Source organism: Paractinoplanes globisporus DSM 43857, from assembly GCF_000379645.1.
GTDB classification, from domain to species: domain Bacteria; phylum Actinomycetota; class Actinomycetes; order Mycobacteriales; family Micromonosporaceae; genus Actinoplanes; species Actinoplanes globisporus.
This window is the reverse complement of record NZ_KB903317.1, coordinates 114031-170108: the sequence shown is the minus strand read 5'-3', so window position 1 is coordinate 170108 and position 56078 is coordinate 114031. Positions and strand designations below refer to the sequence as shown.

Sequence of the window (56078 nt, the reverse complement as noted above, 5' to 3'; positions counted from 1 at the left end):
CGGCCCGGACAGGTACCACTTCGAAGTAGCCATCCCGCCACGCAAAGGCCTCACCGGCGGCGCCATGGCCGGTGACGTGACGGTGAGCTCGGACAAGCGGATCGCGAAGGTGGTCTACCAGGCCACCCAGCGCTTCGCCACGGAAACCGCCGTGTTCGACGGGACGCTGGAGCTGTCCGACTACGGCAGCCCGGTGACCGTGGAACGCCCGAGCGGCACCTTCGAGCAGCTTCCGGGCAAATGACTTGGGACATGAGTTCAACGGTGAGCGCCACAGTCGCAGTTGCCGGCACGCTGCTCGGGTCGGCCGCCACATATCTATTTCAACGCAACGCCTCCGATCGCCAAATGCGTGTCGCGCGAGATGAACGATATTGGTCGCAGCGTCTTGCCGCTTATGCCGAATTCGCCGCTGCGGTAACGGACCTTCGGCGGGCAGCATACGACCGCTGGCATCGCTACCAAGAGGAGCCGAGCGGCAACGCCTTCACCGCCGCACGAGACGAGTACTACAAACTCTACGCAGAGCCGCGAAACTCGCAGCTAAAACTTAGGCTGTTGACCGGCGATCAGAACCTGACGGAGCTGGCACACCAGGCGGTGGAGCAGGCAACCGAGATCAAAGATGCAGAAAGTGAGCCCGAGCGAGCCAAACGAGGAGACCACGCCAAAGCGGGAGCACTTCATCTTTCGTAGCGGTTGGCTTCGACGTGGTGCCGAACGAGGATGGCCTGCACGATCATGGTCGTGGCGCGGGCGCCGGAGCGCAGGTGGGCGAGGGCGAGCACTGCCTGGCGTCCCGGGTTCAACCGCATCCATCGAGATTTGCGCTTCGGGCAGGTGCGGATGCCGTCGGCGAGGGTGATTCAGGGTCCGGCTGGAAGCCACGGCCGACCCCCACCGACCAGTCTCGGCAGCCGGCCACCGCCACGGCAGGTTCGGACAGGAGGCACCACCCCCGGCGCTACGCGTTGAGCCGGGAACGAATCCGGCGGGCACCGCCCGGCCACTTACGCGTCGCGGGTGGCCACGCCGTGCCGCGGTGCCGCGTCGGAGGAGAACCTCGTGCGCAGCTTGCGGATGACCAGGATCATCACGATCAGTACGGTGCAGCCGACCGTCGCAACGCCGATGTGGTAGGTGCCGTAACCGAACAAGCCAAGGATGCCGAACAGCCAGCCGAGGAGGAAGATGCCGACAAGGCTGACCGCAAGCGAGTGCGAAGTCAGGTCGACAACAGTCTCCGTCAGGTCGCGTATGCCCTTCGCGGATAGTGCCGTCCAGGCGATCGTCAGAAGACAGTAGGCGGCCACCGCGTAGCCCGCGAGCGGCCCGAGGTCGGTGGCGGAACCGTTCTCGGCGTAGGAAACCTGCGCCCCGGAAAATCTCAGCGTCAGTACGGCCGCAACGAGGAGGGCGACCGTCGGAACAAAGATCATTCGGGTCGAGTTGGCGGCCGATCTGAGGAACAGAACAATGGCTCGCGCGGAGATTTCGAGAATTGCGCCGACCCACAGGAAGACCCAATTCAGCACTGCAACCAGGATCCGCAACGTCCAGTAATAAAGGACGTAGACCAGGACGTCCGCCACCGAGAGGACGAGTTGGGTCGCGGTGTGGAGGAGGCCGTCGAAGAGGCGGTCCATCGGCGATCCTGCGGCACCCCCAGAACGACCGCGGTTCTCCCAGGTGGCCATCCTCGGCGGCCGAGGTGGCGAAGCGATCAGCCGTTGTTCGGGGTCGGACCAGCGGACCGTGCCACGGACCGCCGCGAATGCTCCCAGCGCCAGCGCAGCGAAGATGATCGTCAGCCAGGCCACCCATGCCAGCGGTGCGGACATGTCTCGCGGCAGGCGCAGCACCGAACCGTCACTGGGCGCGGTGGCGGTCAGCCAGAGCAGGCCCGCCGCGCTCGCCACGCCGAGACAGGCCCCGATCAGGGCTGCGCCGGCGACGCCGCCGTCTGGGCCGGCCAACCTGTTGGTGGTGGCCGCTTTGCCGCTGAGGCGCACAGTCCAGCCGAGCGCCAACAGGAGTGCGATCACCGTGATGACCGGCCGGAATGCCCCGCCGTGCGGGTCGTTCAGGACGAACGCGAGGACGCAGGCGACCACCCAGCCTGCGCCGACCGACCGTCCGGCCACGGGAAAGTTCCGCAGCGGGAGGGCGACAACGACCAAACCCGCGGCGCCGAGAACGATGAATATCGGCAGAGCGTTGTCGAGCAGCGGAGCGACGAAGAACGCGATCGCCGTCAGCACGCAGGCGGCGGCACCCAATGAGTAACGGGTTCGCGGCGGGATTCCGGCCAGGACGAGCCACGCGCCGTGCGCCCGGCACAGCACCCTGACATCCGAGGGCTCCGACGCGTCGCAGCCCGGTCGGCCGCAGCCACGCCGTTCACGATGCAGAGAAGAATAGGTGTCGAACGTCGCGGTCATCGAGTTCCACCACCGATCACATAGTCGATCGCTGTGCCGCCCAGGGGCCCTCACTGTCGCAGCGGGAATTGCGCCCGAGGAACCGCCAACTGGCTGATCCGGACGACTGAGAGTTCGACCCCTACTATCGATTGGCCGACCTGAATCCGGCATCGGAATTCGGCCGTATCCGTACGTATGCGCTTACGTGCGACGGATATTCATCCGTACGGGTAAGTATCCGTCGAAGGCTTCCCGACCGGGGTCGGGCGCCAGATATCGACGTTCAGGTTCGAACTGTCCACCACGTGGATGAGGGTTCGGGCAAACTGGGGTCGCTATGGTCGCGGTCGTCCCATGCTCTGGTTCGGTCGATGGATGGGTGGTCTTCATGGCACGGCTCGGGATAGCCCTGCGGGTTGTGTGCCCGGGACTGGACGGCGACGGGGTCGCGGACCTGACCGCCGGGCTGCGGCGAGAGATTCTCGACACCGAAGTGGACAGCGCCGAGCCGGTTTCCTCCGGCCGGCCGCCGGAGGGCGCGAAGTCGAGCGCCCTCGTTGTGGTCGGCGCCCTGGTCGTCTCGCTGGGGCCGACGGTGGTGGAGAGCCTTATGGCCGTCATCTCCTCGTGGCTGAGCCGCCAACCGGATGATGTGGAGATTGAGATCGATGGACACCGGTTCCGGGGACGGGTGTCCAGGGCCCAACGTGATGAACTCGTGGCCGCGTACCTCCGGCGGGTGGACGAGTTGTGAGGCCTGTACCGGCGAGGCGCAGAGCGTTGCTACTGGGTTGCGGCAGCTACGCCGATGCCTCGCTGCCGCGGCTGAGATCGCCGGGCCTCGATGTCGAGGAACTGGCCCGGGTGCTGCGGGATGCCGGGTACGACCAGGTCGCGGCCGAAATCGACGGCACGGCCCGGCAGGGTCAGCTCGCTGTGGAGGCGTTCCTGGCGGGGGCAAGTGTCGATGATGCGTTGAATATTGTTTATCTTTCCTGTCATGGGGTGCTGGATCAGCGCGGCAAGCTCCACTTCGCGTTCGCCGACACCGAGCAGCAGTATCTCCGGGCTACGGCCGTAGCCGCGGAATGGGTGCGCGACCGGATCTACGACAGTCGATCCAGGGCCACGGTGGTGCTGGTCGACTGTTGCTTCAGCGGCGGGTTCATCACGGGCATGCAAGCCCGATCCGGGAGCGAGGCCGTTGAGGAGTTGGTGCGCGGCCTGCCAGAGGGCAGTGGAGTGGCGGTGCTGACCGCTTCCGGCCAGCGCGATGCGAGCTTCGAGGATGCCAGCTCGGCCGTCGTGCGTCCCTCGTACTTCACCGACGCGCTGGTGACCGGCATCGGTACCGGCGCAGCCGACCTGGACCGCGACGGGCGGATCACGATCGACGAACTCTACGAGTACGTCTATCACCATGTTGTGAGCGGGCCGTCACCGCAACGCCCACGGCGGTTCGACATGGGTGAAGGGACGCTGGTGGTGACCGAGACGGCGATGACCCCCGAGGCCGGCGTCGCGGTCGCGGTGCCGACGCCCATCACCCCGCCACGCCCGGCTCCCGCAGCCGTGCCGCCCGCGCCAGCTTGGCCTCGGTCGATGACTCGGGCCGGCCCGACAGCGAGGCCAGCCCCGCCGGCAACGGTCGATACGGCGAGTTCGCCGAGGGCGGGTGTATCGGCGGTGGCAGGCAACGTCGTCGGCTGGGGCGGCCGGAACACTAGCTTCACCCTCGCTCTCACCTCCGCGGTCGATTTTGGGCGGCTTGCCGTGCCGGCCGGGCTTCGAGACATCACGGTGATCTCTGCAGGGGATCGTCACGGGCTTGCTCTAGCCGTGGACGGGCACGTCGTCGCGTGGGGCGACAACGCGTTCGGCCAGGCTCGGGTGCCGAGGCGGCTGGGCAGGGTGCGGACCATCGCGGCCGGCGGCGCGCACAATCTGGCCGTTCGTTCCGACGGTTCGGTCACCGGATGGGGCAACAATCACAGTGGACAGGTCCGGGCGCCGAAATCCCTGGGGAACGCCGTCGGCGTGGCGGCAGGCGGTTGGCACAGCTTGGCGCTGCTGTCCGACGGCACGGTGGCCGCCTGGGGTGAGAACGGCGACGGTCAGGCCCGGGTGCCGCCCGGGTTGCGGGGTGTCGTCGAGATCTCGGCGGGTGATGCGCACAGCGTCGCCCTGCACGCCGACGGCACGGTCTCCGCCTGGGGGCGCAATGACCACGGACAGTCCACAGTGCTGGCTGAGGCCGTCGGCGTGTCGGCAGTCGCTGCCGGCACCGCCTACACGGTCGCGGTCCGCACGGATGGGACGCTGCTGTCGTGGGGTCATGCGCCGGCCGGATCGCCCCGACGCCTACCGGGCGGCGCGGCCCAGGTCGCGGCTGGCGAGTCGCACTGCCTCGCGCTCGGCGTGGACGGCACCGTGCGCGCGTGGGGGGACAACACCTACGAGCAGTGCGTCGTCCCCGATGGGCTCGGCCGCTTCCTGATGATCGCGGCAGGCAGGCTGTTCAACATCGCGTTGATCGCGCCGGACGGCTGACGGTGCCGCGGTCATCCGATTCGGCGGTGTTGTGTGGCCCCATTCGGGCGGGCATGGCTGGCTCAGATGTGGGTTGAGGTCGCGATGCCGAGTGGCTGTAGCGGTCGCGCTGGGTGGCAAGGTGGATGCCCGTGTGGTTCTGTTCGTGAGTTCGGCACCACCGTCGATTGCGACAGCTACGCGTGTCGTCGAACGGGCGCGCCGCTCGAGCGGCGCGCCGGGCGCGAGAGGTTGGACGCGCGTTGTCTGCGACAGATCCGCATACCACGACCATCGGATGGACTTCACCGGTTCGGCGCTCCACTGGTACACCCTTTCCTTGCCTACCCATACGCGCAGCTGCTCAGCAGTCCTTACCCGAGGCGCTGTATGTAGCAGACCGAACAGCGCGTATTTGTAAGCAGAGCAAAGGACGCGGCAACGAAACACCCTCAGCAGGCCAACCCGTGGCAGGTGGTCGGCGAGTTCGCGCACCGGCATGGGAGGGCGCTCTTGCCGGGAGCCGCAGCGTGCGTGTCGAGGGTGAGGTGGCCGCCTGGCGATCGGGGGGATGCATCGATCGCGGGGAATGGCTAGGTTGGGCGGATGTCGCGATCGATCGGACGCAGTGTTGTTGCCGCCGTCGTCACAGTGGGGGTCGTCCTTGGTGGTGCGGGTCCTGCGCACGCCATCGCCGATGGTGATCCGGTGCCTGATGGGCGGTATGCGTTCAGCGTGAAGCTCACCATGACCGGCATTCCTACCGCTAGCGGTGGGCGCCGGGACAGCGCCTGCTCCGGTGCGCTGATCGCGCAGCGTTGGGTGATCACGGCGGGGCACTGTTTTCGTGACGCCAACAACGTGCGGGTCGATCGGCCGGTTGCCGACCTGACCACGGCGACCGTGGGCCGTACCGATCTCACCGACACCGGGCGGGGGATCGAGGCCGAGGTGATCGCCGTCCGGCAATCGCCGACCGCCGACGTCGCCCTCGCCGAGCTGTCCGTGCCGGTGCGCCGCATCCGGCCGATCCGCCTCTCCACCAAGGCACCCGAGCTCGGCGACATCGTCCGGGTCACCGGCTACGGCTCGACCACGAGCGTGAACCCGGCGCCGGTCACGCGGCTGCGCACCGGCCAGCTGACCGTCGTCGCGCTGAGCGAACCCGTGGTCGGCCTGCACGGATACGCCCCCCAACCCGACACCACGCCGTGCCCGTACGACTCGGGCGGACCCTATTTCGCCGAGCACGGCCACCGGGGGCCGGCGCTGGTGGCCGTGGTGAGCAACGGCCCGAGTTGCCCGCACACTGCCACCGAGAACGGCGCCCGCATCGACAACATCGTGCCGTGGATTCGTGAAGTCCTGCGGGACGTCCACTGACGAGCTATCGGGTGGTCAGAGCCGGCGGTAGCGGGCGAACGTGGTCGTCCGGCGCAACCGGAAGCCGATCGACTCGTAGAGGCGGATCGCGGGAGCGTTGGCGGCGGCCGTGTGCAGGAACGGCGTCTCGCCCCGGGATCGGATGCCGGCGGCCACCGCTCGTACCAGGATGGTCGCCAGGCCCTGGCCGCGGTAGGCCGGGTCGGTGCAGACCGCGCTGATCTCGGTCCAGCCGGGCGGGTGCAGCCGCTCGCCGGCCATCGCGGCCAGCGCGCCGTCGCGGCGGATGCCCAGGTAGGTGCCGAGCTCGATGGTGCGCGGGCGGAACGGGCCCGGGCGGGTTCGCTCGATCAGATCAAGGATCTCCGGTACGTCGGACGCGGTGAGCCGGACCGCCGAAGCTGAGGGCTCGGCGCGCAGCGCCACGTCGACCAGTTGGACGCCGGGGATCTCGTCGGCCGGCTCCCAGCCCGGATGCGCGGCGGGAACCGGGCCGGCGACCGCCACCTCCGCGCCGGGGCCGGCCAGCGTGGCCAGGTCGGCCCAGGCGCGCGGGTCGTCGGGGTCGGCCAGCGCGTAGAACTGGGCCACCTCGTCGGGATAGCGGGCCGCCCGGCCGTGCACCTCGGCCAGGTGGGCGTGCGTGCCGGTCAGCGAGTGCCAGATCGCGTTGTCGAGGACGGCCTGGTCGGGGGTGACGATGGTCATCGGGTGAGTCCTAGGTGGTCGCGCAGGGTGGGACCGGAGTATTCGGTACGGAACACGCCGCGTTCCTGCAGCAGCGGCACGACCGTGTCGGCGAACTCGTCGAGGCCGCCGGGGGTCACGTGCGGCACGAGGATGAAGCCGTCGGCGGCGTCCCGCTGCACGAGCTCGTCGATCTGGCCGGCGATCGTCGCGGGCGAGCCGATGAACGTCTGCCGGCCGGTCACCTCGATGATCAGGTCACGGATGGAGAGGTTGCCGGCCTCCGCCCGTTCCCGCCACTCCCGCGCGGTCCGCAGCGGATCGCGGTGCATCCGGACGCTGGCCCGGCCGCGGGCGATGTGCCCGTCCGAGACCTCGGGGTCGATCGACGGCAGCGGCCCGTCGGGGTCGTACGAGCTGAGATCGCGGTTCCACAGCTGCTCGAGCAGCTTGATGGCGGTCGGGCCGCTGACCTGCTGACGCCGGACCTCGGCCGCCTTCTCCCGCGCGGAGGTGTCGGTGTCGCCGAGTACGAAGGTCGCCGCCGGTAGCACCAGGAGATCTTCCCGCCGGCGGCCGTACCGTGCCAAACGGCGCTTGACGTCGGCGTGGAACTTCCGGCCGTCGTCCAGCGTGCCGTGCCGGCTGAAGATGGCGTCGGCGGTGGCGGCCGCGAACTCCCGGCCCCCGTCCGAGTCGCCGGCCTGCAGGATCACCGGCCGGCCCTGCGGGCTGCGCGGCACGTTGAACCGGCCGCTGATGTCGAAGTGCGCGTCGGCGTGCTTGAACGTGCCGGCCGCGCCGTCCCGGAGGAACGTCCCGCCGGCCTTGTCGGCGACCACGGCGTCCGCCGGCCAGGAGTCGAACAACTCCGAGGCCGTGGCCAGGAACTGGGTGGCTCGGCTGTAGCGGTCGGACTCGGCCAGGAAGCCGCCGCGCCGGAAGTTCTCGCCGGTGAACGCGTCCCACGAGGTGACGACGTTCCACGCGGCCCGGCCGCCGGAGAGGTGATCGAGCGAGGCGAACTGCCGGGCCACCTCGTACGGCTCGTTGAACGTCGAGTTGATCGTGCCGGCCAGCCCGAGGTGGGTGGTGACCGCGGCCAGCGCCGACAGCACCGTGAACGTGTCCGGCCGCCCGACCACGTCGAGGTCGTAGATCTGGCCGCCCTGCTCGCGCAGCCGCAGCCCTTCGGCGAGGAAGAAGAAGTCGAACTTGGCGCGCTCGGCGGTCTGGGCGAGCCGCACGAACGACTCGAACTCGATGTGGCTGCCCGACTCGGGGTCGCTCCAGACCGTGGTGTTGTTGACGCCGGGGAAGTGTGCGGCGAGGTGAATCTGCTTAGGCAACGCGAGCTCCCCGGTCGGCGAAGTAGCGGTTGGCGGGACGCGGCAGCCCGAGCAGAGCGCGCAGCGTGGGCGCCTCGTACGCCTCCCGGAAGACGCCGCGCCGCCGCAGCTCGGGCACGAGAGAGCGGGTGATCGAGCGCAGATCGGCGGGAAGCCGGCCCGGCCGCAGGCGGAAGCCGGTGATCCCGGCCGCCTGCCACTCCAGCACCAGGTCGGCCAGCTGCTCGGCGGTGCCGCTGAAGACCGCGGCGTCCGATGTGTACGCCGCGCGGTCCAGCGCGTCGAGCCGGTCCCGGGCCGAGGGATCCAGGAAGACCACGAGATCCGCGAAGACATGGCGGACGTTCAGCTTCGCGACTATCTCACGCGCGTGGTCGGCATCCGCCGGTGTCACGTACGCGAGATCCGCCGACCCGTTCACGAAGGCGTACGGAATCTCGGCATGGGCGAGGGCCGTGACCAGCGGCTGGCCCTGCGGCGGGCGTGGGGTGATCGACGGGCCCTTGACGCTGAAATGCCGGCCCGCGAAGTCGATGTAGTGCAGCCGATCACGGTCGACGAACCGGCCGGTGGCGGCGTCGCGGATCTCGGCGTCGTCCTCCCAGCTGTCCCAGAGCCGCCGCACGACCTCGACGTAGTCGGTCGCCTCGTCGAAGAGCTCCCGCACCTGCGTGTCGTCCAGCGGGCCGACGACCCGGCGGCCGAAGTGAGCGGCCTCGTGCGCCCGGCCCGAGACCTGCACCCGCCATCCGGCGCGGCCGTGGCTGACGTAGTCGAGCGTGGCGATGGCCTTGGAGATGTGGAACGGCTCGGTGTGCGTGACGGTCGCGGTCGGAACCAGTCCGATGTGGCTCGTGGCCGGCGCGACCCGGGCCGCGATCAGCACGGCGTCGAGCCGCCCGCGGACGTGGTCGGTACGTTCGTCCGGCCCGTCCGGCCGGTCCGTCTGCAGGCCGAGCGCGTCCTCGATCGTGACGAAGTCGAGCGCGCCGGACTCGGCCTCGCGGACGAGATCGAGCCAGTACTGCGCGGTGAACAGCTCGGCCGGCCGGGCGTCCGGCTCCCGCCAGGAGGCGGGGTGCCAGCCGGTCCCGTCGAGCGCGACGGCGAGATGGACGTTTGCCATGGTCATTTCCCCTCGATGGGCAGACCGGGCGGGTTGACCTCGGGCGCGGTGACGGCCTCGTTCGCGAGGTTCCAGCGCGCGAGGATCTTGGCGTAGTCGCCGGACTTCACGAGTTCGTCGAGCGCGGCCTTGTACGCCTGGACCAACCCGTTGTCCTTCTTGGTGGTCAGCGCGATCAACCCTTGCAGGCTCGCCCCGGCCCCCGAGTAGGTGCCGATGATCTGCGTCTGTCCGGCCACCGCGACGTGGTAGGCGGCCGTCGGGTTGGGCCCGAGGTAGGCGTCGATCTGTCCCGATCCGAGCGCCAGGTAGGTGGCCTGATTGGTCTGGTAGTACTTGATGCCGACCGCGGGCAGGCCGTTCGCCACGTCCTGCTTGCTCCACTCGACCAGGATCTTCTCCTGGTTGGTGCCGGAGCCGACCGCGACCTTCTTGCCGGCCACGTCCTTGGGCCCGGCGACCGCCCAGGTCGTGCCCTTCTTCGCCTCGAACGCGAGGTCGTCCTTGCGGTAGGAGACGAAGTCGTACTTCTGCTTGCGCTCCTCGGTGACCGTGATGTTCGAGGCGCCGACGTCATACTTTCCGCTGTCCAGACCGATGAAAAGGTTCTCCCAGGAGGTGTTCTCGAGGTCGGGCTCGAGGCCGAGGATCCCGGCGATCGCGACGGCGATGTCCGGCTCGTTGCCGATCAGCGTCTTGTTGTCGGTGGCGGTGAAGGCGAGCGGCGGGAAGCCGGAGCCGGCCGCGCCGACGCCGATGGTGAGCTTGCCGGTCGCGCGGACCTTCTCGGGCACGAGCGCCGCGACCGCGTCCACCTTGGCCGGCACGATCCGGTTCTGCTCGGGGCCGTCGTTGATCTTCACGGTGGCCGCCTCGACGGCGGCGGGCGCCGTCTTCACCGCCTCGTCGGGGGCCGCGCAGGCGGTCAGGGTCGCGGTTGTCGCCACCACGGCTGCGAGCAGGGCATTGCGCGTACGCATGAATGGGCTCCTGGTTTTAGGAAAGGACCTTGGAGAGGAAGGCGCGGGTGCGGTCGTGGACCGGGGAGTCGAGGACCTGGGCCGGCGGGCCGTGCTCGAGGATGCGGCCGCCGTCGAGGAAGACGATCGAGTCGGCGGCCTCGCGGGCGAAGCCGATCTCGTGCGTGACCACGATCATCGTGGTGCCGGCGCGGGCCAGGTCGCGCATCACGTCGAGCACCTCGCCGACCAGCTCCGGGTCGAGCGCCGAGGTCGGCTCGTCGAAGAGCACCAGCTTGGGATCGAGCGCGAGCGCCCGGGCGATGGCGACGCGCTGCTGCTGACCGCCGGAGAGCTGCCTCGGATAGGCGGCGGCCTTGTCGGCCAGCCCGACCCGGTCGAGCAGGTCGAGAGCGCGTTGCTTCGCCTCGGCGCGCGGCCGGCGCAACAGAGCCTCGGTCACGTTCTCGAGGACGGTCAGGTGCGGGAACAGGTTGAAGGTCTGAAAGACGAACCCGATGCCCGCCCGCTGCTTGAGGACGTGCCGCTCGTGCAGCTCGTAGAGGCGGTCGCCGTCCTGCCGGTAGCCGATCAGCTCGCCGTCGACCCGGACGTGGCCGCGGTCGACCTTCTCCAGGTGGTTGATCGTCCGCAGCAGCGTCGACTTGCCCGAGCCGGAAGGGCCCAGGATGACCGTGACGCTGCCCTTCTCAATGGTCAGATCGATTCCTTGTAGGACCTCCAGCGAACCGAATGATTTGTGCACGCCCCGGATCTCGACCATGGTCAGCGGTTTGGTCATTTGCGCCACCCGCGGGAGAAATGCCGCTCGACGTAGTGCTGGAAGACGCTCAGCACGGCGGTCAGGATCACGTACCAGACCGTGGCCACCAGGAGCAGCGGCACGACCCGGCCGTTACGGCCGTAGACGACCTGCACCTGGTAGAACAGCTCGCCGATCGCCAGCACGTACACGACCGACGTGCTCTTCAGCAGGTTGACCAGCTCGTTCGCGGCGCTGGGCAGAATCGCCCGCATGGCCTGGGGCAGCAGGATGCGGCGGAACTGGCGCAGGCGCGGGATGCCGAGCGCCGCGGCCGCCTCCAGCTGCCGCTGGTCGACCGAGATGATCCCGGCCCGCACGATCTCGGCGGCGTACGCGGCCTCGTGCAGCGCCAGCCCGATCAGCGCCGCGCCGAGCGAGCTGACCAGGCTGTTGGTCGCGAAGTGGACGAGGCCGGGCCCGAACGGCACGCCGATCTGCAGGCTGTCGTAGAGGTAGCCGAGGTTCGCCCAGAACAAGAGCTGGACGATCAGAGGGACTGACCGGAAGACCCAGATGTAGGTCCAACTGACTGACCGAAGGACCGGGTTGCGCGACAGCCGCATCGGCGCCAGCACGATCCCGCCGAGAAAGCCGAGCACGGCCCCCGCGAACGTCAGCTCGACCGTGATGAGCAGGGCCTGCATCACCGACCGCTCGAAGAAGTACCCGGCGAACGTGCCCCAGTCCCACCCCGGGTTGGTGACCAGGCCGTGCGCGAACTGGGCCACGAGCACCAGCACGGCGGCCGCACCCACCCAGCGCCAGGGATGCCGCGCGGGCACCACGGTCAGCGTCTCGGCCGCCGGCGGCGCGGCCCTGGCTTCAGACAGAACACTCACGCCGACGACGCTAGGTTTCGCCGCCAGATCACCACAAGTCCTATGGGTCCAGTATGTCTTTACGATCCTGTCAACGGCTTGCCTATTGCCTATCTCAGCTATAGGAATAAAGGATGACCGTGCCGTTGTCGATCCTGGATCTCGCGCCGCTCGTCTCCGGTGGGACCGCCGGTGACGCCCTGCGCCGCACGCTCGACCTGGCTCGGCACGCCGAGCAGTTCGGGTATCACCGCTACTGGGTGGCCGAGCACCATCTGACGCCCGGGGTGGCCAGCTCGCAGCCGGCGCTGCTGCTCGGGCAGATCGCCGCCGCGACCGGCCACATCCGGCTCGGCTCGGGCGCCGTGCAGACCGGGTTCCTTACGCCGCTCGGTGTGGTGGAGCAGTTCGGCATGCTCGACGCGCTCCATCCGGGGCGCTTCGACCTCGGGCTCGGCCGCTCGGCGCAGCGGCGCAAGTCCGTGCTCACCGAGCCGGCCGATGAGCCGGTCGTCGAGGCGCGGGTCGTCGACGGGCTGCTCATCCCGAAGTCGTTCTCGTTCACGCCGATCTTCCGCTCCTCGCGCTCGGCCCTGTTCTTCCGGCTGCTGCACCAACCCGACGCGACCCCGGTCGACCTGGACACCGCGATCGGCGACATCCAGACGTTGCTGGCCGGGCCGTACACCGACGGCGAGGGCAACGAGGCGCGGGCCGTGCCGGGGGAGGGCGCCGACCTGGAGATCTGGGTGCTCGGCTCGAGCGGCGGCGAGAGCGCCCGCGTGGCCGGCGCCCGGGGATTGCCGTTCGCCGCGAACTACCACGTGTCGCCGGCCCGGGTGCTGGAGGCGGTCGACGCGTACCGGGAGGCATTCCGTCCGTCCGCCGTGCTCTCCGAGCCGCACGTTATGGTCTCGGCGGACGTGGTGGTCGCCGACGACGACGAGACGGCCCGCCATCTTGCTTCCCCGTACGGCCTGTGGGTGCGCAGCGTCCGGACCGGCGACGGCGCGATCCCGTATCCCAGTCCGGCCGAGGCCGCGGCCCACGAGTGGACCGACGAGGACCGTGAGCTGGTCGCCGACCGGGTGGAGACCCAGTTCGCCGGCTCCCCGTCGACCGTCGCCGAACGCCTCGACACGCTACGGCGGGTGACCGGCGCCGACGAGCTGTTGGTCACGACCATGACCTACGACCACGCCGACCGGGTCCGGTCGTTCGAGTTGCTCGCCAAGGAGTGGCTGAATTCGTGATAGATGTGGTCGATGGCCGAGCCCGCGGACGATGCCGCCGACATGGTGGCGGCGGTGCGCGACGACCCGGCGGCCCGCCTGGCGCTCGCGGCCGGCTTCTACGACACCCCGGTCGGTAGTCCCCGCATCCGGCCCTACCGCCGGGCCGAGGTCGCCTTCATGCGCTGGCAGATCCGGCGCGGCGTGCTCGGTGCCGGCGGCAGCCCGTGGTGGCGCTCGGTGAACGAGGGCCTGATCCGCGACGCGTGGGAGGCGGAGCGCCGGGTTCGTTCCGGTTCACCGGGAGCCGGGCTTCCGCAGGTCGAGCGGTGGATAGAGTTCTTACGCCGGCCCACGCCGCGCTCCTGGTACCGCGCGCACAACACCAGCATCGTGGCCGGTTACCTGGCGCACCGCCCGCTCGCCGATCACGAGGGCCTGCTCGAACGCTTCTTCATGGACGTGGCGCTGCTCCGCGTCTTGTACGCCGACTCCCTGCTCTCCAACGCCCGGCTCGCGCTCGGCGGCCTTTCCCCGGCCGGCCGCTGGCTCGGCGACCCCCGCCGCCGCGGCACCGACGTCTTCCTATCGCTGCACAACATCCTGCCCGGGACGTACCCCCTGCCCGAGTCCCACCTCGTCGAGATCCTCGAGCAGGAGAACTACCTGGGCCGCCTCATCGACTACGGCGTCATCCTCCCGCGCGCGGCGAAGCTCTACGAGCACGCCGCCCGCGACCTCGACCAGCCGGGCCTGCTCACCCTGATCAGCGACGGCTGCCCGGCCTACGCGTGGCCACCGGACGAGACGTACGCCTGGAAGAGCCGCCGCCCTCGGGCCACCCAAGCCGTCCGGCGCCTCGTCCGCGGCTGACCCGCCGATAGGGGCACACGGTGACGGCCCCCACACGTTTATTTACGACCGGTCGGTTGTTTTTGTAGGGTCGGGGCATGACCGTGGACGGCCGGCTGGCCCGGGGAGAGCGCACCCGCATCGCCGTGCTCGATCGCGCGCTGCGGATGGCCACCTCCGAGGGGCTCGACGGGCTCTCCCTCGGCCAGCTCGCCGAGGCGCTCGGCATGAGCAAGGCCGGGCTGTTCGCCCACTGGCGCTCCAAGGAGCAGCTGCAGCTGGCCGTCATCGAGCACGCCCGCGAGCAGTGGATGGACGAGGTGATCCGGCCCGCCCTCCGCGCGCCGCGCGGCGTGCGCCGGCTGTGGGCCCTGCACGACCTGCGGCTCGCCTTCTACGAGGGCGGCCGGCTGCCCGGCGGCTGCTTCTTCGCCAACGCGAACTTCGAGTACAACGCCCGCCCCGGCGCCATCCGCGACCGCCTCGGCATTCAGCTCGAGGAGTGGATGGAGTTCCTCGTCACGCTGGCCACCGATGCGGTCGCCGGGGGCGATCTGCGGGCCGGGACCGATGCCCGCGCGATCGCGTACGAGACCGAGTCGCTCGGCGTCTGCGCGGTCATGCAGGCCCCCACGCTCGGCGCCGGTGTCACCTTCAATCTCGCCCGGAACGCCCTGCTCGGGCATCTGCGGGCGCTCGCCGTCGACCCTTCGATCCTTCCGGAGCTGACATGACTGCCGTCGCTGTCGAGTACGGGCACACCACCGTCGTCCCGGTGCACTTCGACGACCTGGACGCGCTGGGCGTGCTGCACAACGCGCGCTACGCCGTGTTCGTCGAGCGCGCGATGATCAGTTGGTGGGCCGAGCGCGGCGTCTCGTTCGCCGGCGGCCGGCCCACCTCGCCGGACGCGTTCAACGTCGTCCGCGAATACGCGATCACGTTCCACGTGCCGGTTCGCGGGACCGGTGAGATCGCCGTGCACTTCTGGGTGGAGAAACTCGGCACGACCAGCGCCGACTATCGCTTCCGGGTCACCTCGCCCGACGGCCGGATCCTGTACGCCGAGGGCCGTCGCGTGAACATCCACCTCGATCCGGCCACGATGCGGCCGTCGCCCTGGTCGGAGGAGGGCCGCCGTCTCGGGTCCGAGCTGCTGCGCCGCTGAGGCCCGGCCGCCCGGCGGGGGGACGGCCTCGCCGGGCGGCCGTTCGGGCGTCAGTGCATGCCGGGCGCCGGCGGGGCCATCTCGGCGACACCGACACCGGCGGCTGTCTCCGTCTCGGTGGGGACCGGTTCCGTCTCGATGAGAGCCGGTTCCGTTTCGGTGGCGGCCGGTTCCGTTTCGGTGGGAGCCGCCGCCGTCTCGGTGGGAGCCGGCGTAACCGTCTCCGTGGTGGTCGGCTCGGGTGTCGCGGCCGCCGTCTCGGTCGGGGCGGCCGTCGGCGTCGCGGTTGCCACCGTTCCGGCCGGGGTGGGCTCGGTGGTCGGTGTCCCGGCCGCCGGAGTCGGCTCGGTGGTCGGTGGTGTTGTCGGTGTTGTCGTGGGCTCTGTGGTCGGCGTCGCGGTCGGTTCCGTCGTCGGTGTGCCGATGGTGCCCATTCCGCCGCCCATCGGCGGCATGTGCAGATGATCCAGCAGCGCGCCGATCGGCCAGTCGTCGTTGCTCACCGTGATGATCATCACGTGGAACGGTCCGCAGCCCGGGCCCATCGGGCAGGAGGCCGCCGCGGTGGCGCCGGGCGGGGTCGGGGCCGGTGCCGCCGGCGCGGCCTGAGCGGAGCCCGCGCCGAGGGTCACACTCGCCAGCACCCCGGCGCCGAGCAGGGTGAGGTTGCGCTTCTTCATCTCATTTGCCTTTCGTCCTGGACGATTTCCGCGGATCAGTCCAGCACGGCGGATCAGATCATTTCCGGCGGATCGCATTTCCCGGCAGGGCTTTTCGGCCGTGAACGTCCACAAAGGAGAATGGGCGGGGATGACCGGTAGCGCCGGCCTCACCGGGCCGTCCAGCGCCCACATCCCCGATCCGGCGGCCGTTAAACCTCGGATGGTGGGTCTGCGGGAACCTCCCACCGGCCGCCGCCCCGGAGAAGAATGGCCGCATGAGAACGTGGCTGATCACCGGATGTTCCACCGGACTGGGCCGGGCCCTGGCCGAGACAGTGCTCGAGCGCGGCGACAACGCGGTCATCACCGCGCGGGATGTCGCTGCGGTTGAAGGGCTCGCCGGGGCGTACGGGAAAAATGGTCTTGCGATGTCGCTGGATGTCACCGACGCGGCGCAGATCGCCGCTGTCTCCCGGCAGGCGACGGAGCGGTTCGGCGGGGTTGATGTGCTGGTCAACAACGCCGGGTACGGCTATCGCGCGGCCGTCGAGGAGGGTGACCCGGAGGACGTGCGACGCCTGTTCGACACGAACTTCTTCGGCGCCGTCGCCCTGATCAAGGCCGTGCTGCCCGGCATGCGGGAACGCCGCAGCGGCGCGATCGTCAACGTCTCGTCGATCGGCGCCCGGATCTGCCCGCCCGGCTCCGGCTACTACGCGGCGGCGAAATCGGCGCTGGAGGGCATGACCGGCTCGCTGCGCAAGGAGCTCGCGCCGCTCGGGATCACCGCGATGGCCGTGGAGCCGGGTGGTTTCCGCACCGACTTCGCGGGCCGCTCGCTGACCCAGTCGGCCGTCCCGATCGCCGATTACGCCGACACTGCGGGCAAACGGCGCAAGGAGCACGACACCGCGCACGGTACGCAGCCCGGCGACCCGGCCAAGGCGGCGCGGGCGATCATCACCGCCGTCGAGTCGCCGGAACCGCCCGCGCTGCTGCTGCTCGGCACCGACGCGCTCGACGCGTTCGGGATGGTGCTCGACGCCCAGCGGGCGGAGATGGAGCACTGGCGGGCACTGAGCGCGAGCACCGACATCTAGCCCATGAGACCCGTCGCCGCCGACTGTCACGCCTGCCGCCTCAACGACCAGTTCGAATCGCTGCCGCCCCGCGAGCACATCGCCGCCGACGACTCGTGGCGCGTGGCCCACGCCTTCAACAGCTCTCTGCCCGGCTGGCTGGTGCTGCTCCCGCGCCGGCACGTGACGTCGATCGCCGACCTGACCCCGGCCGAGGCGGCCACCCTGGGCACGTGGCAGGTGCGGTTGTCCCAGGCGCTGCGGACGGTCACCGGCTGCGCGAAGACCTACGTCATCCAGCTCGCCGAGAAGGAGGGCTTCGCCCACGTCCACTTCCACATCGTGCCGCGCGCCGCCGACCTGCGGGCGGAACACCGAGGCCCCGCCATCTTCCACTACCTGACCGACGGCGACCCCCTCACCGAGCCCCAGCGCGACGAGGTCGCCCTGTCCCTGCGCGCCGCCCTCGCCTAGCCGACCGGGAGGACCAGGCGGGACGGGCCGAGGGTGATGGTGTGCGTGCTCGGCACCAGCTTCGTGCCCGTCCCCGGGTTCTCGTCGGTGCCCAGGTTGCGGCTGAACTGCGGATAGCACCCGCCCGCGATCAGCACCCGCAGGCGCGAGCCCGCCGCGAACCGATGCGCCACCGGGAGCAGCCGCAGGCGGACCGGCGCGTCCTGGTCGCGGTCGGGCGCGAGCCGCCGGTAGCCCTCGGTCACATTGCGCGAGCGGCCCGCGGGGTCGACCTCGCTGAGCCGCACGAACAGGTCGGCGTGCGGGTTGTCGGTGCGGTGGGCCAGCTCGATCATCGGCGCGCCCTGCACCTCGAGCGCGGCGCCGAGCGCCGGTCCGGTGAACGCGAGCACGTCGGGCCGGGTCGCCAGCGGGCCGTCGTCGACGTAGCCGCCGCCGTCGAGCAGCGGTCCGCCGACGGTGGGTGTGGGGTCGGCCGGGTCGAACGTGAAGCTCGCCTCGCCCGCCGCGGCCTCGCCGAGGCTCCCGCCGGGCCTTAAATGCAGGGCCAGGTCGCGGGTGGGTGGCGGCCAGGCGTCCGACTCACGCCAGCCGCGGGTTCCGGTCATTTGCACGCGTACGCGGTGAGCACGGCGAAGTGGCGTGCCGCGCAGTTTCGCGCCCAGCCAGTCGAGTGCCTCGGGGATGAGGATCGGCGCGGCGTTCCCGACCACCTCGGTGTGCGTCCACGGCCCGATGGTGAGCGCCACGTCGACGCCGCGGGCCCGCAGCGTCGTGTACTGCTCGACGGTCTGCTCGAGGAAGAGGTCCTGCCAGCCGCCGTGCAGCAGGATCGGGATCTGCGCCCGTTCGAGGGCGGCCGGGTGCCGCATCGGCGCCCAGTAGGGATCGGCGAGATCGGGCCGGGTGACCCGGTCACGGAACCACCGCGCCCGGCCCGCGTAATGCCGCTCCCCGGCCTCGGCCAGCGGCAGGTCGGTGAAGACCGGCCGCAGCGCGCGCTTGCGGGCCGGCCCGGCGACCATCTGGGTCAGCGCCGCCGTCACCGACGGCTTGGCCGCGCGGGGCAGCCGGGACACCATGTCGCTCCAGCCGACCAGGTCCATGTTCATCGCGCCGGTGCCCCACGAGTGCCGGGCGAAGTCGTGCGGGCCGACGGTGACCACGGCCGCGGCCATCTCCGGCGGCGGGTCCTCGAGCAGCGTCCACTGGGTGTACCCGAGGTAGGACGGCCCGATCGTCGCGAACTTGCCGGTGAACCAGGGCTGCGCGATCAGCCACGCCACCACGTCCCGGCCGTCGTCGCGCTCGGTGCGCATCGGGTCGAAGTCGCCGCCCGAGTCGGCCGTGCCCCGGCTGGACACGAACACCACGTGGTAACCCCGGGACGCGTACGGACGGGCGTACAGCAGATTGAAGGGAAAACGACGGCCGTAAGGTCCGCGCACGAGCAGGGTCCCCGCGGGCCGGCCGGCCGGAACGTAGTGATCGGCCGCCAGCGTCACGCCGTCGCGCATCGGAATGCGCAGGCCGTGCTCGATGCCGAAGTCGACGGCCCGGCCCGGCAGCTTGAGCACGCGCGTCGTGACCCGGTCCTGCAGTGCCATCGCGGCCTCCGTTCTCGCTGATCACACTTTGGCCCGAAACGGCACCCATGTCGATCAGTTGTTGCGTAGCGGTATCGTCACGAAGAGTATCGATGGGAGGCGACCATGGCCGACTTCACCGGCATCGACGCGCCCGCCGTGTCCGCGATCGGCGACACCGTCCTCGACGTGGCCGGACACCTCGACCGGCTCTCCGGCGAGGTCGATCGATGCCGCACGGTGCCCGACCCCGTCGAGGGCTCGGCGGCGCTCGGCGCCCTCGGCAACTTCGCGGTCGGCTGGCGGGACACGCTGACCGGCCTCGCCGAGCAGGTGCGCGGCTTCGGCGACGACCTGCACCGGGCGGCCGGCGACTACCGGCGGACCGACGCCGACGCGGCCGACGAGATGTGGCGCTCCGGCGTGCCGAGGGGCTTCTGATGGCCGGGATCACGCTCGCCGCGCTCGTCCACGCCGACACCGGGCGGCTGCGCGACCTCGCCGCCGACTGGGAGAAGCTGTCCGACGAGCTCGATGCGACCACGGAAGACCTGGCCCGGGGCACCCGCGACCTGCCGCACCACTGGGCCGGCGCGGCGTCGGAGGCGGCGCAGGCGCGCAACCGCCAGTTCCAGGTCGAGATCGGCAACATCCCGCACAACTTCCACGTCGTCGCGGGGGCGCTGCGCCTGCTGGCCCAGCAGCTCGACCACTGCCGGCGGATGGCGTACGCCGTGGTCGACGACGCCAAGGCGTACGACCTGCGGGTCGACCTGGCGACGGGGGAGATCACCACGGCCGGCCCGGTCGACTCGGACGCGATCGCTGCCGTCAAGGCGGCCATGGACGAGCTCGCCCTGCGGCTCACCCGGATCGTGGCGCAGGCCGACGACGCCGACCGGCACGCGTACGAGGTGATCGACGGCCGCAGGCACCATCCGCTCGACCCGATGGACGACGAGCTGCCCGAGTCGCGGCCCGACTTCCTGCTGCAGGACGTCTCGCCCGAGTTCCGCGCGCAGGAGTGGCACGACATGCACCAGCTCAACCGCGACCGCATGATCACCGAGCACCCCGAGCTGGTCGGGCCGGCGGTCGGCCTGCCCACGATCGACCGGGACCGGGCCAACCGGCTGCTGCTGGCCCGGGCGAAGACCGCCGCCCAGGCCCGGCGCGAGCGGCTCGACGTCATGCGGGACGGCGCCGGCAGCCGCGCCACCATGAACACCGACGCCGAGCTGGCCGGCATCGCCGAGGTCCAGAAGCGGCTGGCCACCACGCCGGGCGCCCGGCTGCTGAGCTACCCGCCGGCCGTGATCGGCAAGGCCGACCCGAAATGGGACGAGTTCGTCCCACCCGCACGGCACCTGAACTCCTGACCGCGTCGCCGGATAGCATCGTCAACGGCCCGCATCACGCTGTGACGCTTAAGGAGAACACCGTGTCCGCACCCCGTACCCTCGCTGTGGCCGACCCTCTAGTCGTCCCGGCCGGGACTACGGCCGCCGACGCGGTGGCCAAGGCCGGCCTGCCCACCAGCGGCCCCAAGGCGATCGTCGTGGTCCGCGACGCGGCCGGGCGGCTGCGCGACCTCGACTGGCAGCCCGAGCTCGACACCGACGTGACCCCGGTCGCGATCGACGAGCCCGACGGGCTGAACGTGCTGCGCCACTCGACCGCGCACGTGCTCGCCCAGGCCGTGCAGGACGTCTTCCCCGAGGCCAAGCTCGGCATCGGCCCGCCGATCACGGACGGCTTCTACTACGACTTCGACGTGCCCAAGCCGTTCCAGCCGGAAGACCTGTCCAAGCTCGAGAAGCGTATGCAGGAGATCGTCAAGCAGGGGCAGACCTTCCGCCGCCGGGAGTACAAGTCGCTCGACCAGGCGAAGTTCGAGCTGGCGTCCGAGCCGTACAAGCTGGAGCTGGTCGACCTCAAGGGCGACGTGGACGCCAACGAGGTGATGGAGGTCGGCCACGGCGAGCTGACCCACTACGACAACGTGGACAAGGACGGCAAGCGGGTCTGGGGCGACCTGTGCCGCGGTCCGCACCTGCCGTCGACCCGGTTCATCCCGGCGTTCAAGCTGATGCGCTCGGCCGCCGCCTACTGGCGCGGCAGCGAGAAGAACCCGCAGCTGCAGCGGATCTACGGGACGGCGTGGCCTTCGCGGGACGACCTCAAGGCGTACCTCAACCGTCTGGCCGAAGCGGAACGCCGCGACCACCGCAAGCTGGGCACCGAGCTCGACCTGTTCTCCTTCCCTGATGAAATCGGGTCGGGCCTGGTCGTCTTCCACCCGAAGGGTGGCGTGATCAAGCGCGAGATGGAGGACTACGTCCGCGCCCGCCACATCGAGGAGGGCTTCCAGTACGTCGGGACGCCGCACATCACCAAGGAGGGGCTGTTCCACACCTCCGGGCACCTGCCGTACTACAAGGACACGATGTTCCCCCCGATGCAGCTGGAGGGGGCGGACTACTACCTCAAGGCCATGAACTGCCCGATGCACAACTTGATCTACAAGGCGCGCGGGCGGTCCTACCGGGAGCTGCCGCTGCGGTTCTTCGAGTTCGGCTCGGTCTACCGCTACGAGAAGTCGGGCGTCGTGCACGGGCTCACCCGCGTGCGCGGCCTCACCCAGGACGACTCGCACTCGTACGTGACCGCCGAGCAGGCTCCGGGCGAGATCAAGCACCTGCTGAACTTCGTCCGCTCGCTGCTGGACGACTTCGGCCTCGACGACTACTACCTCGAGCTCTCCACCCGAGACCCCAAGAGCGACAAATTCATCGGTACGAATGAGCAGTGGGCCGTGGCGACGAAGGTGCTCGAGGACGCGGCCACCGACTCCGGTCTCGAGCTCGTGCTGGACCCGGGCGGCGCCGCCTTCTACGGCCCGAAGATCTCGGTGCAGGCGCGGGACGCGATCGGCCGCACCTGGCAGATGTCGACGATCCAGTACGACTTCAACCAGCCGGCCCGCTTCGGCCTGGAATATCAGGCCGCCGACGGCACCCGCCAGGAACCCGTGATGATCCACTCGGCGAAGTTCGGCTCGATCGAGCGCTTCTTCGGCGTGCTGGTCGAGCACTACGCGGGCGCGTTCCCGGCCTGGCTGGCGCCGGTGCAGGTGGTCGGGATCCCGATTCGCGAGGACCACGCCTCCTACCTGGAGGACTTCGCCGCTTCTCTGCGGAAAGAGGGCATTCGCGCCGAGGTCGACCACTCGGACGACCGCATGCAGAAGAAGATCCGCACCGCGCAGCAGCAGAAGATCCCGTTCATGGCCATCGCCGGCGACGACGACGTGGCGGCCGGCACGGTCTCCTTCCGCTACCGCGACGGCTCCCAGCGCAACGGCGTCCCGCTCGACGAGGCCGTCGCCCACGTGGCCGAGATCGTCCGCTCCCGCGTGAACACGGGCCCGTCCGCGGCCTGAGGCACGTCCGCCGGCGCCGGGCAGATCGCCGTGGCGGTGCGCGACCCGGAGAACGCGGCCGACCTCGCCGGCCGCGCTGTGCAGGTCCGGCCGGCGCTCGCCGCCTCCGGCCGGCCGGTCACCTACGCCGAACTGCCCGCCGAGCAGTTCGCCCAGGTCCTCATCGGCTCCGGGCTGCCCGGCCTCCTGGTCGACGTGCTCGTCGACGCCGACGTGAAGGTGGCCCAGGGAGCGCTGCAGACCGTGACCGGGCGACCTCACCGCGCTGCTCGGCCGCCCCACCACGACCCTGCGCTGGCTGTCAGCGCCGCTCTGCGACCCTGACTCACCCTTCCTCGAGGCCACCCCAGGACCACCGAGGGATGGCCAGCCCGGAGGGCACGTCGGCGGCCGAGTGGTGATATTGCGACATGGTCGTCGTGGTCGCCCACGCGAAGTAGTCGTGCAACACCTGCCGCAGCGGCTCCTCGGTGATCCCCACATCGGTCAGGGCCTCGTCGAAGCAGGTGATGGCGCGCCGATCCATCTCCTCGTGCGGCCCGTTCCCGCTGTGCATCCGCACGACGTCGCTCTCCGCGATGCCGGATTCCGGCCCGCCCAGCGCCTCACCCCAGTAGGCGGCGAGACGCTCGGTGTGGTCCGGGCGGTAGCCGTGGCTGAACGCGTGGCTGACCACCTCGTCGGCAAGCACTCGCTCGTGCCACGCCGCGGCCAGGCGAACCATTCCGTCGCGACCGCCCGCGGCCTCGTACACGCTGGTCATGGCGACAAGCATGCCAGCCGCATCACAGGAAGCGGGTCAGCGCGCCGATCCGGTTGTCGCGCAGGGTCAGCACGATCAACCCGGCCGGCGCGCCGTCCAGCTCACACACGTACGCGGGCTGGGTGTTGACCCTGGTCGCGGTCAGCCGCAGGGGCGGGCCGGGGCGCCAGGTGGTGCTCGCTCGCAGGAACGCGGCGATCGCCTCGTGACCGTGGTACTCGTGCGAGGCGGGCGGCATGGCCAGCCAGGCGTCGTCGGTCAGCAGGTCGAGGAGGGCGGGCAGGTCGCGTACGCAGAAGGCGCGGGAGAATCGGTCGGTCAGCGCCACCTCGGCGGGTGACCCGGCGGGCGGAGCCGGCGGCGCGGGGTCGGCGACCGCCGTCCGAGCCCGCTGCAGCAGACCCTTGACCGCGGTCGCGGTGACGCCGAGCATCGACGCGACCTCGTCGGCGGAATAGCCGAGCACGTCCCGCAGGATCAGCGTGGCCGCCTGGCGCGGTGGCATGCGCTGCAGGCCGGTCACGAACGCCAGCCCGACGGCCTCCCGCATCTGATAACGCGCCTCCGGGCCCGGCGCGGCGTCCGGAACCCCGTCGAGCAGCGCGTCCGGGAACGGCTGCAGCCAGGGCACGTCGCCGCGGCGCGAGGGCTCGGGCGGGGTGAACGGCGGCACCGGCGCCGGCGGAATCCGGCGGCGGGCGTTGAGGCAGCGGTTCGTCGCGATCCGGTAGAGCCAGGTGCGTAGCGACGAGCGGCCCTCGAAGCCGTCGATGCCGCGCCAGGCCGCCAGCAGGGTCTCCTGCAGGGCGTCCTCGGCGTCGGTCAGTGAGCCCAGCATCCGGTAGCAGTGCAGCAGCAGCTCGCGCCGGTGCGGAGCGACCAGATCGGCGAACGCCTCATCGTCCACCGGCCGATCATGGCACGCGCGGGCCGTTCCGATTCCCGCGGCGGATGTGTCAGAACAGTCGACCGCACTTCAGGGAGGGGAACATCGCATGGATCAGACGGAACCGGCGGCGCTGCGCGTGGCGCTGGCCTACCACGAGGCCTGGACCGGCAAGGACATGGACACGGCAATGAAGTACATAGCGGAGGACATCGTCTGCGACGCGCCGGCCGGGCGGATCGAGGGAGCGGCGGCGTACCGCGCCTTCCTGGGGCCGTTCGCCGAGTCGCTCACCGGCTCCGCGATGATCGCGGCGTACGGCGACGAGGAGCGGGCGCTGGTCATGTACGACACGGCGTCGCCCCGGGTGGCCAGCGCGCCGGGCGCCGAGTGCGTGACGGTCGTGGACGGGCGGATCGCGTACAGCCGATTCCTTTTCGATCGGCTGCCGTTCGCCCGCCGGCCCTGACGATGCCCTAGGCGGTGGCCGGCGCCGGGCTGCTCAGCCGTGCTCCGGCCTCGGCGCGGGAGATGCGCAGCCAGACCACGAAGCCCCAGATCACGAAGCCCGCGTAGATCGCGTACAGGATCGCCGACGGGTAGTACCGGAAGTGCAACAGCTCGGGCACGCCGACCAGGTCGACCGCGATCCAGCACAGCCAGAACTCCACCCAGCCGCGGGCGAGCCCGTACGTGGCGAGGATCGACCCCACGAAGATCCAGGAGTCGGCCAGGTAATACCACCACGGCACGGGGAATCCGGCGCCGACCTGGCGGAAGACGAAGAAGCAGATGACTACCGCGGCCAGCGCGGCCGGAATGAAGACGGCGCGTTGCCGGGACGACGCCCAGTGCGGGGTCACCGTGGTTCCGTGCGTACGCGCGGAGTTCTGCCGCCACCGCCACCAGCCGTAGACGCTCGTCACCACGAAGAAGACCTGCCGGGACGCCTGGCCGTACAGCGGGGTGCCCTGGTCGTTGCCGAGCGCCTGGCCGAGGAAGACCGTGAACAGCAGCACGTTGCCGACGATGCCGACCGGCCAGGCCCACACGCTGCGGCGCAGGCCGAAGACCGCCGAGCCGAGGCCGAACGCGTTGCCGGCGATCTCCCGGTAGTAGATGGCCTGGCCGGGAGTCACCTGCCATTTCGCGGTGTAGAACGTCGTCAGCAGGTGATCGAGCCAGGTCACGGCTCATGTTATTTCCGCGCCGCCGGTGGGGCATAGTGTGACGGTGAACGCCCCAACGTGTCCCGCCGAGACCCGCCTGTACGAGAACGGCAAGGTCATCGCCGAGGACTTCCCCGCCGAGCAGGTCCCGGACATGCTCGAGCGGCACCCCAACGCCGTGCTCTGGCTCGACCTGTACCGGCCCGGCCCCGACGATCTCGCCGCCGTCGCCGAGGAGTTCCACCTGCACCCGCTCGCGATCGAGGACGCGACCCAGGAGCACGAGCGCCCCAAGCTCGACCGCTACCCGGAGCATCTGTTCCTCAACGTGTACGCCGTGGACGTCTCCACGAGGCCCGAGGACCCGCCGTTCGGCAAGACCGAGATCAGCGCCTTCGTCACCGAGCGGGCGCTGATCACCGTACGGAAGGCGCCGAGCGACACGGCCAAGTTCGTGGAGGCCTGGGACGCCGACGTCAAGCTGGCCAAGATGAGCGGGGTCGCCTTCCTGCTGTACGGCCTGCTCGATGTGGTCGTCGACGGGCACGTCTCCGCCGCGCAGATGCTGGACGTGGGGATGGACGGCGTCGAGGACGTGCTGCTCGAGGAGGGCGGCGCCCCGCGCGAGGTGCGCATGCGCGGCCTGCGGCTGCGCAAGACGGTGGCGGCGCTGCGCCGGGCGGTGGTGCCGATGCCCGAGCTGGTGGCGCAAGCGCGGCAGACGGAGAACGGGCTGGTCGACGAGAACCTGGCGCCGTACTACCGGGACGTCGAGGACCACGCCCAGCACGTCGTCGACCAGATCGAGCACCTGCGCGACCGCATCGACAGTCTGCTGCAGGCCGACCTGGCCGAGCAGGGCAACGTGCTCAACGACATCACCCGCAAGCTGGCGGCGTGGGCCGCCGTGATCGCCGTGCCGACCGCCCTGACCGGCTATTTCGGGCAGAACCTGCCCTACCCCGGCTTCGCCAAGCCGTGGGGATACGTCCAGAGCATGGTGCTGATCATCTTTTCGGCGGGCGGCCTCTGGGTATACCTGCGGCGTCGCCACTGGCTGTAACCTCCCGCAAGGACGTGCGGGGGAGGCCGAATGCTGGCATTGGTGTGGGGTGCCGTGCGCTCCCGCCGTGCCCAGGTGCTGACCGTCCTCATTCTCACCGCGCTGGCCACCGCCGTGGCCGCGGCCGGCCCGTGGTTCGCCGCGGCCGGCAGCACCGGGGCCGCCGCCGCGGACGTCGCCGCCGCCCCGGCCGGCGAGCGCACCCTGTCCATTCGCAAGATCTCCCAGAGCAAGGACGATCCGCAGGGCGTCCTCGACCAGTTCGCGGCGAACGTGCGCGGCCTGATCCCGCTGCCCTCCACCGACCCGGTCGGCGGCCTGGTCGTACCGCTGATCATCACCCAGGCCGGCGGCACGCCGTCGATGGCCGTCGCCTACCGCGAGGACCTCTGCGAGCACCTGCGGTTGCAGGGATCCTGCCCGGCGAAACCGTTCGAGACCGCGATCAGCGTGAACACGGCGCAGCAGCTCGGCCTCGGTCCCGGTGACCGGCTCGACCTGCGGCCGGCGCCCGACGCGCAGCCGCTCACGCTGCGGATCGTCGCCACGTACGCGCTGGACGACCCGGCCGGCGCCTACTGGAGCAACCCGCTGTTCACCGCGAACGGCGGCCTCGACCCGGCCTTCACCCCGATCGCGACGTTCCGCTCCGACCGGCTGGCCGGGCCCACGGTCAGCTACGACGTGCAGGTCCCCGACCGGCTGATCCGCGGCGACGACGGCTACGACCTGGCCGGTGTGCTGCGCAAGGCCGATCGCGACCTCGGGCAGGCCTCGCTGCGGCTGGTCAACTCGACCGGCCCGCTGCTCGACACGATCGCCCGCGACCGCGCGGCCATCCGCCAGGGCGTGCTGGTCGCGGTCGTGCAGGTGCTGGTGCTCGCCTGGTTCGCGATCGGGCTGGCCGGCCGCTACACGGGCCGCGACCGGCGCGGTGACGCGGCCCTGCTCAAGCTGCGCGGCAACACCCGCGGCGCCCAGCTTCGCCTCGCCATCGGCCAGCATCTCGTGCCGCTGGTGCTCGGCTCCCTGCTCGGCCTGCCGCTGGGGTACGCGCTGGCCCGGCTGCTCGCGGGCCCGACCCAGTCCCGGGACGCGCTGGTTCTCTCCGTCGCCGCGGCCGCCGCCGTGCTGGTCGGCGGTTTCGCCGTGCTCGCGCTGACCGAGGCATTGGCGCTGCGCCGGCCGGTCGCCGACCTGCTGCGCGAGGTGACCGGCGGCCGCGGCGACTGGCGCTCCGGCCTCGCCGACGTGCTGCTGCTGGCCGTGGCGGTGGCCGCGATCTACCAGTCCCGTGCGGACGCGGCCGGCACCGGGCTCGCGCTCGCCGCCCCGGCCCTGGTCGCGCTGGCGGTGGCGCTGCTGGTGGCCCGGCTGTTCGGCCGGATCGCGGATCGGGGCGGCGGCGCGGCCGTGCGCACGGGCCGGCTGCGCCTCGGCCTGACCGCCGTGCAGATTTCCCGCCGGCCCGGCAGCGATCGGGTGTTCGCCCTCGTCGTGGTCGCGGTCGCGGTGTTCGCCACGGCCGTGGGCGGCTACGCCGGCGAGCGTACGGCCCGGCTGCAGCGCAGCGCCGCCGAGCTCGGCGCGACCCGGGTGCTGACCGTGCAGGCGACCAACCGCACGGCGCTGCTGGCTGCCGTGCGGGCCGCCGACCCGGCCGGCGACCAGGCCATGGCGGTCGCCGTCGATACCACGAGCGACCCGCCGGTCCTCGCCGTCGACAGTGGACGGCTCGCCGCGGTCGCCCGCTGGCGTCCCGAGTACGGCCCGCTCGGCGCCCTGCCCGCCGCGGACGGTCCGGCGCCGCTTCCCCGGATCACCGGGCACCGGCTCGCCGTCCGGGTCGGCTACGCGGGCAAGGCGCCGGCGCGGCTCACTCTGATGCTGCAGCACGAGGGCACGGGCGCGCCGGTGCCGGTGCGCTTCGGCCGGGTCGGCGCGGGTGAGCACACGCTCGAGGCGCCGGTGTCCGGCTGCACCGAGCCGCCCGGCTGCCGGATCCTGCGCTGGGAGCTGGCCGGCCCGCCCGGCACCGCGCTGCGGATTCGCGACCTCGAGCAGCTCGATCCCGCCGCGGCGATCCTCGACCCGTCCCGCCTCGGCGACGTCGCCCGCTGGCGGTCCGGCACCGCGGGCGCCGCCCTCGACCTGGCCGCCACCGGCGACGGGCTGACCCTGGCGGTCGACGCCGACCCCGGCGCCAAGCAGGTGGGCACCGCCGCGTACGCGGTCGACACCGACCTCCCGCTGCCGGTCGTGCTGGCCGGCCCGGCCCCGCCGCAGTGGCAGTTCGGCGAGCCCGCGCTGCTCGCGTTCGGCGGTGAGCCCACGCCCGTGCGGGTCGTCGCGAGCGGGACCGCGCTGCCCGTGCTCGGCCGCCGGGGCGTGCTGGCCGACCTCGACGCGACCCGCCGGGTCATCGGCGACTCCACCCCGCCCGGCCAGTTCCAGGTGTGGCTCGCCCCCGGCGCCCGGCCGGGCATCGCCGGCGCGCTCACCCGGGCCGGGCTGACGATCGGCGCCGACGAGACGATCGACGACCGGGCCGGGCGGCTCGACGAGCAGGCGCCGGCCGTGGTCACCCGCTTCTCGCTGCTCGCCGGCGTGGTTGTCCTGCTCATCGCGGCCGCTGCTCTCGCGGTGGCCGGCGCGGTGGACCGGCGCTCCTGGCTCGACCAGCTCCGCGCGCTGCGCGTGCAGGGCCTTCCCTCCCGGGTCGCGGTGCTCACGGCGTACGCGGGAATGGTCTCTTTGCTGCTCTTGGCCCTGCTGTCCGGGCTCGTCGCGGCCGTGCTCGCGCGTCCGACCGCCCGCATCACCGTGCCGGCCTTCACCGACGGCTGGGACGTGCTGCCGCTGCCGGGCGCTCTCGGCGCCTCCGCCCTCGGTCTGGCCGGCCTGATCGCCCTCCTCGTGCTGGGTCTGACCGGGTGGCTCGCGGTGCTGCCGCTGACCCGACGGCTGCGTCGCGACGCGCGGGGGACCGGCCGATGATCTCCCTCGTCCTCGCGATGGTCTGGACCCGGCGCGGCCAGTCGCTGACGCTCGCGCTGCTGGCATTGCTCGCGGTCGCCGCCGCCGTCGCCTCCCCGGCCTACCTCGCGGCCGCCGACCGGGCCGTCGCCGCCGGGCAGATCGCCACCGCCACGCCGGCCGAGCGCGGCATCGTGCTCAGCGCCGCGCAGGACGACCGGATCGGCAACGACGGCAACCCCGGCTTCAGCGACGTCGGCGCCGCCCTGGCCGACCTGCCCGGCTTCGACTACCGGTACTCCGCCGAGGTCCCGGCGATCGGCATCGAGCCGGACAACCGCAACGCCTCCCGGGTCGTCTTCCGCCAGGACGCCTGCCCCCACCTGCGGATCGTCGCCGGCCGATGCCTCATCGGCGAGGGCGAGGTGGTCATCGGGACCGCGACGGCGAGGCGACTGCGGCTCGCCGCCGGCGCCGCGATCACGCTGACCTTCGCCAAGAGCAACAACAGCGACGCGAATCCGCTCTGGCTCCCCGACGGCAAACCCAAGCGGCTGTACGTGGCCGGCGTCTACGACGTGCCGACGCCGGGCGATGCCTATTGGGGCACGCACGGCTACTTCACGGCGGTGCCCGGACGCGGCCCCGGCGAGCCTGTCTTCCTCGGCGCGGCCACGCTCGCCGACTTCGACCACGGCCGCACCGAGATGGCGATCGACGGCACCGCCGGGCCGGCCGCCCTCGACATCGACCACCTGCCGCAGCTGCGCGCCGGGCTCGAACGGCTCAAGGTCGCGTCCTCGAAGCTCGGCCCGGCGGTGCAGGTCAACACGAATCTGCCGTACCTGCTGGACCGGATCGACGCCGGCCGCTCGAACGCCCGCCTGCTCGTGCCGGTGATGGCCGTGCCGCTGGTGCTGCTCGCCTGCTTCAGCATCTTCCTCGCCGTCAGCTACGGCGCCCAGGGACGGCAGCCCGAGCTCGCCATCGTCGCCCTGCGCGGCAACCGCTGGTGGAGCCGCTGGTGGCTGGGCACGGGGGAGAGCCTGGTGGCGATCCTGGCCGGCGCGGCGGTCGGCTGCGTCGCCGGCCAGCTGCTCGTCGACGCGGTGGCCGCCGCGCGCTTCCCGGGCGTGGGCGTCGCCGCCGGCTGGTCGTCGCTGCGGTACGCCCCGATCGCCGCCCTGGCCGCCCTGGCCGCGGCCGTGCTCGCCCAGCGCCGCCAGTTGGCCAGCCCGGTCGCCACGCTGCTGCGCCGCAATCCCGCGCACACCAACGGGCCGCGCTCGTTCGCGTTCGAGGCCGTCGTCGTGCTGCTCGCGGTGGTCGCCGGAGTCCAGCTCGCCGTCTCCGGCGGCACGCTGGAGGGCATCGGGCTGCTGGCGCCCGCGCTGACCGTCCTCGCGCTCTCGCTGCTGGCCGCCCGCGCGCTGCTCCCGGCGGTCACCGGCTACGGCTCGCGGGCGCTGGGCGCGGGCCGGCTCGGTCCGGCGCTCGCCGGGTTCCAGCTCTCCCGCCGCCCCGGCGCGCAGCGGCTGTTCGCGCTGCTGGTGGCGACCGTGGCGGTCGCCGGGTACGCGGCGTGCGCGGTCGACGTGGCGGCGCGCGGACGCGACGTGCAGGCCGGGCTCGGCGTCGGCGCCGACCGGGTGCTCTCGGTCGACCCGGTGTACCGCAGCCAGTTGCTGCACGCGGTGACGGCGGTCGATCCCGGCGGGCGGTTCGCGATGGCCGTCGCGCGGCTGCCCAGCTCGGCCGCCGACGAGCCGCTCGGGCTCGCCGTCGACTCCCGCCGACTGGCCGCGGTCGCCGCCTGGCCCGGCGGCGGGCCGTCCGCCCGCGAGGTGGCCGAGCGACTGCGCCCCGACGCCGCCGCGCCGGTCGTTCTCGAGGGTGAGGACCTCAGCGTCGACGTCACCACGATCGGGATGACCAAGGGCCGGGAGCTCAAGCTGCTGGTCGCGGTGTCCTCGGTGGACGGGCTGGGCGACGCGCTCGTCGACTTCGGCACGCTGCGCCACGGGCGGTCGACGTACGCGCAGCGGGTGCCGGTGTGCCGGACCCGCTGCCGCCTCAACGGCATCGAGGTGACGATCGCGACCAACGACACCGCGGTGACCGGCCGGGTCGTGCTGCACTCGCTGGGCACGATCAACCCGGTGCGGACGATCGCGCAGCTCGGCGATGTCTCCCGGTGGCGGATCGGCAACCTCGGGCGCCTCGCCGCCGATCCGGCCGGGCTGAGCATCGACGCGACCGCGCCGGGCGGGCTGCCCACCGGCATCTGGGTCCGGCCGGTCGACGCGCCCTTCCCGCTGCCGGCCGCCTACGCGGGAGCGGCGCCCGCCAGCTCCGTGACCGGCCTCGATGCCAAACCTCTTCCCGTACGCCTCGCCGGCCGTCTGCCCGCGGTGCCGCGCCTCGGTGACCACGCGACGCTGGTCGACCTCGACTACGCCGACCGGCTCGCGGTCGACGCCTCCCCGGCGCTCGACCCGGAGGTGTGGCTCAACGCTCGCGCGCCCGCCGACGTCGTCGAGCGGTTGTCCGCGCAGGGCCTCACGGTCGTCGGCGACACCCGGTCCGAGCAGGTGCGGCGGGGGCTCGCCGAGCAGGGGCCGGCCCTCTCGCTGTACTTCTACTTCCTGGCCGGCGGGCTGTCGGTGCTGCTCGGCGCGGGCGCGCTGGTGCTGGCGGCGGCCGTCGACCGGGGGCGCCGGGTCGAGGACCTGTCGGCGCTGCGGACCCAGGGCTTGCGCCGGCCGGTCGCCGGGTGGGCCACGCTGTGGACGTACCCGGCGCTGGTGGCGATCGCCTCGGTGGCCGGGGTGCTGATCGCGGTGGCGGCGTGGGCGCTGACCGGGTGGGCACTGCCGCTGGCCGGGCAAAACCCGCCGCCGTTGCCGCTGCCGGCCTGGCCCCGCCTCCCGGTGGTCGTGCTCACCGCGGCCGCGGTGTTTATCCTGCTGGCGGCCGTGGCCGTCGGAACCGGCCGAGACCTGTACCGTCGGATCGAATTGTGGGGTCAACCATGAAGACGCTGACCGTCGAGGGCGCGGACCTCGCGTGGAACGGCGACCGGCCGGTGCTGACCGGCGTCACGGTCACCGCCCGGCCCGGCGAGATCCTCGCCGTCACCGGCACCTCGGGCGCGGGGAAGACGACGCTGCTCAGCGCCATGGCCGGGATGCTGCCGCCGGCGGGCGGACAGGTGCTGATCGACGGCGCGCCGCTCGGCGACCGGGACCACGCGGTGTCGCTGGGGGTGGTGCTGATCCCGCAGGACAACGGGCTGGCCGCGATCCTCACGGCGGCGGAGAACATCTCGGTCGCGGTGATCGCCACGGGCGGCTCACCGGCCGAGGCCCGGCGGCGCACCGCGGAGTCGCTCGAACCGCTGGGTCTCTCCGGCCAGGCCAACCAGCTGATCGAGGAGCTGTCGGGCGGTCAGCAGCAGCGGACGGCGATCGCCCGCGGGCTCGCCCTGCGCGGCGACGTGCTGCTGGCCGACGAGGTGACGAGCGAGCTGGACGCGGCCAACCGCCAGCGCGTGATCGAACTGCTCCGCGCCGAGGCGACCCGCGGCGCCGCCGTCGTCTTCGCCACCCACGACCCGGAGGCGGCCGCGGCCTGCGACCGGGAGCTGCACCTGGCCGACGGAGAGGCGATCTGGGCCCGCCCATGACCTCAGGCCGCGTGATCGGTGTGGTCGCCGCTGGGCACCAGCGTGACCTCGCCGTCTATGTGTTGCACGGTGAACAGCGTGCCGGGTGGGTAGTTGCCCAGCACGTCGGGGGGTAGCTGGACCGTGCCGTCGCCGGCGACCACGGCGAAGTCCTGGCCGTCGCGGCCCTCGGCGCCGACGCGGCCGTCGCGGATGGTCACGGCGCGGCCGAGGCGGGCGCCGACCTCGTTGTCGTGGGTGACGACCACGATCGTGGTCTGTCGCTCGGCGTTGACCGTTTCCATCGCGGCTAGCACCTCGTCGCGGCCGGAGGTGTCGAGCCGGCTCGTCGGCTCGTCGACCAGCAGCAGGCCGGGGCCGGTGGCTATGCCGACCGCAAGGGCCGCCCGCTGCCGGCCGCCCGGGGTGAGGTCGGCCAGGCGCTGCCGGCCCTGGCCGGGCAGGCCCACGAGGTCGAGGATGCGGTCGGGGTCGTCCAGCTTGATGCCCCGGGTGTGCGCGGCGCGTCGCTGCGCGAGCCAGATGTTGCGGTGCAGTGAGGCGTACGGCAGAAGGTTGCGCGAAGCGCCCTGGAGGACCACGCCGATCTCGGTCCCCCGCAGCCGGGAGATCTCGCCGTCGGAGAGCTTGCCCATGTCGTACGTGCCGATGTTGATGCGGCCGGCCGAGGGGCGCATCAGGCCGGCGAGCAGCGCGATCAGCGTCGACTTGCCGGAGCCCGAGGGGCCGACCAGGGCGAGCGTCTCGCCCGGCGCGATCGACAGGTCGACGCCGGCGAGCGCCACGACGTCGCCGGCCTCGGCGCGATAGATGTGCACCACGCGGCGGCACGCCACGGCAAGTCCGTTCATGCGCTCACGCTAGCGAAGATCCGTGCAGCATGACGACCCACGGACGGACGCGAACCTCCAACAATCCGCCGGTCACCGATTCGTCGGCGAAGTGGGCGTCGTGCACGATCGCGGCGGCCTCGGTCGCGTCGCCGGCCCGGACGATCGTCATGCCCTCGCCGGAGGCCGGGAAGGGCCCGGCGGCGACCAGGATGCCTCGTTCGTAGAGGCCCTCGAGGAAGCTCGCGTGGGCCTTGAAGAGCGGATGCTCGAACGGGTCCCCGGCGCCGGGCGCGGGTATGTGCTGCAGGACCAGGATCAGGTCCTCGGTTTCCTTCGCCGGGGCGGCGGGCCAGGTCGCGGCCAGCGACGACAGCACGGCCGGCCAGCCCTGCCGGTACTCGTCGCGGGCGTCGAGCGTCTCCCAGCCCGAGTGGGTCACCGTCACCAGGGTCGCGTCGTCGCCGACCGGTGCGAACGACACCTCGACCACGGAGGCCTTGGCGGCGTCGCGCCCGGGATGCCAGGTCATCCGGAACGATCGGGGCGGGCGCCAGTCGAGGACCGTGCCCCAGACCGCCTCGCTGCCGCCGTTCGCCCCGGTCTCGACCAGCTCGCCGTCCCGGAATGCGGCGGTCGACCCCGCGCCGTGCACGCTGAACCGGTCGACCGGCCACCACTCGCCGATCCGGGCCGTGAACGCCTCGAACGCCTCCGGCACGGCGGCCGGCACGACAACCTGACGATGGATCGGCGGAAAGCTCATGACTTCTCCGTAAATATGTCTGCATAGGCTGACAGAGCGGTGTCCCACATGCCGACTAGCCACTGCTGCAGGGCGGTGAAGCCCTCCGGCGCCAGGGCGTACAGGTTGCGGGTGCCGACGCTGTGGTGCGCGACCAGCCCCGCCCCCTCGAGCACCTTGAGGTGTTTGCTGACCGCCGGCCGCCCCACCGGCAGCGCGGCGGCGAGGGCGCCCACCGGCGACGGCCCGTCGTTTCGCAGGCGCTCGACGATCCGCCGCCGCATCGGATCACCCAGTGCGTCCAGCGCCAGTTCCAGTTGGTCACTCATGAGTAACGGTTACCGTAGAGGAACCAAAGGTCGCCCGCAAGTGTCCGGACCTATCCTCTTAGGGTGGTCCCCGTGCGTGACATCGCCGTATTCTCCGGATCCGCCCATCCCGAGCTCGCCGACGAGATCTGCCTGCATCTGGGCGTGCCGCTGTTGCCCACCCGAACCTCCCGCTTCGCGAACGACTGCATCGAGGTCCAGCTGCAGGGCAACTGCCGCGAACGGGACGTGTTCCTCATCCAGCCGCTGGTTCCCCCCGTACAGGAAAATTTGGTGGAACTGCTTTTCATGCTCGATGCGGCAAGGGGCGCCAGCGCCGGCCGGATAACTGTCGTGCTGCCCCATTACGCGTATGCCCGTAGCGACAAGAAGGACGCCCCGCGCATCTCCATCGGTGGCCGTCTGGTCGCCGATCTGCTCACGACCGCCGGCGCTCACCGCGTTCTCGCGATGACCCTGCACTCGCCGCAGGTGCACGGTTTCTTCAGCATTCCGGTCGACCATCTGCACGCCCTGCGCGAGCTGGCGCACCATTTCCGGGGTTACGACCTCAGCAACACGGTGGTCGTCTCACCCGACCTGGGCAACGCGAAGGAGGCGGCGGCGTTCGCCCGCATGCTCGACATCGACGTCGCGGCCGGTGCGAAGCAGCGTTTCGCCGACGACAAGGTGGTCATCAGCACGGTAATCGGCGACGTGACCGACCGCGACGTCATCGTCCTCGACGACGAGATCGCCAAGGGGTCGACGGTCTTCGAGCTGCTGGCCCGCTTGCGCGAACGGAACGTCCGCAGTGTCCGGGTGGCCTGCACGCACGGTCTCTTCTCCGGGGATGCGATTCGCCGCCTCTCCGACGAGAAGGAGATAGAGGAGATCGTGTGCACCAACACGGTGCCGATCCCCCGGAAGAGCCGGACCGAGAAACTGACGATCCTCTCGGTGGCGCCGGCGCTGGCCGAGGCCATGCGCCGCATTCACAACGGCGAATCGGTATCGGCGCTGTTCGCGTAATTTCCGTGGTGGTGAGCTGGGGACGGGGAGGGCGTCCCGTCCCCAGCTCCAGTCCAAGTGGACGGATGGTGTCTCTAGGAACCGGTGTCACGCGAAGGTGCTGCCTGGCTGGTCTCCCTTCATTTGCGGTGGTCGATGTTGGGAGCGCTCCCAAATGACTGTAGCGGCACGCCCGGGACTTGAGAAGGGGCGCGTCGTCAGGTGGTCGCGGCGCAGGTGACCGTCGGCGTTGTCGCGGCGCCCGAGCCGAGGAAGCCGAACGTCGTGCTGCCGCCCGCGCCCAACGCGCCGTTGTAGCTGACGTTCGTGGCCGTCAGCACGCTCCCGCTGACGGTGGCGGTCGCGTTCCAGGTCTGCTGAATCGTGGGCGCGCTCGGATAGGTCAGCTTCACCGTCCAACTCTTGATCGCCGACGAGCCGGCCGTGACCGTCACGCCCGCCTGGTATCCGCCGGACCATTGGCTGCTCAGGGCGTACGCGGCCGAGCACGCGCCGGAGGCCGGCGGTGTGGTCGTCGGGGCGGTGGTGGGCACGGTCGTCGGCGCGGTCGTCGGCCGTGTGGTCGGCGGCGTCGTCGGGGGTGTGGTGGGCTGTGTGGTCGGCGGGGTCGTCGTGCCTCCGCCGCCGAAGTTGATGTCGCTGCACCAGTAGTAGGACTGGTCCAAGTGGCTGGCCTGCCAGATCGTGTAGACCATGGCCCGGCCGGTGCGCCCGGTCAGCGAGACCGGGATGTTGAGCTGCACGCCACCGGTGACCGGCGTCCACTGCGCCGCCGGCTTGTTCCCGACGACCGCGACCCGGGTCAGGTCCGACCATTTGAGCGCGGTCGTCACCGGGTTGAAGCCCGGGTTCGTGACGTACACCCAGAGGTAGTCGGCGCCGTGCAGCGCCTGGTCGAACACCTGGACCGTAAAGCTGTTGCCGACCGTGGTGGCCTTCCAGTCACCGACGGTGTCCATGGCGTTGTACCGCCCACTCTGGGTGTGGCCGGCGCTGCAGAGCTGCCCGTCCGGGATGGCGCCCTGGTGGTTGCCGGCGACTTGTTCCCGGAAGAGGCCGTTCCAGTTCCACATCGCGTTCGGGTCGGCCTGCCAGGCCTGATAACACATCGGATCCTCGGTGGCCATGGCCGGATCCTGGAAGTGGTCGCCCCAGCGCTGCCAGCAACCGTAGTTGCGCGAGGCCGGACTTATGACGTTGCCGTGCGCCTGGGCCGGACCGGCCGGCAGGGCCACGACGACAAGGGCGGCAGTGAGCACGCCGACAACGGCGCTGACGAGGAGACGAAGACGTTTCGAAGTATTCATGAGGGCTCTTAACTCCGCGGGTGATCGGCCCCGGTGGACGAGGCCAAAGTCATGGAGGGACTGGTGGAGGCTGCCCTCGGCCTCCATCGGCACGTGACCCGGCGAGTGCAGCAACCATCCCTGCTGAATTGACATCTGTCAATGCTGAGCCCGGCGGGGGAGGCGGAAGAGGTTGCCGATGCGCAACAATGCCGCGTGAGCGTCGCGGTACTGGGGCTGCGCCGCGTGGTGCCGGGAGGTCGGGGGATGCCGGAGCGTGACGTCGCGGAGTTGCTCCGCGACGCGAAGCGGGTCGTCGTCTTCACCGGCGCCGGCATGTCGGCGGAGTCCGGCGTGCCGACGTTCCGCGACGCGCTCACCGGGCTCTGGTCGCGCTTCGACCCCAAGTCGCTGGCCACGCCGGAGGCGTTCGCGGCCGATCCGGCGCTGGTCTGGGGCTGGTACGAGTGGCGCCGGGCCGAGGTCGAACGGGTCCGGCCCAATCCGGGGCACGAGGCGGTGGCGGCCATCGAGGCGCACGTCGCGGACACCGTCGTCATCACGCAGAACGTGGATGACCTGCATGAACGGGCGGGGTCGCGGGGGCCTATCCATTTGCATGGCAGTCTGTTCTCGCCGCGGTGCTCGTCGTGTGGGAAGCCGGCCGGATTGCCCGCGCCGGGCGAGGTCGGTGGGCGGATGGAGCCGCCGGCCTGCGCGCATTGCGGGGCTCCGGTTCGGCCGGGGGTGGTCTGGTTCGGGGAGCAGTTGCCTACTAGTGCGCTTTCGGCGGCGACCGAGGCGGCGTTCGGCTGTGATCTGCTCTTTACGGTCGGTACGTCCGGGGTGGTTTATCCGGCGGCGGAGATCCCGTATGTCGCGGCTCGATCGGGGGCGGTTGTCGTCCAGGTCAACCCGGAGGCGACTGCGCTCGATGCGGTTTCTGACATCAATTTGCGGGGGACCGCGGCTGAGGTTCTGCCCGATCTGGTGGACCGGGCTTGGAGTGGGCGATGAATCTCGTCACCTCGCGGCTCCTGCTCCGTCAATGGATTGCGGCTGATCGGGAGCCGTTTGCGAGTCTTAATGCGGATCCGGTGGTCATGCGGCATTTCCCGTCCTTGCTGACTCGGGCGGAGAGTGATGGGTTCGCGGATCGGAATCAGGCGGGGATTGCGGAGCGGGGGTGGGGTTTGTGGGCCGTGGAGATCCGGTCCAGCGGGGAGTTTGCTGGATTTGTCGGGCTGCAGCCGCTGAAGCCGATTCTGCCGTTCGCGCCGGGGGTCGAGATCGGGTGGCGGCTGGGGGCGGCGTTTCACGGTCTGGGGTATGCCACTGAGGGGGCGCGGTCTGTCGTGACCTATGCGTTTGAGACCATCGGGCTTCCTGAGATCGTCTCCTTTACTACGGAGCGGAATCTTGCTTCTCGGCGGGTTATGGAGAAGTTGGGGATGCGGCATGATCCGGATGAGGATTTTGACCATCCGGGGGTGCCGGGGGATTGGGCTGAGCGGCGGCATGTTTTGTATCGGTTGTCTGGTTGAGTTAAGACCTTGGGGCGCTGCCCCAAACCCTGGCCATCACAAAGAGATCGGTTCCGCGTGTTTCTTGCGGCGGGTGGGGTGATCTCCTCGCGGCGGCTGCCTTAGGGAATTGCAAGAAGGGGTGGGACGCAAACGGGGTGTGTTTGCATCCCACCCCTTCTTGCAATGGGGCTTGGCTGCCGTCGCGAGGAGATCACCCCCCGGGTCACTCTGGGCGGCTTACGCCGCAACTCCTCACCCCGGGGGTGGGGTGCGCTTGGCGCTTCTCCGGGCGAGGCGTCGCCTCGCCATTGCTGCGGGTGCCGGTCGGCGCTCTGCCACGCGCCGCTCGGGTGCCCCTGCCGGCGGCTTCCTCGGCGGCAGGCCCCCGCGGCTTGGCCCGGCGCCGTGGCCGGCGGGCGGCCGCCCGCTCGCGTCCGCCGCGCCTCGCGTCCGCCGCGCCTCNGCGCCGCTCGGGTGCCCCTGCCGGCGGCTTCCTCGCCCGCCGTGCCCCGCGGCTTGGCCGCATGCCGTGCCCCGGCCGCCCGTCACGCCTCGCGTCCGCCGCGCCTCGCGTCCGCCGCGCCTCGCGTCCGCCGCGCCTCGCGCCCGCGCGCCTCGCGCCCGCCACGCCTCGCGCCCGCCACGGCCCGCGCCCGCCACGCCCCGCGCCCTGGCCGTCTGCGGCGCCTAATGGTCTGGCCGTCTACCGCGCTTGATGGTCTGGCCGTCTGCCGCGCCTAATGGCCTGGCCGTCTGCCGCCCCAATGGCCTGGCCGCCCGTTGCGCCCAGCGGCCTCGCTGCTTGCCCGCCGCACCGTAGTTGGTCACCTACACGTCCGCGGTGAACCCGTTCGACCAGGAGTCCGGCGTGTAGACCACCGCGCAGGCCGCCGCGGCGTGCCTCTCGCTCTAGCGCGATCGCGTCCCGGAAGCGGCTAACCGTGCCGGGCGCTACCGCGACCGTCACGATCGCGTTGAACAGCCCGACCGCCCCCCATGACCCAGAGCAGGGACGACAGCGACCGGCGCTGGGCGCGGTCGGAGTTCCCGGTCGGACTGGCGGGCGCTTTGCCGTTTGGTGGCGGGCGCCTAACCGCCTGGCTAGCACGCCGCAGGTGCGCGGGCGTGCCCAGCCCGATCCAGGAGACCTTCTGTTCATAGCTAACAGAAAGTCGCCGTTCTTTCCCAGCCGCCCTCCCGACGTTGAAGAGGAAGTGTTCGCTACGAACTGGAAGTGCTCACTCTTGCCTTGTGAGTGCCTCCAGGGTGCGGGACGAGGGCGCCACCGGTCGGGCTTTGGCCGTCGAGGTGGGCGTGGGGGCGCGCTTAGGGTGGGGGGATGGTGGTGATTGCGCAGGTCAGCGACCTTCACGTTGACTCGGGGGAACGCAGTGGCGAGCGGGCTGGGCGGGTGTTTCGGTATTTGGCGGGGCTGCCGGTGGCGCCTGATGCGGTGATCGTTACGGGGGACATTGCTGATCACGGGGCGGAAGCGGAATACGAGCGGGTTCGGGGGCTGGCTCGGCTTGGGTCGCCCGTTTTGTGGTGTCCGGGGAACCATGATGACCGGGGACCGTACCGGAAAGCGTTACTCGGTGAGGACGTTGACGTGGCGCCGGTCAATCGGGCGTACGAAATCGGTGGGGTCTTGATTGTGATGGTGGACTCGAGCATTCCGGGGCGGAATGAGGGGAGGTTGGGGGACGAGACGATCGAATGGCTGGGAGCGACGCTGGCGGGGCGGTCGGAGATGCCGGCGCTGATTTGTTTTCATCACCCGCCGGTGGCGCTCGGCATGCCTTACGTCGACGGCATGCGGCAGTTCGGGGCGGGGCGGCTGGCGGCGGTGATCGAGCGGCACCCGCAGGTGGTGGCGGTGCTGTGTGGGCACGCGCACACGCCGGCGGTCACCACGTTCGCCGGGCGGCCGCTGGTGGTGGCTCCGGGGGTGGTCTCGACGTCGATGCTGCCGTTCGAGACGGAGGCGATCGTCGATCTCGGGCTGCCGCCGATGGTTGCTTTTCACCTGCTCGATGATGATCACCGGCTCACGACGCATTTTCGCGTTGTGGTCTGACGATGGTTGCAAAGCTGGCGAACTGGCCGCACGCACCCCACGCGACACGGATCATGTCGGCATGGGTGTCATGGCTTACCCCCTCCGGTACGCGCTCGCTGATCTTGCCCTGGCGCTCAGCCGGGTCGTCGACGACGCCGAGGAGGTGCGTTCCACGGCGGCTCGGGCAGCCGCCGACATGATCGGTGACGGTGCGGGTGTGCAGCTTCTGCGCGACGACGGCCGGTACGAGGCGATCACCTACAAACACATCGACGACGAGCGGTCGGCCTCGGTCGGGCGGGTGCTGGACCATGTCGGCCAGCTGCCCGACGACGACTTCTCCACCGCCCTGGCCGCCAGCCGGAGGCCGATCGTGCTGGCCGGCGACGGCGTCGAGCCGCTGGCCGGGGACGAGCACCAGATCCACGCGGCCGTGCTGTGTCCGGTGATCGTCGACAACACGTACGCGGGATACCTGGTACTCACCCGGGGCGCGCCCGGCTCCTTCTACTCGGCGGTCGAGGTGGAGCTGGCCCGGGACATCGCCGGCGAGCTCGCCCTGGCCTGCTCGAGCGCCCGCGCGCTGGAACGGCTGCGGGCGAGCGAGGAGCGGTACCGGCGGGTGCTGGAGACCATCCCGGAGGGGGTGCTGCAGCTCGACCCGGACGGCGTGGCCACCTACGCCAACGAGCCGATCGGCGTGGTGCTCGGCATGCCCCGGCACCAGCTCGTCGGGGTGTCGCTGCGCGGCTTCCTCGACGACCAGGGGCAGAAGGAGCTGACCCGCCGACTCGCCGAATGCCGGGCCGGGCGGTCCACGGTCGGCGCGACCCGCCTCATGCGGGCCGACGGCTCCCGGCGGAGCGTACGGATGAGCATGATGCCTTTGATGGACGACCAGGCCCAGTTCACGGGCGTGGTCTGCATGGTCACCGACACCACCGACCACATCGACGCCCGGGGCCTCAAGCGGCAGCTCGACCACCTGCGCCGGCTCGACAGCCTGGGCCAGCTGATCGGCGGCATCTCGCACGACTTCAACAACCTGCTGACGGTCGTCGGCGGCTCGGCCGACATGATCCTCGGCCAGACCGAGGACGGATCGCCGCAGCACAGGCTCGCGCAGGACATCCTCGAGGCGGTCAGCACCGGCCGCACGCTGACCCACCAGCTGCTCGCGTTCGGCCGCAGCGAGGGCAACCGCCCCGAGATCATCCCGATCCCCGACCTGCTCACCGACGTGCAGTCGCTGTTCAGCCGCACGCTCGGCGAGCACATCGGGCTCGACCTGGCCTTCGGCCCCGACGTCTGGCCGGTGCGGGCCGAGCGCGGCCCGCTGGAGCAGGCGCTGGTCAACCTCGCGGCGAACGCGCGGGACGCCATGCTGCACGGCGGCATGCTGCGGGTCGCCGCCTCCAACGAGGTGCACGAGGCCGGCCAGCCGCCCGAGGACGCCCCGCAGGGCCGGCTGGTGCACATGGTCATCACCGACACCGGCATCGGCATGACCGACGAGGTGCGCCGGCGCGCCCTCGAGCCGTTCTTCACCACCCGCCCGACCGCCGCCGGGCTCGGCCTGGCCACCACGGCCGGCATCGTCCAGGGCATCGGCGGTCACATCGAGATCGAGTCGCAGCCGCGGATCGGCACCACGGTCCACCTCTACCTGCCGGCGGCCGAGACCCGGCAGCCCGCCGAGACCCGGCAGGGCACCACCCAGGTGATCGGCAACGTGCTGATCGTCGAGGACCAGCCCGAGGTGGCCCAGCTCGTGCAGCGCCTGATCGAGCCGGCCGGCTACGAGATCACGGTCGCCACCGACGCGCTCATGGCGGTCACCCAGGTCGCCGCCGGCGCACACCCCGACCTGCTGATCACCGACGTCGTCATGCCCACGATGACCGGCCCCGAACTGGCCGCCGCCCTGCGCACCCACCACCCCGACCTGCCGGTGCTCTACATGTCCGGCTACACGGCCGCCTCGCTCGGGCCGCAGCTCCACCTCGACGAGAACAGCATGCTGATCGAGAAGCCGTTCACCCGCTCCACCCTGCTCGGCGCGATCCGTACGCTCTGCGGCCCGCAACCGCAGTCCTGAGCTCCTCACTCAGGCTGGCCACAGGGATCGACAACTATCGTCCGGAGCATGGCGCGGGTAAAGGTCCTGCTCTGGTGCGGGCTAGTCGGCGGGCCGCTGTTCCTGGCGGTCTTCCTGCTCAACGACCGCTTCAAGGCCGACTACGACCCGGTGCGCGACTACGTGAGCGAGGCCTCGATCGGGCCGGGCGGCTGGGTGCAGATCGCCAACTTCCTCGTCACGGGGGCGCTGGTAGTGGCGTTCTCACTGGCCGCACGCCGGGTCGTCTCGCGCTGGACGGGCATCCTGCTCACCCTCTTCGGCGCCGGCCTCATGCTGGCCGGCGTCTTCGTCACCGACCCGGCACCCTACGGCCATCGCACCCCGCACGGCATCGCCCACGACCTGATCTCGCTGGTCGTCTTCACCTCGCTACCGGCCGCGGCCTTCACCGCCGCCCGCTGGCGCCCCACCCGGCTCTGGCGCGCGTACTGCTACGCGGTGGGCATCAGCATCCCGATCCTGCTCGCCGTCTTCACCGCCTCGTCCACCGCCGGCGGCGTCTTCCAACGCCTGACCATCGCTGTCGCCATGACTTGGTGCGCCGCTCTCGCTCTGCGTGCCCTCAAAACCCTTTCGCCGGTACGCCCCGACGACGCCCCAGAAGCAGGGAGTCAGCCCTCGGCTCCGCCGCTGACGCAGACGCGACCCGGTGCAACGAAAGGCCGCAGCGCGCCTCTCGCGTGAGTGGGTGGTCATTCCGCCCGAGACGCACTGGCGACGATCTGCCGTCTGGGGGGCCCGCGCATTTCCGAGCCCGGCGCCGGACAGACGGCGGTGCCGAGCGTGCGGCGGGCCGCGCGGCGGACAAGCGGCGGGGCGGGCAGTGCTGCGAGGCCGGCGATGCGATCGACCCACCCGATGGGACCCCTTGGTCAGCGTGCGGATGGCGTGGGCTGAGCGCGCGGCACGGCGTGTCGGGGGTCGGCGTGTCTGACTGCACGAACGAGCGCGGGCGCGGCGGGTGACGGGAATCCGGGGACTCCTACCAAAGGTGCGAACTTGGGCGCGCGGGCTTGCCAGGCGATCCGGACAAACAGCAGGATTCCGGGGCATCGCTGGCAGCCCGGAAGGAAGCTTGAGTGACCAAGGATCGCACGAGCAGCGTCGCACGCGCGGATTCCGACGGCGCGTCGACCATGGATCTCAGCGGGCGGTGCGTCGGAAGCTCGTACGTGCTCCAGCATCCGATCGGGCAGGGCGCCACTGGAACCGTGTGGCGGGGGGTCGACCGGGCCTCGGGGGAGCCGGTCGCCGTGAAGCTCCTGCACGAGAGCCTGCTGCGGCAGCCCAAGCTGGTGACCCGGTTCGTGCAGGAGCGGACGATCCTGCTGATGCTGCGACACCGCAACGTCGTGCGGGTGCGAGATCTGTTCAGCGTGGGGGAGACGCTCGGCCTGGTCATGGACCTCGTCGACGGTGGCAGCCTCCGCGACCACCTGCGCGAGCGCCACACGGTCCCGACCGCCGAGGCGGCACGGCTGGCGGCCCAGGTCGCGGCGGCGCTGGCCGAGGCGCACGAGCTGGGCGTGATCCACCGCGACCTCAAGCCCGACAACATCCTGCTGCGCGTGGAGGACGGCCGCCTGGACACCCGGCTGACCGACTTCGGCGTGGCCCGCATCCTCAACACGCCGAGCATGACCACCCCCAACGCCGTGGTCGGCACCCCCCACTACATGGCCCCCGAGGCCTTCCACGGCGTGACGGCCAGCGCCGCCACGGACGTCTACGCGCTCGGCGTCCTCGTATACGAACTGGTCAGCGGCCGGCCACCGTACGACAGCGACTCGATCCCCGACCTGATGCGCCGTCACATGGAGGGCAACCCGGAACGCCGCCCCGGCATCCCCGACGACGTCTGGCACCTGATCACCGACTGCATGGCAACCAAACCCCGCCTGCGCCCCTCCGCCGCCGAGATGGTGGCCGAGCTGTCCGACGCCTGCCGCCGCTTCGTGGACGTGCCCGCCCTGCCCAAGCCCGACAACCCCGGCAGCAGCGAGATCGACCCAGAAAAGTCGGACCTGGCCGACGCGGCCCTCGACCTGGACGTGGCCTGGCGCGGCCACCCGGAACCCGGCAGCTCGGTCAGCGCCGGCGGCTCGGCCCGTCACATCAGCGAGTCGGCCCACGGTCAGCCGGGTCACGGTCAGCCGGGTCACGGTCGGGCGGCCCACGGTCAGCCGGGTCACGGTCAGGCGGATCGCGATCGGGCAGGTCAGGGTCATCGCGGCCACGGTCAGCCCGGTCACGGTCGGCCCGGTCACGGTCAGCCGGGTCAGGGTCAGCCGGGTCAGGGTCAGCCGGGTCAGGGTCAGCCGGGTCAGGGTCAGCCGGGTCAGGGTCAGGCGGGTCAGGGAGGGGCGGGTCGCGGTCCCGCCGGCGATCGCGGGCGGGTGGCTGGTCAGCGTCGGCCCGATCAGGCCGGCGCGGGGTGGGTCAACGGCGGCCGGGGCGGCAACGACCGTTGGGCCAACCTGCTCAAGGCCGAAGGCGTCCAGGACGGCTTGGTTCGAGGCCGGGACGCACGAGCGGACGTCAACGGCGCCGACCCGGCGGGCGGCGTTGGGTCGGCTGCCGGTGCCGGTGCCGGTGCCGGTGCCGGTGCGGCAGGCGATGCCCGTTCGGCTGGCGGCGCTGGCTTGGCGGGCGGCGTTGGGTCGGCTGGCGGTGCCCGTTCGGCTGGCGGCGTTGGTTCGGCTGGCGGTGTCGGTCCGATCGGCGGTGCCCGTTCGGGTGGCGGCGTTGGTTCGGGTGATCGCGGCGGTCGGGGCGGAAGCCAGGCGTCGGCGAGCCTTGCAAAGAACTCGGCCGGGAACGGGGTCGATGCGGGTGGGGACGATCCGGAAGCGGTCAGTCTCCTGCCGCTGCCGCGCATGGGTGAGCGGGGGAACGCGGCGCCCAGCTGGCGGTGGGCGCGGCCGGGGCGGGCCATGACCACGATCATTGCGGGAGCCATGATCGCGGCGGCGGTGGCGGCAACGGGCTGGCATTACGGGCGTGGCGTTGGTCAGACGGCCGAACCATTGACGCCGGGGATTCGGGCGATGCCGTCGGCTTCGGAGCGGCCGATTCGGGGGAAGGACCCGGTCGGCGGTGCTCGCCGGGTCGCCGTCGAGCCGACCGGAGCGCGGCCGAAACCGCTCGGGTTGCCCTCCGCCGCGGTCGTGCGGTCGGTTACTCCTCCACGCGTACGATCAAAGGCTCCGGCACCCAGAGTGAGCGAATCGCGGTCACCGCAACCGGAAGCCAAGCCCTATGGTCCGTGGCAGTGCACGCAGAGCATCGCGTTCGACTTCACCTCGAGGCTGCCGCTGGCGCCCAAGCCCTGCCAGATGCTCGGGCGGGACATTCAGTATCAAGCCTCGCTCACCGCACCGGGCGGTGGGACCGGGAGCATCACGGTGGCCCTCCAGGACGCCGGCAGTGGCCGGACCGTCGCCGGGCCGAAGACCTGCGGAAACCTGACGTTCGGCGGGGACGCGGCGACGCAGGGATGCGGGCCGATCGGGGCCAGTCCGGCAAAGGGCCGGAAATACGCCGTGATCATGTCTTTCCGGTACGTACGGCAGGGGCAGACGATGGCGAGCACGTCGAAGGGGTCCATCTTCACCTGGTGAGCGCCTAGCGTGGAGCCGACATGGGAATCCTGTCGGCGACAATGGCGATCGTGCTGACCCTGAGCGGCCCGCCGCAGGACCCCTCGTGGTTCCCCACCCGCCTCACCCACCTCGGTGACGCTCGGCAGGCGATTGTCGTCACGGGGCGCTCATGGGATTCCAGCTATGCGACGCTGCGTGCCTTTCTGCGGGGTGACGACGGGCGATGGCGGGCGGCGTTCCCGGCGATGGCGGCGCGCAGCGGGTACGGCGGATGGCAGTGGGCGGCCAAGCGGGTGCAGGACACGGGCACGACGCCGGCGGGTACGTTCCACCTCACGGAGTCGTTCGGGCTCGCGGCGAATCCGGGGGCGCGGCTGCCCTATCGCCGGGTCGACGGGAACGACTACTGGGTCGGCGACCGGAATGATCCGCGTACCTACAACCTGTTCCAGCCGGTGGCGGCGCCCGGCCGCACGTGGCGGATCGGTCAGGCCGAGCGGCTCGGCGCCTACCCGCGGCAGTATCGCTACGTAGCGGTGATCGACTTCAACCGCCCGGCGGCGACCACGATCGCGTGGGATGCCACTAGGCACCAATATTTCACGAAAAATCCGGCGGTCGTGGGTCGGGGGTCCGCGATCTTCCTGCACGTCAACGGCAAGGGCTCGACGGCCGGCTGCGTCTCGGTCAGCCAGCCCAACATGATCAGTCTCCTGCGCTGGCTCGACCCCCGGCAGCACCCACGCATCGTGATGGCGCCGACCAGCGACATCGACAGAGCGTAATCGGAAATGCGATCGCGCCGAAATGCGTTCCTGGCTACCGTGACTCTCATGTTCGCCCACGGTCCGAAGCTGCCCCTGGCGGCTCCCGTGTGCGTTCTTCCCGGCGTCGATACCCGACTCTGACCCTTCCCCACCGGCAGCGGAACCCCGGGGAAGGGTGGCCGCCGCATGCGCGGGAGTCGGGTTCCGACGCGCCACCGGCCCAGGCTGCCGGCGTCGCGTATGACATCAAACGGCCTTACCTCCAGTAAGGATTGAGAATAAGAATGGCTAAGAGCCAGTTCATTCGCACCAAGCCGCACGTCAACATCGGCACGATGGGTCACGTCGACCACGGCAAGACGACCCTGACCGCCGCCATCACCAAGGTCCTCGCCGACCGCGACCCGGCCGCCAACCGGTACGTCGCGTTCGAGGGGATCGACAAGGCCCCGGAGGAGGCGGCCCGCGGCATCACCATCACGATCGCGCACGTCGAGTACGAGACCCCGAACCGCCACTACGCCCACGTCAACATGCCCGGCCACGCCGACTACGTGAAGAACATGATCACGGGTGCGGCGCAGGTGGACGGCGCGATCCTCGTGGTCTCGGCGCAGGACGGGTCGATGCCGCAGACCCGCGAGCACGTGCTGCTCGCCCAGCGGGTCGGCGTGCCGTACCTGGTGGTGGCGCTCAACAAGAGCGACGCCGTCGACGACCCGGAGCTGCTCGACCTGGTCGAGCTCGAGGTCCGCGAGCTGCTGTCCGAGTACGGCTTCCCCGGCGACGAGGTTCCGGTCGTCCGGGTGAGCGCGCTCAAGGCGCTCGAGGGCGACCCGCGCTGGGTGGCGTCCGTGGTCGACCTGCTCGACGCGGTCGACGACTACGTGCCGGTGCCGCCGCGCGAGCTGGGCGAGCCGTTCCTGATGCCGATCGAGAACACGCTCTCGATCAGCGGCCGGGGCACGGTGGTGACCGGCAAGGTCGAGCGGGGCACGCTGCGGGTCGGCGAGCCGGTCGAGGTCGTCGGCCTCGGTCCGACGGTGGCGACCGTCGCGACCGGGCTGGAGATGTTCGGCAAGTCGCTCGAGCGGGCCGAGGCCGGTGACAACGCCGCCGTACTCCTGCGTGGGGTGAAGCGCGAGCAGGTGCAGCGCGGCCAGGTGGTCGCGGTGCCCGGCAGCGTGACGCCGCACCGGGTCTTCCGGGCGACGATGTACGCGCTGACGGCGGCCGAGGGCGGGCGTCACACCCCGTTCGCGGCGGACTACCGCCCCCAGTTCTACTTCCACACGACCGACGTGTCGGGCGGGCTGGACCTGGGGGACCGCGACCTGGTGATGCCCGGCGACACGCTCGACTCGGTCGTCGTGACGCTGGGCAAGCCGGTCGCGCTCGAGGTCGGACTCGGTTTCGCGGTGCGCGAGGGCAACCGCACGGTCGCCGCCGGCACCGTGACCGAGCTGATGGACTGACACCGTTACGGAGGTGTGCCGGGCTGTTCCCGGCACACCTCCGCCTGGTCAGTTCCGGACTTCGACGGCCTCATGGTCGCCGCTGGAATCGTCCGCGGACCGGCGGCCGCCCAGCGCCGGGGTGAAGACCGCGGACACGGCCAGGAACACCAGAACCACGACCATCGCGCCGCGCAGCCCGTACCGGTCGCCGAGGAAGCCGAGCACCGGCGGGCCGGCGAGGAACGCCACATAACCGATGGCGGCCACGAACGACACGCGAGCCGCCGGGTTGGGGCCCGAGTCGCCGGCCACCGACAGCGAGACGGGGAAGCCGAGCGCCGCGCCGAGGCCCCACAGCAGCACGGCGGCGCTCGCGATGACGTCGCTGCTGGAGACGATGACCAGCGTGAGGCCGACCCCGCCGAGGATCGCGCCGGCGCAGAGAACCGGAGCCCGGCCGAAGCGAGCGATGATCCGGCCACCGGCGAACCGGCCGCCGGTCATCGAGGCGGCGAAGAGCAGGTAGACGGCCGAGCTCATCGCCGGACCGAGACCGTGCCCGTCCACCATGATCAGCGGCAGCCAGTCGTTGGCGGACCCCTCGGCCAGGGCCAGTCCCAGCACCACGAGACCGATCAGCAGGAGCCGCCGATCCCGCCACACCGCCGCCGACTTGTGCCCCGGCGTCGACCGGCCTCGTGGCGCAAGGCCGACGCCGCGAGGCAGCTGGCGTACCGAGAGAAACGCGACCGGTGCGCAGAGAGCGCCCACCGCGACCAGATGCCACACCACCGGCAGGCCGACGGCGGTGAGCAGTAGGCCGAGGGCCGCGCCGAAGACGTTGCCGAGACTGTAGAAACCGTGCAGCGCCGGCAACACCGGCCGCCCGATGACCCGCTCGACGTCGGCGCCCTCGACGTTGATGGCGACCTCGCCGCTGCCCACGCCGAGCCCGAGCAGGAAGAGGCCGGCCGCGACCAGGACGCCGTACCCCGCCAATGCGCCCAAACCGGCGACCGGAATCCCGAGCACGACGGCAAACGCGCCCGCGCCGGCAACCGGGCGAGTGCCGAACCGTGCCACGAGCATGCCGGACCAGAGCACGGCGGTCATCGATCCCGCCGAGAGGCCGAGCAGGATCAGCCCCATCTCCGTCGTCGAGGCCCCGAGCAGGTCACGGATCGCCGGCGTACGAGTCGCCCACGACGCGATCTCAATCCCGGGGATGAAGAACAGCGCGAACAGCGCCGCCCGTCGACGAGCGGTGGAGGTGTCCATCCCGGCGCACGTACCGGAAGATCCGGTTATCCGTCGGTGAGGGGCGGGTTTAGGAAGATGTCGTTCTGCACGTCGACGACGCCGCGCACGTTGCCCGCGATGCGGACCGCCTCCTCCCGCTGGTGCTCCAGGTCGACGGTGCCGCTCAGCAGCACGGTGCCGTCGTCGGCGGACGCGTCGACGGTGCTCGGAATCATGCCGTTCAGGCTGAGCGCGTGCAGCACGTCGGCGCGCAGCTCGGCGTCGGCCCGCCGGTGCTCGGTCAGCAGGCGTACGTCGATGATGTTGTCGACGACGGTGACCCCATCGACGCGTTCGGCGGCCTTCTGCGCCTCCCGCTTCTGCCAGAAGGTACCGACCGTCCCCCGCAGCAGAACCTCTCCGCCGTCGGCCACCACGTCGATCAGCGAGCCGTCCACCTTCGGATCCTCGGACAGCTCGGCGGCAACTTTCTTGGCCAGGTCCTCATCGGTCATAGCGACTCCCTCCAGCGATCCGGCCCGGCCACGTTAGCGCTCGCAGTTGACGACGGCGTCGGCGGTGCCGGGCTGGCATTCGTCGCCGGCCGCCGCATTGGGGCCGCCGTCGAGGCGATCGGCGACCTGGGGCGTGTCCCAGCCGAGGATCAGGTCGTCGCCCTCGTCGCCGTACACCGTGTCGCGGCCCTCGTTCCCGTCGAGGGTGTCGTTGCCGCCGAGGCCGTGGACGACGTCGTTGCCGTTCCCGCCGTTGATGCCGTTGGCCGCGGCGTTGCCGGTGAGGTGGTCGGCGCCGCTGCCGCCCGCGAGGTCCTCGACGTCGGCGCCGACGGTGTCGTGTTCCCCGGCCTGGCCGTCGTCGCCGGCGGCGCCGTCGAGGTCGACGGTGACGGCCTTGCTGTACGAGCTGTAGTCGACGTCATCACGGCCCGGACCGCCGAGGATGACGTCCGCCGAGACGGTGCCGGAGCTGCCGCTGAGGTTGTCGCCGGCGAGGTAGTCGTCTCCGGCGCCGCCCTCGAGACGGTCACTGCCGTTCTCGCCGAACAGGCTGTCCACGCCGGCGTCGCCGTACAACTTGTCGTTGCCGTCGAAAGCCTCGAGGAAGTCGTCGCCGTTGCCGCCGTGCATGGTGTCGTTGCCCCACATGCCGTAGGCGGCGTCGTTGCCGTCGCCGCCCCAGAACGTGTCGTCGCCGACGTCGCCTTCGAGGTGGTCGTTGCCGCCCCCGCCGAGCAGCGTGTCGTTACCCTCGTTGCCCAGCAGGTGATCGGCACTGCTGCCGCCGACCAGGATGTCGTTGCCCATCCCGCCCGTGGCGTACATGGCGAGGCCGGAGTCGTTCCGGAGGTAGTCGTTGCCGTCGTTGAGGTAGACGTACACCGCGGTGGGCGTCTTCTTGGTGGTGCAGCGGACCTTGGTCTTGTCGCCCTTGACCGCCGCGCACCCCGTACCGGCCTTGATGGTCACGCGGTCGTCGAAGGTGACGGTGTTGCCCGAGCGGGTCACCACGACGTTGTTGATATTGCTGTTGCCGCCGTTGTACCGCGCGGCGGTGAGGCCGTAGACCGAGGCGACCCCGGTGGTGCCGGCGGCCGAGGACGGCGCGGCCGGCCAGCCGACCGCGCTGGTGGCGAGCAGGATGACCCCGACACGAGTCAGCCAGGCGGAGCGAGACATGGAGATCCTCCCCGAGGGACCAGGCCGCCGGTTCCGCCGGGCGGCGCCAAGATCCTAAGGCAAAGACTCCGCATCCGTACGCCCCGAAGTGCGGGACTTCAACCGGTGACGACCTCCATCGGGCCGTCGAGCGACGCGGGCTGGCCGGTTTCGAGGGCGCCGATGTGCAGCACCGCGAAGTCGGTCAGCTGCAGCTGCGCGTCCTTGAGGACGATGCCCGCGTCGAGCAGGAGATAGGCCGGATCCTTGCCCCCGTACACCGTCTCGCGACCGGTCAGATTGACGCCCTCGGCGTCGGTCCAGTAGCAGTTGCACTTCGACGTGATGACCCGGGACGGGTCGTTCGTGTTCGTGAGGTTCGGGCCGCAGAAGTCCGGCGCCGCCGGAATCTCGGCGCATTGGGCCGGGTCCATCGGGGCCGCCGCGCCGGTGGCATAGCTGAGCGCGCCGTCGAGCTTGGTCTTCCGCACGGCGAGATGGAAGCTCTCGTCGAGCGGCACCTGCACCGGGTCATCCGATTTCGTGGCGAGGTTGACGCTGAGGATCACCAGCGTCTGGGCGTAGCCGGCCGGCATTTCCAGACCGTCGGCCGCGGTCAACTTCCTGAGTTTGTACAGCGAGACCTTGAAGGTGCCGGCCGAGGTCGTGATTTCCTTCGGCCCCGGCGCGGCGGCGGCCACCGGTGAGGGCGCAGCCGCGGCCGAGGCGCTCGTCGGCAGCATCCCTGACGGGGTCTGAACGTCTGACGTCTGGCCGGACGGTGCCGACGAGCTGCCGCAGGCCGTCACCGCGAGCAGGAGAGCGGTCGCCGCGCCGATCAGCGCCGGTGCGGGCCCTCGCATGGTCTTCCCGGGCTTCGCCATACACCAAGACCCTTCGTGCACGTTGATCGAGCGGTCGAGGCCTGAACCTACGGAGCGCTCGGCCGTGCCTGATCGGCCTTCCGGCTCGCGCATCGGACCGCGCGGCCGTCGCTGCGCCCCCAACCGTGACCGGTCAACCACAAGAAGATCATTTGAGTGCGACCGATCGTCCCCATGTCTCCGGATCTTGGGTGGAGGTCCTCGCCTCGTACGCGATGAACGGTTTCGTCTTGGTTGCGTCTTAGTTAAAGAGGTTAATAAACTCCCCCGGAGATAGTGAGCGATCAATCCGGGAGGTCTCGTGAGGCGATCGACAACCGCGGCGCTGGCCGTCGCGTCGGCGGCTGCTCTGGTGATTGCCGGCGTGCAGCCGGCGTCGGCGCACCATGGCGGGGAACCGGTGTCCGGGAGCTATTCGGCGGGGGCGGAACATGCCTGGCAGCGGCTGCCGGGCACGCGGGTCGGGCAGGATGACGGCGCGGCGACCGACGCGACGGTGGTGATCGATCCCAGTCAGGTCCGGCAGGCGTACAGCGGGATCGGGTTCTCGCTGGACGAGACGAGCGTGTCCAATCTGTGGAAGCTCACGCCCGCCGAGCGGGAGAAGGCGATCCGGCTGCTCGCGGATCCGAAGACGGGGGCGGGGCTCGACCGGTTCCGGCTCACGATCGGCAGCCCGGACCTCATCGAGCACCTGCCGTTCTGGTCCTACGACGACCTGCCGGCGGGCGTGACCAGCGATTTCGGGCTTCAGCACTTCTCGATCCAGCGCGATCTGGATCTGCATATCGTTCAGACCGCGCGGCTGATTCTGAAGTACAACCCCAAGGCCACGTTCTTCGCGTCGGCGTGGAGCGCGCCGGCCTGGATGAAGACGAACAACAAGTTCCTCGGCGAGGTGGCGCTCAAGCCGGGTAGCACCAGCGAGTACTACCAGGTCGGCAAGCTGCGGGACGACTGCATCGACGTGTTCGCGCGGTACTACGTGAAGTATCTGCAGGCGTACGCGAAGCAGGGCATCAGGGTGGATGCGCTGACGCTGCTGAACGAGCCGGGCATCGACGTGGTCTACCCGGCGATGGACATCAGCATCGAGCAGCAGCAGAAGCTCGCGGTGGCGATCAAGCGCGAGACCCGCAAGGCCGGGCTGCGCACCGACCTGTACGTGCACGACTTCAACTTCTGGGACTGGCGCGACCCGAACAGCACCGCGACCAAGAACTACTACCGGATCATGAACGACCCGGCGACGCGGCAGGCGGCGGACGCCATCGCCTTCCACCCGTACTGGGGCGATCCGACCGTGATGCGGGACGCCTACGAGGAGTTCGGCAAGCCGGTGCACATGACCGAGACGAGCGATCTCAACCCGGGCACCGTGCTCAGCTACTTCCGGCTCGACGCGAGCTCCTACGTGCTGTGGGCACAGACCACCGATCAGGACGGCGGCACTCTGCACTGGACCCCGCTGCGCGACAACAACGTCGACTGGGATCAGATCGCGGCGACCACCAAATGGCCTGACCGTCTGGTCAAGGTCAATACCAACACCCAGACCTTTTCCGTACGCGATGAGTTGTACCCGCTCGGCCAGTTCGCCCGGTATCTGTCCCCGGGTGACCGCCGGGTCGAGTCCAGCGGCACGGCCAACGGCGTGAGCAATGTCGTGTACAGGAACGGATCCTCGTACACGGCCATTCTCGGGAATGCCAACGCAACCCCGTCGACGGTACGGATCATCCTGGGCGGTAAGTCGTTCGTCGTCACGGTGCCCGCCGGGGCGTACGCGACGTACACCTGGAAAGCGGATCTTGATGGTTCGCACCGCAACCACCCGCCGGTGTTGGCGCCGCAGGCGCCGGTGAACGCCGACCAGTACGAGACGACGTCGTTCCGGCTCGCCGCGACCGATCGGGACCGGGACCGGCTCGCCTTCTACGCCACGGACCTGCCGGACGGCGTGACGCTGGACGCGCGAACCGGCGTCGTGACCGTGCACCCGACGACGGCCGGCACGCAGAGTCTCACCTTCTACGTCACGGACGGTGCCGCCCGCGCCGCAACGACCGTGCAGCTGAACGTGGTGCCGCACGGCGCCCCGATCGGCGAGAAGGTCGAGGCCGAGGCCTACGTCGCCCAGCACGGATGGACCGAGGGCGTCAACTTCATCGAGTCGAACGCCGCGGCCAGCGGGGGCAAGAACGTCGGATGGACCGCGGCCGGAAACTGGCTGCAGTACCGGCTCGATGTCGCCACGGCCGGCACCTATGACCTGGAGCTCCGGGTCGCCAACGGAACCGGCGCGGTGGCCACGGATGCCGTGTCGCTGCGGGACAGCTCAGGTCAGACCCTTGCCAAAGTCGGCGTCCCTGACACCGGAGGCTGGGGGTCCTACCAATCGGTGCACGTGCCGGTGACGGTAGCGGCCGGCGATCAGGTCGTGACGATCTACTGCGAGACCGGCGGCTTCAACCTCGACTACTTCCGGTTGAGCTGACCGTCGACCCGCGGGCCGGGTCCAGCACTTCGTGGACCCGGCCCCGGTCGAGCAGCCCGATGAGCGCGTCGGTGCCGTGCTCGAGCTTGACCGCCAGCTCGTCCGGGTGGAGCGGGACCAGGGCGAGCAGGTTGATCCGCTCGCCGCCCGGTACCTCGATCACCCGGGCCTCCGGTCCCGTCGTGAGCATCGGCGTGACGACCACGGCGGCGAAGGGCGTGCTCCGGTCGTACGGTTGCGCCGGGTCGCCGTTGGGCATCGAATGCCACTCGCCGACCCACGTGCCGTACTGGTGCGGCAGCCGCGCGACCTGCTTCAACAGCCAGATCGGCCAGCTGTGCCGGTCGTCGTTCATCCAGTCGCCGGTGATCGGCCAGCCGGCCGGGAGGCAGATCACCAGCTCGGCGTACGGGCTGATGCCGTGCCCCGCCGGAACGGTCATCGGCAGGTCGCTCATCCCCGACGTGATCAGCGTCCGGAATGGTCGTTTCTCGGTCGGCGCGACGACATAGACGTGCACCCCGACAAGGTGCGAGACCATCTCGTGCAGCACGAACTCGACGGGCCCGAAATACTCGGCGATGTGCCGGTCGATCGCGTCGGCAAACTCGGGCCGCTGGCCGGTCGCGGCCACAAAGCCGTCATGGAGGGACTCGTGCCGCAGAGGTTCGCTCACGGCTCCGCAGCCTAGATCAGTCCATCGGTCCGGTCACGGATCGCGTTCCCGTCACGCCGGGCGCGGAGCCTGTCTTGTTCGTCGCCCGCCACGTGGGCCAGTTCTGCGGCCAGGTGTCCGGCCACTCGCCGGTCACGGCATCCGCCGAGAGGCAGCGGGACTTTCGCCCACTCCTGGGCGGCGAACACGGCGAGCGTCTCGACGCCGGTGTGCTCAG

At 70.9% G+C, this 56078-nt stretch carries 52 protein-coding genes and 1 pseudogene (2 of these 53 only partly in view); 30 read left to right on the top strand and 23 right to left on the bottom strand.

All coding sequences use genetic code 11. The features are described 5' to 3' along the window. Positions 1-244, top strand: the end of a protein-coding gene (locus A3CQ_RS0130750; RefSeq protein WP_020514799.1) for a hypothetical protein. It extends 665 nt beyond the left edge of the window; 244 of the gene's 909 nt are visible here — the last part of the coding sequence; its start codon lies beyond the left edge, outside the window; it ends in the stop codon at positions 242-244. Then, complete coding sequence (kilB, locus tag A3CQ_RS61175; RefSeq protein ID WP_157296554.1) at positions 241-696, top strand: plasmid transfer protein KilB; 456 nt, start codon at positions 241-243, stop codon at positions 694-696. The genes A3CQ_RS0130750 and kilB overlap by 4 nt, the downstream gene beginning before the upstream one ends. 44 nt (positions 697-740) lie before the next feature. Here the strand turns inward: kilB and A3CQ_RS61170 are convergent. Together A3CQ_RS61170 and A3CQ_RS0130735 are read right to left on the bottom strand one after the other, a co-directional pair. Then, positions 741-888 (bottom strand): annotated as a pseudogene (locus A3CQ_RS61170) (IS5/IS1182 family transposase); the annotation flags it as partial. Positions 889-1010: 122 nt separating this feature from the next. Continuing rightward, entirely contained in the window at positions 1011-2441 is a 1431-nt protein-coding gene (locus tag A3CQ_RS0130735; RefSeq protein ID WP_040433242.1) for a hypothetical protein, read from the bottom strand. 370 nt (positions 2442-2811) lie between these two features. Here A3CQ_RS0130735 and A3CQ_RS0130730 point away from each other — a divergent pair, with 370 nt between their 5' ends. The 3 genes from A3CQ_RS0130730 (at position 2812) to A3CQ_RS0130720 (ending at position 6335) form a co-directional block, all read left to right on the top strand. Next, positions 2812-3177, top strand: coding sequence for a hypothetical protein (locus tag A3CQ_RS0130730; RefSeq protein ID WP_157296552.1), 366 nt, complete (start codon positions 2812-2814; stop codon positions 3175-3177). A 26-nt stretch (positions 3178-3203) separates the two neighbouring features. Next, positions 3204-4973, top strand: coding sequence for a caspase, EACC1-associated type (locus A3CQ_RS57840; protein WP_020514794.1), 1770 nt, complete (start codon positions 3204-3206; stop codon positions 4971-4973). Positions 4974-5558: 585 nt separating this feature from the next. Beyond that, positions 5559-6335, top strand: coding sequence for a trypsin-like serine protease (locus A3CQ_RS0130720; RefSeq protein ID WP_026206366.1), 777 nt, complete (start codon positions 5559-5561; stop codon positions 6333-6335). A gap of 15 nt (positions 6336-6350) precedes the next feature. On the opposite strand, the gene A3CQ_RS0130715 is transcribed toward A3CQ_RS0130720, so the two are convergent. Genes A3CQ_RS0130715 through A3CQ_RS0130690 form a run of 6 tightly spaced genes read right to left on the bottom strand, consistent with a single transcriptional unit; the run spans position 6351 to position 12121 of the window. Further along, the gene (locus A3CQ_RS0130715) at positions 6351-7043 is read right to left on the bottom strand and encodes a GNAT family N-acetyltransferase (RefSeq protein ID WP_020514792.1); all 693 of its coding nucleotides are present in this window, start codon (positions 7041-7043) and stop codon (positions 6351-6353) included. Next, on the bottom strand, positions 7040-8371 hold the full coding sequence (locus A3CQ_RS0130710) for an NtaA/DmoA family FMN-dependent monooxygenase (protein WP_020514791.1): 1332 nt from the start codon (positions 8369-8371) through the stop codon (positions 7040-7042). Before A3CQ_RS0130710 ends, A3CQ_RS0130715 begins: the two co-directional genes overlap by 4 nt. Next, a complete protein-coding gene (locus tag A3CQ_RS0130705) occupies positions 8364-9497 on the bottom strand; it encodes an LLM class flavin-dependent oxidoreductase (protein ID WP_245577386.1) in 1134 nt (377 codons plus the stop codon). The genes A3CQ_RS0130710 and A3CQ_RS0130705 overlap by 8 nt, the downstream gene beginning before the upstream one ends. 2 nt (positions 9498-9499) lie before the next feature. After that, positions 9500-10477 carry an ABC transporter substrate-binding protein gene (locus A3CQ_RS0130700; protein WP_020514789.1) on the bottom strand — a complete coding sequence of 326 codons (978 nt, stop codon included), beginning with the start codon at positions 10475-10477 and terminating at the stop codon, positions 9500-9502. A 16-nt stretch (positions 10478-10493) separates the two neighbouring features. Beyond that, positions 10494-11258: an amino acid ABC transporter ATP-binding protein gene (locus tag A3CQ_RS0130695; RefSeq protein ID WP_020514788.1), complete on the bottom strand. Its 765-nt coding sequence runs from the start codon at positions 11256-11258 to the stop codon at positions 10494-10496. Further along, positions 11255-12121: an amino acid ABC transporter permease gene (locus A3CQ_RS0130690; protein WP_020514787.1), complete on the bottom strand. Its 867-nt coding sequence runs from the start codon at positions 12119-12121 to the stop codon at positions 11255-11257. Before A3CQ_RS0130690 ends, A3CQ_RS0130695 begins: the two co-directional genes overlap by 4 nt. A gap of 113 nt (positions 12122-12234) precedes the next feature. On the opposite strand from A3CQ_RS0130690, the gene A3CQ_RS0130685 reads away from it, so the two are divergent. The 4 genes from A3CQ_RS0130685 to A3CQ_RS0130670 all read left to right on the top strand — a co-directional run bounded on the left by A3CQ_RS0130685 (position 12235) and on the right by A3CQ_RS0130670 (position 15352). Continuing rightward, complete coding sequence (locus A3CQ_RS0130685; protein ID WP_020514786.1) at positions 12235-13353, top strand: LLM class flavin-dependent oxidoreductase; 1119 nt, start codon at positions 12235-12237, stop codon at positions 13351-13353. A gap of 12 nt (positions 13354-13365) precedes the next feature. Then, positions 13366-14205 carry a hypothetical protein gene (locus A3CQ_RS0130680; protein WP_157296550.1) on the top strand — a complete coding sequence of 280 codons (840 nt, stop codon included), beginning with the start codon at positions 13366-13368 and terminating at the stop codon, positions 14203-14205. Between the two features lie 77 nt (positions 14206-14282). After that, entirely contained in the window at positions 14283-14918 is a 636-nt protein-coding gene (locus A3CQ_RS0130675) for a TetR/AcrR family transcriptional regulator (RefSeq protein WP_020514784.1), read from the top strand. Further along, the gene (locus tag A3CQ_RS0130670; RefSeq protein WP_020514783.1) at positions 14915-15352 is read left to right on the top strand and encodes an acyl-CoA thioesterase; all 438 of its coding nucleotides are present in this window, start codon (positions 14915-14917) and stop codon (positions 15350-15352) included. The genes A3CQ_RS0130675 and A3CQ_RS0130670 overlap by 4 nt, the downstream gene beginning before the upstream one ends. A 50-nt stretch (positions 15353-15402) precedes the next feature. Here the strand turns inward: A3CQ_RS0130670 and A3CQ_RS61165 are convergent, their stop codons facing one another. Continuing rightward, entirely contained in the window at positions 15403-16032 is a 630-nt protein-coding gene (locus A3CQ_RS61165; protein WP_020514782.1) for a hypothetical protein, read from the bottom strand. Positions 16033-16289: 257 nt separating this feature from the next. Here A3CQ_RS61165 and A3CQ_RS0130660 point away from each other — a divergent pair, with 257 nt between their 5' ends. Together A3CQ_RS0130660 and A3CQ_RS0130655 are read left to right on the top strand one after the other, a co-directional pair. Next, positions 16290-17114: an oxidoreductase gene (locus A3CQ_RS0130660; RefSeq protein WP_020514781.1), complete on the top strand. Its 825-nt coding sequence runs from the start codon at positions 16290-16292 to the stop codon at positions 17112-17114. 3 nt (positions 17115-17117) lie between these two features. Then, positions 17118-17567 (top strand): HIT family protein, encoded by a 450-nt coding sequence (locus tag A3CQ_RS0130655; RefSeq protein ID WP_020514780.1) that lies wholly within the window; start codon positions 17118-17120, stop codon positions 17565-17567. Here A3CQ_RS0130655 and A3CQ_RS0130650 read toward each other — a convergent pair. After that, the gene (locus A3CQ_RS0130650) at positions 17564-19174 is read right to left on the bottom strand and encodes a CocE/NonD family hydrolase (RefSeq protein WP_020514779.1); all 1611 of its coding nucleotides are present in this window, start codon (positions 19172-19174) and stop codon (positions 17564-17566) included. The genes A3CQ_RS0130655 and A3CQ_RS0130650 overlap by 4 nt on opposite strands. A 105-nt stretch (positions 19175-19279) precedes the next feature. Between A3CQ_RS0130650 and A3CQ_RS0130645 the strand changes: the two genes are divergently transcribed. The 4 genes from A3CQ_RS0130645 to A3CQ_RS0130630 all read left to right on the top strand — a co-directional run bounded on the left by A3CQ_RS0130645 (position 19280) and on the right by A3CQ_RS0130630 (position 22919). Next, complete coding sequence (locus A3CQ_RS0130645; protein ID WP_020514778.1) at positions 19280-19594, top strand: WXG100 family type VII secretion target; 315 nt, start codon at positions 19280-19282, stop codon at positions 19592-19594. Then, positions 19594-20532, top strand: coding sequence for an Rv0964c family protein (locus A3CQ_RS0130640; protein ID WP_157296548.1), 939 nt, complete (start codon positions 19594-19596; stop codon positions 20530-20532). The genes A3CQ_RS0130645 and A3CQ_RS0130640 overlap by 1 nt, the downstream gene beginning before the upstream one ends. Before the next feature lie 62 nt (positions 20533-20594). Further along, on the top strand, positions 20595-22595 hold the full coding sequence (gene thrS / locus A3CQ_RS0130635; protein WP_026206365.1) for a threonine--tRNA ligase: 2001 nt from the start codon (positions 20595-20597) through the stop codon (positions 22593-22595). A 30-nt stretch (positions 22596-22625) separates the two neighbouring features. Continuing rightward, positions 22626-22919, top strand: a complete 294-nt coding sequence (locus A3CQ_RS0130630) for a Rossmann-fold NAD(P)-binding domain-containing protein (RefSeq protein WP_020514775.1) — start codon at positions 22626-22628, stop codon at positions 22917-22919. Position 22920: 1 nt separating this feature from the next. On the opposite strand, the gene A3CQ_RS0130625 is transcribed toward A3CQ_RS0130630, so the two are convergent. Together A3CQ_RS0130625 and A3CQ_RS0130620 are read right to left on the bottom strand one after the other, a co-directional pair. Continuing rightward, entirely contained in the window at positions 22921-23358 is a 438-nt protein-coding gene (locus A3CQ_RS0130625) for a group II truncated hemoglobin (RefSeq protein ID WP_026206364.1), read from the bottom strand. A 22-nt stretch (positions 23359-23380) separates the two neighbouring features. Then, positions 23381-24298 carry an RNA polymerase subunit sigma-70 gene (locus A3CQ_RS0130620; RefSeq protein ID WP_211216716.1) on the bottom strand — a complete coding sequence of 306 codons (918 nt, stop codon included), beginning with the start codon at positions 24296-24298 and terminating at the stop codon, positions 23381-23383. A 55-nt stretch (positions 24299-24353) separates the two neighbouring features. Here A3CQ_RS0130620 and A3CQ_RS0130615 point away from each other — a divergent pair, with 55 nt between their 5' ends. Continuing rightward, positions 24354-24713, top strand: a complete 360-nt coding sequence (locus A3CQ_RS0130615) for a nuclear transport factor 2 family protein (RefSeq protein WP_020514772.1) — start codon at positions 24354-24356, stop codon at positions 24711-24713. Between the two features lie 7 nt (positions 24714-24720). On the opposite strand, the gene A3CQ_RS0130610 is transcribed toward A3CQ_RS0130615, so the two are convergent. Further along, positions 24721-25434 (bottom strand): nicotinamide mononucleotide transporter family protein, encoded by a 714-nt coding sequence (locus tag A3CQ_RS0130610; protein ID WP_020514771.1) that lies wholly within the window; start codon positions 25432-25434, stop codon positions 24721-24723. Between the two features lie 43 nt (positions 25435-25477). On the opposite strand from A3CQ_RS0130610, the gene A3CQ_RS0130605 reads away from it, so the two are divergent. From A3CQ_RS0130605 to A3CQ_RS0130590, 4 genes are read left to right on the top strand one after another with little or no spacing between them, the layout of a single operon-like run. Then, positions 25478-26476, top strand: coding sequence for a magnesium transporter CorA family protein (locus A3CQ_RS0130605; protein ID WP_245577384.1), 999 nt, complete (start codon positions 25478-25480; stop codon positions 26474-26476). Positions 26477-26506: 30 nt separating this feature from the next. After that, positions 26507-29473, top strand: coding sequence for an FtsX-like permease family protein (locus tag A3CQ_RS0130600; RefSeq protein WP_020514769.1), 2967 nt, complete (start codon positions 26507-26509; stop codon positions 29471-29473). Then, positions 29470-32487 carry an ABC transporter permease family protein gene (locus tag A3CQ_RS0130595; RefSeq protein ID WP_020514768.1) on the top strand — a complete coding sequence of 1006 codons (3018 nt, stop codon included), beginning with the start codon at positions 29470-29472 and terminating at the stop codon, positions 32485-32487. The genes A3CQ_RS0130600 and A3CQ_RS0130595 overlap by 4 nt, the downstream gene beginning before the upstream one ends. Next, entirely contained in the window at positions 32484-33137 is a 654-nt protein-coding gene (locus tag A3CQ_RS0130590; protein WP_020514767.1) for an ABC transporter ATP-binding protein, read from the top strand. Before A3CQ_RS0130595 ends, A3CQ_RS0130590 begins: the two co-directional genes overlap by 4 nt. A 2-nt stretch (positions 33138-33139) precedes the next feature. On the opposite strand, the gene A3CQ_RS0130585 is transcribed toward A3CQ_RS0130590, so the two are convergent. From A3CQ_RS0130585 to A3CQ_RS0130575, 3 genes are read right to left on the bottom strand one after another with little or no spacing between them, the layout of a single operon-like run. Then, positions 33140-33988 carry an ABC transporter ATP-binding protein gene (locus A3CQ_RS0130585; protein ID WP_026206363.1) on the bottom strand — a complete coding sequence of 283 codons (849 nt, stop codon included), beginning with the start codon at positions 33986-33988 and terminating at the stop codon, positions 33140-33142. Positions 33989-33992: 4 nt separating this feature from the next. Then, a complete protein-coding gene (locus A3CQ_RS62250) occupies positions 33993-34733 on the bottom strand; it encodes an SRPBCC domain-containing protein (RefSeq protein ID WP_020514765.1) in 741 nt (246 codons plus the stop codon). After that, entirely contained in the window at positions 34730-35041 is a 312-nt protein-coding gene (locus A3CQ_RS0130575; RefSeq protein WP_020514764.1) for an ArsR/SmtB family transcription factor, read from the bottom strand. The genes A3CQ_RS62250 and A3CQ_RS0130575 overlap by 4 nt, the downstream gene beginning before the upstream one ends. A gap of 72 nt (positions 35042-35113) precedes the next feature. Here A3CQ_RS0130575 and A3CQ_RS0130570 point away from each other — a divergent pair, with 72 nt between their 5' ends. Continuing rightward, positions 35114-36052, top strand: coding sequence for a ribose-phosphate diphosphokinase (locus tag A3CQ_RS0130570; protein ID WP_020514763.1), 939 nt, complete (start codon positions 35114-35116; stop codon positions 36050-36052). A 197-nt stretch (positions 36053-36249) separates the two neighbouring features. Here A3CQ_RS0130570 and A3CQ_RS0130565 read toward each other — a convergent pair whose 3' ends face one another. Next, positions 36250-37359: a lytic polysaccharide monooxygenase auxiliary activity family 9 protein gene (locus A3CQ_RS0130565; protein ID WP_026206362.1), complete on the bottom strand. Its 1110-nt coding sequence runs from the start codon at positions 37357-37359 to the stop codon at positions 36250-36252. A 246-nt stretch (positions 37360-37605) separates the two neighbouring features. On the opposite strand from A3CQ_RS0130565, the gene A3CQ_RS0130560 reads away from it, so the two are divergent. From A3CQ_RS0130560 to tuf, 8 genes are all read left to right on the top strand, one after another. Further along, a complete protein-coding gene (locus A3CQ_RS0130560; RefSeq protein ID WP_026206361.1) occupies positions 37606-38355 on the top strand; it encodes an SIR2 family NAD-dependent protein deacylase in 750 nt (249 codons plus the stop codon). Then, positions 38352-38882: a GNAT family N-acetyltransferase gene (locus A3CQ_RS0130555; RefSeq protein WP_040433295.1), complete on the top strand. Its 531-nt coding sequence runs from the start codon at positions 38352-38354 to the stop codon at positions 38880-38882. Before A3CQ_RS0130560 ends, A3CQ_RS0130555 begins: the two co-directional genes overlap by 4 nt. A gap of 1321 nt (positions 38883-40203) precedes the next feature. Next, positions 40204-40941 (top strand): phosphodiesterase, encoded by a 738-nt coding sequence (locus A3CQ_RS0130550; protein WP_020514759.1) that lies wholly within the window; start codon positions 40204-40206, stop codon positions 40939-40941. A gap of 70 nt (positions 40942-41011) precedes the next feature. Next, positions 41012-43021, top strand: coding sequence for a hybrid sensor histidine kinase/response regulator (locus A3CQ_RS0130545; RefSeq protein ID WP_245577383.1), 2010 nt, complete (start codon positions 41012-41014; stop codon positions 43019-43021). Positions 43022-43069: 48 nt separating this feature from the next. Beyond that, the gene (locus A3CQ_RS57830; RefSeq protein ID WP_020514757.1) at positions 43070-43747 is read left to right on the top strand and encodes a DUF998 domain-containing protein; all 678 of its coding nucleotides are present in this window, start codon (positions 43070-43072) and stop codon (positions 43745-43747) included. A gap of 395 nt (positions 43748-44142) precedes the next feature. Further along, entirely contained in the window at positions 44143-46683 is a 2541-nt protein-coding gene (locus A3CQ_RS63115) for a serine/threonine-protein kinase (protein ID WP_245577382.1), read from the top strand. A 20-nt stretch (positions 46684-46703) separates the two neighbouring features. Beyond that, positions 46704-47450 (top strand): L,D-transpeptidase family protein, encoded by a 747-nt coding sequence (locus tag A3CQ_RS0130530; RefSeq protein WP_157296546.1) that lies wholly within the window; start codon positions 46704-46706, stop codon positions 47448-47450. Positions 47451-47716: 266 nt separating this feature from the next. Next, positions 47717-48907 (top strand): elongation factor Tu, encoded by a 1191-nt coding sequence (tuf, locus tag A3CQ_RS0130525; RefSeq protein WP_020514755.1) that lies wholly within the window; start codon positions 47717-47719, stop codon positions 48905-48907. Positions 48908-48955: 48 nt separating this feature from the next. Here tuf and A3CQ_RS0130520 read toward each other — a convergent pair whose 3' ends face one another. The 4 genes from A3CQ_RS0130520 to A3CQ_RS0130505 all read right to left on the bottom strand — a co-directional run bounded on the left by A3CQ_RS0130520 (position 48956) and on the right by A3CQ_RS0130505 (position 52688). Further along, entirely contained in the window at positions 48956-50167 is a 1212-nt protein-coding gene (locus A3CQ_RS0130520) for an MFS transporter (protein ID WP_020514754.1), read from the bottom strand. Positions 50168-50193: 26 nt separating this feature from the next. Continuing rightward, positions 50194-50643: a BON domain-containing protein gene (locus A3CQ_RS57825; RefSeq protein WP_020514753.1), complete on the bottom strand. Its 450-nt coding sequence runs from the start codon at positions 50641-50643 to the stop codon at positions 50194-50196. 33 nt (positions 50644-50676) lie between these two features. Further along, positions 50677-51825 carry a calcium-binding protein gene (locus A3CQ_RS57820; protein WP_020514752.1) on the bottom strand — a complete coding sequence of 383 codons (1149 nt, stop codon included), beginning with the start codon at positions 51823-51825 and terminating at the stop codon, positions 50677-50679. A gap of 98 nt (positions 51826-51923) precedes the next feature. Beyond that, positions 51924-52688: a hypothetical protein gene (locus A3CQ_RS0130505; protein ID WP_020514751.1), complete on the bottom strand. Its 765-nt coding sequence runs from the start codon at positions 52686-52688 to the stop codon at positions 51924-51926. 301 nt (positions 52689-52989) lie between these two features. Between A3CQ_RS0130505 and A3CQ_RS0130500 the strand changes: the two genes are divergently transcribed. Further along, positions 52990-55185: a carbohydrate-binding protein gene (locus A3CQ_RS0130500; RefSeq protein WP_020514750.1), complete on the top strand. Its 2196-nt coding sequence runs from the start codon at positions 52990-52992 to the stop codon at positions 55183-55185. Here A3CQ_RS0130500 and A3CQ_RS0130495 read toward each other — a convergent pair. Next, positions 55157-55861, bottom strand: a complete 705-nt coding sequence (locus tag A3CQ_RS0130495) for a suppressor of fused domain protein (protein WP_020514749.1) — start codon at positions 55859-55861, stop codon at positions 55157-55159. The two genes, A3CQ_RS0130500 and A3CQ_RS0130495, sit on opposite strands and share 29 nt — an antisense overlap. A gap of 11 nt (positions 55862-55872) precedes the next feature. After that, positions 55873-56078: the 3' portion of a hypothetical protein gene (locus tag A3CQ_RS61155; protein ID WP_157296544.1), read on the bottom strand. It continues 151 nt past the right edge of the window; 206 of the gene's 357 nt are visible here — the last part of the coding sequence; its start codon lies off the right edge, out of view; its stop codon occupies positions 55873-55875.

Coding starts and splice junctions, on each gene's coding strand:
- A3CQ_RS0130585 (WP_026206363.1), bottom strand. CDS start 33,988: ATGAACGGACTTGCCGTGGCGTGCCGCCGCGTGGTGCACATCTATCGC.
- A3CQ_RS0130655 (WP_020514780.1), top strand. CDS start 17,118: ATGAGACCCGTCGCCGCCGACTGTCACGCCTGCCGCCTCAACGACCAG.
- A3CQ_RS0130575 (WP_020514764.1), bottom strand. CDS start 35,041: ATGAGTGACCAACTGGAACTGGCGCTGGACGCACTGGGTGATCCGATG.
- A3CQ_RS0130645 (WP_020514778.1), top strand. CDS start 19,280: ATGGCCGACTTCACCGGCATCGACGCGCCCGCCGTGTCCGCGATCGGC.
- A3CQ_RS0130545 (WP_245577383.1), top strand. CDS start 41,012: ATGGCTTACCCCCTCCGGTACGCGCTCGCTGATCTTGCCCTGGCGCTC.
- A3CQ_RS0130675 (WP_020514784.1), top strand. CDS start 14,283: ATGACCGTGGACGGCCGGCTGGCCCGGGGAGAGCGCACCCGCATCGCC.
- A3CQ_RS0130680 (WP_157296550.1), top strand. CDS start 13,366: ATGGCCGAGCCCGCGGACGATGCCGCCGACATGGTGGCGGCGGTGCGC.
- A3CQ_RS0130555 (WP_040433295.1), top strand. CDS start 38,352: ATGAATCTCGTCACCTCGCGGCTCCTGCTCCGTCAATGGATTGCGGCT.
- tuf (WP_020514755.1), top strand. CDS start 47,717: ATGGCTAAGAGCCAGTTCATTCGCACCAAGCCGCACGTCAACATCGGC.
- A3CQ_RS0130660 (WP_020514781.1), top strand. CDS start 16,290: ATGAGAACGTGGCTGATCACCGGATGTTCCACCGGACTGGGCCGGGCC.
- A3CQ_RS0130565 (WP_026206362.1), bottom strand. CDS start 37,359: ATGAATACTTCGAAACGTCTTCGTCTCCTCGTCAGCGCCGTTGTCGGC.
- A3CQ_RS57820 (WP_020514752.1), bottom strand. CDS start 51,825: ATGTCTCGCTCCGCCTGGCTGACTCGTGTCGGGGTCATCCTGCTCGCC.
- A3CQ_RS57830 (WP_020514757.1), top strand. CDS start 43,070: ATGGCGCGGGTAAAGGTCCTGCTCTGGTGCGGGCTAGTCGGCGGGCCG.
- A3CQ_RS0130700 (WP_020514789.1), bottom strand. CDS start 10,477: ATGCGTACGCGCAATGCCCTGCTCGCAGCCGTGGTGGCGACAACCGCG.
- A3CQ_RS0130735 (WP_040433242.1), bottom strand. CDS start 2,441: ATGACCGCGACGTTCGACACCTATTCTTCTCTGCATCGTGAACGGCGT.
- A3CQ_RS0130615 (WP_020514772.1), top strand. CDS start 24,354: ATGGATCAGACGGAACCGGCGGCGCTGCGCGTGGCGCTGGCCTACCAC.
- A3CQ_RS0130695 (WP_020514788.1), bottom strand. CDS start 11,258: ATGACCAAACCGCTGACCATGGTCGAGATCCGGGGCGTGCACAAATCA.
- A3CQ_RS0130730 (WP_157296552.1), top strand. CDS start 2,812: ATGGCACGGCTCGGGATAGCCCTGCGGGTTGTGTGCCCGGGACTGGAC.
- A3CQ_RS0130625 (WP_026206364.1), bottom strand. CDS start 23,358: ATGACCAGCGTGTACGAGGCCGCGGGCGGTCGCGACGGAATGGTTCGC.
- kilB (WP_157296554.1), top strand. CDS start 241: ATGACTTGGGACATGAGTTCAACGGTGAGCGCCACAGTCGCAGTTGCC.
- A3CQ_RS0130640 (WP_157296548.1), top strand. CDS start 19,594: ATGGCCGGGATCACGCTCGCCGCGCTCGTCCACGCCGACACCGGGCGG.
- A3CQ_RS62250 (WP_020514765.1), bottom strand. CDS start 34,733: ATGAGCTTTCCGCCGATCCATCGTCAGGTTGTCGTGCCGGCCGCCGTG.
- A3CQ_RS0130595 (WP_020514768.1), top strand. CDS start 29,470: ATGATCTCCCTCGTCCTCGCGATGGTCTGGACCCGGCGCGGCCAGTCG.
- A3CQ_RS0130550 (WP_020514759.1), top strand. CDS start 40,204: ATGGTGGTGATTGCGCAGGTCAGCGACCTTCACGTTGACTCGGGGGAA.
- A3CQ_RS0130670 (WP_020514783.1), top strand. CDS start 14,915: ATGACTGCCGTCGCTGTCGAGTACGGGCACACCACCGTCGTCCCGGTG.
- A3CQ_RS0130590 (WP_020514767.1), top strand. CDS start 32,484: ATGAAGACGCTGACCGTCGAGGGCGCGGACCTCGCGTGGAACGGCGAC.
- A3CQ_RS0130530 (WP_157296546.1), top strand. CDS start 46,704: ATGGGAATCCTGTCGGCGACAATGGCGATCGTGCTGACCCTGAGCGGC.
- A3CQ_RS0130705 (WP_245577386.1), bottom strand. CDS start 9,497: ATGGCAAACGTCCATCTCGCCGTCGCGCTCGACGGGACCGGCTGGCAC.
- A3CQ_RS0130720 (WP_026206366.1), top strand. CDS start 5,559: ATGTCGCGATCGATCGGACGCAGTGTTGTTGCCGCCGTCGTCACAGTG.
- A3CQ_RS0130520 (WP_020514754.1), bottom strand. CDS start 50,167: ATGGACACCTCCACCGCTCGTCGACGGGCGGCGCTGTTCGCGCTGTTC.
- A3CQ_RS0130600 (WP_020514769.1), top strand. CDS start 26,507: ATGCTGGCATTGGTGTGGGGTGCCGTGCGCTCCCGCCGTGCCCAGGTG.
- A3CQ_RS0130715 (WP_020514792.1), bottom strand. CDS start 7,043: ATGACCATCGTCACCCCCGACCAGGCCGTCCTCGACAACGCGATCTGG.
- A3CQ_RS61165 (WP_020514782.1), bottom strand. CDS start 16,032: ATGAAGAAGCGCAACCTCACCCTGCTCGGCGCCGGGGTGCTGGCGAGT.
- A3CQ_RS57825 (WP_020514753.1), bottom strand. CDS start 50,643: ATGACCGATGAGGACCTGGCCAAGAAAGTTGCCGCCGAGCTGTCCGAG.
- A3CQ_RS0130685 (WP_020514786.1), top strand. CDS start 12,235: ATGACCGTGCCGTTGTCGATCCTGGATCTCGCGCCGCTCGTCTCCGGT.
- A3CQ_RS0130650 (WP_020514779.1), bottom strand. CDS start 19,174: ATGGCACTGCAGGACCGGGTCACGACGCGCGTGCTCAAGCTGCCGGGC.
- A3CQ_RS0130560 (WP_026206361.1), top strand. CDS start 37,606: ATGCCGGAGCGTGACGTCGCGGAGTTGCTCCGCGACGCGAAGCGGGTC.
- A3CQ_RS0130505 (WP_020514751.1), bottom strand. CDS start 52,688: ATGGCGAAGCCCGGGAAGACCATGCGAGGGCCCGCACCGGCGCTGATC.